The organism is Klebsiella sp. 141240, assembly GCF_050600805.1.
GTDB classification, from domain to species: domain Bacteria; phylum Pseudomonadota; class Gammaproteobacteria; order Enterobacterales; family Enterobacteriaceae; genus Klebsiella; species Klebsiella aerogenes.
Genome location: NZ_JAQIRK010000025.1, coordinates 1 through 41,605, shown reverse-complemented (window position 1 = coordinate 41,605; position 41,605 = coordinate 1). Strand labels below are relative to the sequence as shown.

Annotated in this window: 38 protein-coding genes, 1 tRNA gene, 2 rRNA genes and 1 pseudogene; 18 read left to right on the top strand and 24 right to left on the bottom strand. The window is 54.5% G+C overall.

All coding sequences use genetic code 11. From position 1 onward, the window contains the following. The 8 genes and pseudogenes from PGQ95_RS24445 to mdh all read right to left on the bottom strand — a co-directional run. Positions 1-489: pseudogene (locus PGQ95_RS24445) on the bottom strand (sodium-extruding oxaloacetate decarboxylase subunit alpha); the annotation flags it as partial. Between the two features lie 15 nt (positions 490-504). Beyond that, positions 505-753: an oxaloacetate decarboxylase subunit gamma gene (locus PGQ95_RS24440; RefSeq protein WP_087859670.1), complete on the bottom strand. Its 249-nt coding sequence runs from the start codon at positions 751-753 to the stop codon at positions 505-507. 142 nt (positions 754-895) lie between these two features. Further along, positions 896-1,513 (bottom strand): L(+)-tartrate dehydratase subunit beta, encoded by a 618-nt coding sequence (gene ttdB, locus PGQ95_RS24435; protein WP_015703618.1) that lies wholly within the window; start codon positions 1,511-1,513, stop codon positions 896-898. Then, entirely contained in the window at positions 1,513-2,412 is a 900-nt protein-coding gene (gene ttdA, locus PGQ95_RS24430; RefSeq protein WP_087859179.1) for a L(+)-tartrate dehydratase subunit alpha, read from the bottom strand. The genes ttdB and ttdA overlap by 1 nt, the downstream gene beginning before the upstream one ends. Before the next feature lie 32 nt (positions 2,413-2,444). Beyond that, positions 2,445-3,713 carry an SLC13 family permease gene (locus PGQ95_RS24425; RefSeq protein ID WP_087859178.1) on the bottom strand — a complete coding sequence of 423 codons (1,269 nt, stop codon included), beginning with the start codon at positions 3,711-3,713 and terminating at the stop codon, positions 2,445-2,447. Between the two features lie 200 nt (positions 3,714-3,913). Then, positions 3,914-4,579: a GntR family transcriptional regulator gene (locus tag PGQ95_RS24420; RefSeq protein ID WP_087859177.1), complete on the bottom strand. Its 666-nt coding sequence runs from the start codon at positions 4,577-4,579 to the stop codon at positions 3,914-3,916. After that, on the bottom strand, positions 4,566-5,195 hold the full coding sequence (locus PGQ95_RS24415; protein ID WP_113375041.1) for a GntR family transcriptional regulator: 630 nt from the start codon (positions 5,193-5,195) through the stop codon (positions 4,566-4,568). The genes PGQ95_RS24420 and PGQ95_RS24415 overlap by 14 nt, the downstream gene beginning before the upstream one ends. A gap of 132 nt (positions 5,196-5,327) precedes the next feature. After that, on the bottom strand, positions 5,328-6,266 hold the full coding sequence (mdh, locus tag PGQ95_RS24410) for a malate dehydrogenase (RefSeq protein ID WP_045397222.1): 939 nt from the start codon (positions 6,264-6,266) through the stop codon (positions 5,328-5,330). A 540-nt stretch (positions 6,267-6,806) separates the two neighbouring features. On the opposite strand from mdh, the gene argR reads away from it, so the two are divergent. From argR to yhcN-B, 3 genes are all read left to right on the top strand, one after another. Continuing rightward, on the top strand, positions 6,807-7,277 hold the full coding sequence (argR, locus tag PGQ95_RS24405) for a transcriptional regulator ArgR (protein WP_015369474.1): 471 nt from the start codon (positions 6,807-6,809) through the stop codon (positions 7,275-7,277). Positions 7,278-7,657: 380 nt separating this feature from the next. Further along, positions 7,658-7,921: a peroxide/acid stress response protein YhcN gene (gene yhcN / locus PGQ95_RS24400; protein ID WP_015369473.1), complete on the top strand. Its 264-nt coding sequence runs from the start codon at positions 7,658-7,660 to the stop codon at positions 7,919-7,921. A 100-nt stretch (positions 7,922-8,021) separates the two neighbouring features. After that, positions 8,022-8,288, top strand: a complete 267-nt coding sequence (yhcN-B, locus tag PGQ95_RS24395) for a DUF1471 family stress response protein YhcN-B (RefSeq protein ID WP_015369472.1) — start codon at positions 8,022-8,024, stop codon at positions 8,286-8,288. 49 nt (positions 8,289-8,337) lie between these two features. On the opposite strand, the gene PGQ95_RS24390 is transcribed toward yhcN-B, so the two are convergent. From PGQ95_RS24390 to aaeX, 4 genes are all read right to left on the bottom strand, one after another. Beyond that, positions 8,338-8,613 (bottom strand): barstar family protein, encoded by a 276-nt coding sequence (locus tag PGQ95_RS24390; RefSeq protein WP_045380213.1) that lies wholly within the window; start codon positions 8,611-8,613, stop codon positions 8,338-8,340. Between the two features lie 84 nt (positions 8,614-8,697). Beyond that, on the bottom strand, positions 8,698-10,665 hold the full coding sequence (gene aaeB / locus PGQ95_RS24385) for a p-hydroxybenzoic acid efflux pump subunit AaeB (RefSeq protein ID WP_325082229.1): 1,968 nt from the start codon (positions 10,663-10,665) through the stop codon (positions 8,698-8,700). A gap of 5 nt (positions 10,666-10,670) precedes the next feature. Then, complete coding sequence (aaeA, locus tag PGQ95_RS24380; protein ID WP_430919641.1) at positions 10,671-11,603, bottom strand: p-hydroxybenzoic acid efflux pump subunit AaeA; 933 nt, start codon at positions 11,601-11,603, stop codon at positions 10,671-10,673. A 7-nt stretch (positions 11,604-11,610) separates the two neighbouring features. After that, positions 11,611-11,814, bottom strand: a complete 204-nt coding sequence (aaeX, locus tag PGQ95_RS24375) for a p-hydroxybenzoic acid efflux pump operon protein AaeX (protein ID WP_002918640.1) — start codon at positions 11,812-11,814, stop codon at positions 11,611-11,613. A gap of 130 nt (positions 11,815-11,944) precedes the next feature. Between aaeX and aaeR the strand changes: the two genes are divergently transcribed. Next, positions 11,945-12,874 carry an HTH-type transcriptional activator AaeR gene (gene aaeR / locus PGQ95_RS24370; RefSeq protein WP_015703623.1) on the top strand — a complete coding sequence of 310 codons (930 nt, stop codon included), beginning with the start codon at positions 11,945-11,947 and terminating at the stop codon, positions 12,872-12,874. Positions 12,875-12,918: 44 nt separating this feature from the next. Here the strand turns inward: aaeR and tldD are convergent, their stop codons facing one another. From tldD to csrD, 8 genes are all read right to left on the bottom strand, one after another. Continuing rightward, positions 12,919-14,364, bottom strand: a complete 1,446-nt coding sequence (tldD, locus tag PGQ95_RS24365) for a metalloprotease TldD (protein WP_015369467.1) — start codon at positions 14,362-14,364, stop codon at positions 12,919-12,921. A 114-nt stretch (positions 14,365-14,478) separates the two neighbouring features. Beyond that, positions 14,479-18,276 (bottom strand): AsmA2 domain-containing protein YhdP, encoded by a 3,798-nt coding sequence (yhdP, locus tag PGQ95_RS24360; protein WP_087859172.1) that lies wholly within the window; start codon positions 18,274-18,276, stop codon positions 14,479-14,481. A 90-nt stretch (positions 18,277-18,366) separates the two neighbouring features. Beyond that, the gene (gene rng / locus PGQ95_RS24355) at positions 18,367-19,836 is read right to left on the bottom strand and encodes a ribonuclease G (protein WP_015369465.1); all 1,470 of its coding nucleotides are present in this window, start codon (positions 19,834-19,836) and stop codon (positions 18,367-18,369) included. A 2-nt stretch (positions 19,837-19,838) separates the two neighbouring features. Next, positions 19,839-20,420, bottom strand: coding sequence for a Maf family protein (locus tag PGQ95_RS24350; protein WP_087859171.1), 582 nt, complete (start codon positions 20,418-20,420; stop codon positions 19,839-19,841). Positions 20,421-20,428: 8 nt separating this feature from the next. Then, positions 20,429-20,917, bottom strand: a complete 489-nt coding sequence (mreD, locus tag PGQ95_RS24345) for a rod shape-determining protein MreD (protein ID WP_015369463.1) — start codon at positions 20,915-20,917, stop codon at positions 20,429-20,431. Next, positions 20,917-21,915 (bottom strand): rod shape-determining protein MreC, encoded by a 999-nt coding sequence (gene mreC / locus PGQ95_RS24340; RefSeq protein WP_015369462.1) that lies wholly within the window; start codon positions 21,913-21,915, stop codon positions 20,917-20,919. The genes mreD and mreC overlap by 1 nt, the downstream gene beginning before the upstream one ends. Positions 21,916-21,985: 70 nt before the next feature. Further along, entirely contained in the window at positions 21,986-23,029 is a 1,044-nt protein-coding gene (gene mreB, locus PGQ95_RS24335; RefSeq protein WP_002918653.1) for a rod shape-determining protein MreB, read from the bottom strand. Positions 23,030-23,329: 300 nt separating this feature from the next. After that, on the bottom strand, positions 23,330-25,270 hold the full coding sequence (gene csrD / locus PGQ95_RS24330) for an RNase E specificity factor CsrD (protein ID WP_015369461.1): 1,941 nt from the start codon (positions 25,268-25,270) through the stop codon (positions 23,330-23,332). Positions 25,271-25,484: 214 nt separating this feature from the next. On the opposite strand from csrD, the gene PGQ95_RS24325 reads away from it, so the two are divergent. The 11 genes from PGQ95_RS24325 (at position 25,485) to fis (ending at position 34,999) form a co-directional block, all read left to right on the top strand. Next, positions 25,485-26,459, top strand: a complete 975-nt coding sequence (locus PGQ95_RS24325; protein ID WP_271032939.1) for an MDR family oxidoreductase — start codon at positions 25,485-25,487, stop codon at positions 26,457-26,459. Between the two features lie 77 nt (positions 26,460-26,536). Next, positions 26,537-27,538 (top strand): protein-methionine-sulfoxide reductase catalytic subunit MsrP, encoded by a 1,002-nt coding sequence (gene msrP, locus PGQ95_RS24320; RefSeq protein ID WP_213795024.1) that lies wholly within the window; start codon positions 26,537-26,539, stop codon positions 27,536-27,538. Further along, the gene (gene msrQ / locus PGQ95_RS24315; protein WP_087859167.1) at positions 27,538-28,137 is read left to right on the top strand and encodes a protein-methionine-sulfoxide reductase heme-binding subunit MsrQ; all 600 of its coding nucleotides are present in this window, start codon (positions 27,538-27,540) and stop codon (positions 28,135-28,137) included. Before msrP ends, msrQ begins: the two co-directional genes overlap by 1 nt. Positions 28,138-28,370: 233 nt before the next feature. Then, a complete protein-coding gene (gene aroQ, locus PGQ95_RS24310) occupies positions 28,371-28,823 on the top strand; it encodes a type II 3-dehydroquinate dehydratase (protein WP_015369457.1) in 453 nt (150 codons plus the stop codon). 22 nt (positions 28,824-28,845) lie between these two features. Further along, positions 28,846-29,307, top strand: a complete 462-nt coding sequence (accB, locus tag PGQ95_RS24305) for an acetyl-CoA carboxylase biotin carboxyl carrier protein (protein ID WP_015369456.1) — start codon at positions 28,846-28,848, stop codon at positions 29,305-29,307. 10 nt (positions 29,308-29,317) lie between these two features. Beyond that, positions 29,318-30,667: an acetyl-CoA carboxylase biotin carboxylase subunit gene (gene accC / locus PGQ95_RS24300; protein WP_015369455.1), complete on the top strand. Its 1,350-nt coding sequence runs from the start codon at positions 29,318-29,320 to the stop codon at positions 30,665-30,667. A 110-nt stretch (positions 30,668-30,777) separates the two neighbouring features. Next, entirely contained in the window at positions 30,778-31,020 is a 243-nt protein-coding gene (locus tag PGQ95_RS24295; RefSeq protein WP_087859166.1) for a DUF997 family protein, read from the top strand. Continuing rightward, positions 31,010-32,461: a sodium/pantothenate symporter gene (gene panF / locus PGQ95_RS24290; RefSeq protein ID WP_087859165.1), complete on the top strand. Its 1,452-nt coding sequence runs from the start codon at positions 31,010-31,012 to the stop codon at positions 32,459-32,461. The genes PGQ95_RS24295 and panF overlap by 11 nt, the downstream gene beginning before the upstream one ends. A gap of 11 nt (positions 32,462-32,472) precedes the next feature. Next, positions 32,473-33,354: a 50S ribosomal protein L11 methyltransferase gene (gene prmA, locus PGQ95_RS24285; RefSeq protein WP_087859164.1), complete on the top strand. Its 882-nt coding sequence runs from the start codon at positions 32,473-32,475 to the stop codon at positions 33,352-33,354. Positions 33,355-33,712: 358 nt separating this feature from the next. Next, complete coding sequence (gene dusB, locus PGQ95_RS24280; RefSeq protein ID WP_015369451.1) at positions 33,713-34,678, top strand: tRNA dihydrouridine synthase DusB; 966 nt, start codon at positions 33,713-33,715, stop codon at positions 34,676-34,678. 24 nt (positions 34,679-34,702) lie between these two features. Then, positions 34,703-34,999 carry a DNA-binding transcriptional regulator Fis gene (fis, locus tag PGQ95_RS24275; RefSeq protein ID WP_000462905.1) on the top strand — a complete coding sequence of 99 codons (297 nt, stop codon included), beginning with the start codon at positions 34,703-34,705 and terminating at the stop codon, positions 34,997-34,999. An 85-nt stretch (positions 35,000-35,084) separates the two neighbouring features. On the opposite strand, the gene envR is transcribed toward fis, so the two are convergent. Further along, positions 35,085-35,741: an acrEF/envCD operon transcriptional regulator gene (envR, locus tag PGQ95_RS24270; protein WP_113375051.1), complete on the bottom strand. Its 657-nt coding sequence runs from the start codon at positions 35,739-35,741 to the stop codon at positions 35,085-35,087. Between the two features lie 356 nt (positions 35,742-36,097). Here envR and PGQ95_RS24265 point away from each other — a divergent pair, with 356 nt between their 5' ends. The 3 genes from PGQ95_RS24265 to PGQ95_RS24255 all read left to right on the top strand — a co-directional run bounded on the left by PGQ95_RS24265 (position 36,098) and on the right by PGQ95_RS24255 (position 40,859). After that, positions 36,098-37,237: an efflux RND transporter periplasmic adaptor subunit gene (locus PGQ95_RS24265; RefSeq protein WP_113375052.1), complete on the top strand. Its 1,140-nt coding sequence runs from the start codon at positions 36,098-36,100 to the stop codon at positions 37,235-37,237. A gap of 13 nt (positions 37,238-37,250) precedes the next feature. Beyond that, a complete protein-coding gene (locus tag PGQ95_RS24260) occupies positions 37,251-40,361 on the top strand; it encodes an efflux RND transporter permease subunit (protein ID WP_087859146.1) in 3,111 nt (1,036 codons plus the stop codon). Positions 40,362-40,637: 276 nt separating this feature from the next. Further along, positions 40,638-40,859, top strand: coding sequence for a hypothetical protein (locus tag PGQ95_RS24255; protein WP_430919638.1), 222 nt, complete (start codon positions 40,638-40,640; stop codon positions 40,857-40,859). Positions 40,860-41,276: 417 nt separating this feature from the next. Here the strand turns inward: PGQ95_RS24255 and rrf (PGQ95_RS24250) are convergent. The 3 genes from rrf (PGQ95_RS24250) to rrf (PGQ95_RS24240) form a co-directional block, all read right to left on the bottom strand. Further along, positions 41,277-41,392: ribosomal RNA gene (rrf, locus tag PGQ95_RS24250) — 5S ribosomal RNA — on the bottom strand. Between the two features lie 37 nt (positions 41,393-41,429). Continuing rightward, positions 41,430-41,505: transfer RNA gene (locus PGQ95_RS24245), tRNA-Thr, on the bottom strand. Between the two features lie 14 nt (positions 41,506-41,519). Then, a 5S ribosomal RNA gene (gene rrf, locus PGQ95_RS24240) occupies positions 41,520-41,605 on the bottom strand; the annotation flags it as partial.

The window sequence follows — 41,605 nt, the reverse complement described above, 5'->3', positions numbered from 1 at the left end:
CAGCAGCTGTTCGGTGAGGTCGAGCCAGGTCTGCAGGGTGTGCGCCGGGCTGGTGGTGTAGCTGAGGGTGCCCTGGGCGTGGGCGCCGTGGCGGCAGACCGCCTGCAGGGCGGCCTGCATGTTGCGCGGGTCGTTCATGGCATCGAAGACGCGGAACACGTCCATGCCGTTTTTGACGGCGCGCTCCACAAAGCGCTCCACCACGTCGTCGGCGTAGTGGCGGTAGCCGAGCAGGTTCTGGCCGCGCAGCAGCATCTGCAGCGGGGTTTTCGGCATCGCTTTTTTCAGCTCGCGCAGGCGGACCCACGGGTCCTCGCCGAGGAAGCGGATGCAGGCGTCAAAGGTGGCGCCGCCCCAGCATTCCAGCGAGCGGTAGCCGACGTCGTCGAGCGCGGCCGCAACGGGCAGCATATCGTCGAGACGCAGACGGGTGGCGAACAGGGACTGGTGGGCGTCGCGCAGGACGACATCGGTAATGGCAACGGTCATGAATTCCTCCGTGAATTAAGGATTAAGGCGGCGATGGTGGTGAATGGCGGCGACAATCGCCGGTTTTAAACGGGCGAAGTCGTCGGCGGGCGCGACGGCCGCGGGCGCCGCTTTGGGCGCGGCAGGCGGCTCAGGGAACAGACGGGTAACGGCGACGGACATCCCCCGGATGGCGAAAATGAGCAGCAGCAGGAACAGCAGCACGAAGCCCATGCCAAGAAACATCAGGGTGAAGCCTTCGCCTAACAGCGCAGCATCAGTCATAAAATAGCCTTTGGAGGGGCGCAATAATGGCGTAATAAACAGCCGCGATAGCCGAGTGGATTTCCCCAGACCACATAGTCAGAAGCCTCTTTATCGCGGAAATTAATTTTCGCCACTACTGCGCAATATATTTAACCGGGAGTTATTTAATAAAACTTACGTGCTGACAGATTTCATCAGCGACAATCTCTTTGCGCTGATTAAATATCACTTTATTCTGCTCAAACAGGTTATTCCCGTGGGTATCGATCGACACAATCAGTGGACCGAACTCTTTCACCCGGCAAACCCATAAGGTTTCCGGCATCCCCAAATCACGCCACTGGGCATCTTCAATTTCTTCTACACAGACCGCGGCGACCACCGCGCAGCCGGCCGGGAAGACGCAGTGGAGCGCTTTATGTTCGGCGCAGCCCTCTTCGGTCCCCTTACCCATGCCGCCTTTGCCGACAATTAATTTCACACCGGTCTTAGCAATAAATTCTTTTTCAAATTTCTCCATGCGCATACTGGTGGTTGGCCCAACAGAAACCATTTCAAATTTATCTTCTGTACCTTTAATCGGCCGCACAATGGGCCCGGCATGTAATATCGCGCCGCCGGCAACGTTGACCGGTAATTCACGTCCGCCTTCAATCAAACGACGATGGGCAACATCACGACAGGTAACAATATGACCATTGAGATAAATAATATCGCCCGCTTTAATATCAGCTAAATCTTCATCTTTAATTGGCGTAGTCAGTATTTTTTTAGTCATCAGAAAGCCACTCCTGTGTGAGACGTAATGGTGTAATTCAAATCTTTATCGAAAACGATATGTCCTTTGCGGTGCGACCAGCAGCCAACGTTGACCGCCACGCCGATGGTGGAAGGATGGCGCGCGGTATTTTCGATATTGACGCCCATCACCGAGGTGTTACCGGACATTCCCTGCGGGCCAAGGCCGATTTTATTAATGCCGTCTTCGAGCATTTTCTCCAGCGATGCGGCGCGTTCATTCTCATTGTGCGACCCCACCGGGCGCATCAGCGCTTTCTTCGACAGTAGCGCCGCGGTTTCAACGGAAGTCGCGACGCCAACGCCAACCAGCAGCGGCGGACAGGCGTTCAGGCCATAACTGGTCATGACATCCAGCACGAAACGAGTTACGCCTTCGTATCCAGCGCCCGGCATTAGCACCATCGCTTTACCCGGCAGCGAGCAGCCGCCGCCGGCCATATAGGTGTAAATACTGCACTGGTCAGAATCAGGGACAATCTCCCAGAATACCGTCGGCGTACCTTTACCCACGTTTTTACCGGTGTTGTATTCGTCAAAGGTCTCTACGCTGTTGTGGCGCAGCGGAGAATCCACGGTGGCTTTAATCACCGATTCGCGCAGCAGCGCTTCCAGCTCGCCAATCAGCGGGAAGTTGGCGCCGCACTCAACCAAAAACTGAATCACGCCGGTGTCCTGGCAAGACGGACGATCCAGCTCTTTCGCCAGACGCTGGTTTTCAATCATGGTGGTAAAGATGACGTCCGCCAGATGGCTGGTCTCTTTTTTATGCAACTCTTTCAGTTTTGCAGTGACGTCATCAGGCAATACTTTGCCGGTATATCCCACGAATTTGGCCATAATATCGGTCATTCGGGATATCTGTTCGCTTTTGCTCATAAAGGCTCCTTAGTCAGAACAGCGTCCGTAAATTACGGGTGAAAAGGGAAAAGAATTGGCAGCAGTACGAGGCTGACAATGGTAGAAACGAGAATCAGAGGAAGGCCGGATTTGGCGTAATCGACAAACTTATAGCCGCCGGCCGATAGCACCATCATGTTGGCGGGCATGCCGATCGGCGTCGCGTAGGCGCAGGAGCTGCCGATAACGGTCGCCATCAAAACCGCTTTCGGATCGGCGCCCATACCGGCCGCGATCGACAAACTCACCGGTACCAGTAGCGCGACGGTGGCGGTATTGGACATAAAGTTGGTCATGATGACGGACAGCGCAAAGACCACCGCCATCAACATGAACGGGGAAGAGTTCTGGCCCAGCATGCCGATGACATGATCGGCAACCAGCTTCCCAGCACCGGTCATTTCCAGCGCTTTTGCCAGCGCCAGCGTGCCGCCAAAAATGAAAATAGTCTGTGAATCAATCGCTTTATAGGCCTGCTTTTCCGTCAGCACGCCGGTAAACACCAGAACTAACGCACCGATACAGCCTGCCACCGTCAGGCTAATGCCGGTCTGTTTCTCAAAAATCATGCCGAGGATCGTGGCGATCAGCACCACCAGAGACAGGATCTGTTTCCAGCGCGGAACGTGGCTGTAATCTCGCTGTTCGCCGACGCTACCGACTTCACCGCCATTCGCGGTAGCAGGCAGGAATTTATAGCCGATAGTCAGGAAATAGAGGATGCCGCAGAGCAGCATCGGTAAACCCACCTTCGCATACTCAAAGAAGCCAAACCCGCTACCGATATTCTGCAACGCCGATTGCGCGATCAGGTTGCCGGGCGCGCCAATCAGCGACAGGTTACCGCCGAGCGCGGCGGCAAATACCAGCGGCATCAGTAAACGAGAGCGGGCAAAACCCGATTTCGCCGCCACGCCAATCACTACCGGGATCAGTACCGCCGCCGTACCGGTGTTGGAAAGAAAACCCGACATCACGCCGACAACCACCATGATGGTGAAAATCAGCTGTTTTTCGGTTTTGGCGAAGTGAGTGATCACCCCACCAACTTTATTGGCCATCCCGGTTTCAAATAACGCCCCGCCGACGATGAACATGGCGACAAAAAGAATGACGTTGGAGTCGATAAAACCGGCAAAAGCTTGTTTTAGATCCAACACGCCGGTGAGCACTAACGCCACGCAGACCACCATGGAAGTCACTGCCAAAGGCACCTTCTCCCAGACGAACATGACGATAGCGAACACCAGCAAACATAAGGTGATGGTAATCGGTTCCATATTTATAATTATCCCTATCAATGATATATGATATTGTATCCAATATTGACGAGGGAGAAATTATGCCCATGCAAAAAGTAAGTCAATGCGTTTTTACACAAAGATCGCGCAGTGCGATCTGCATCAAGATCCTCTGCAGATCGTCACAAGAGATGATTAATAGCGTTGATGAATGCGACTAAAACCAGCAGGCTTTAGCGCTATACAGAGGTTTCGGGAAGGTATCGCGTGAGCATATTTTCCATTGAGCGAATAATATGCTCGCGCATGCGCTGACGCGCCAGCTCTTCATTATGCTGTTCAAGTGCCTGTAAAATCTCTTTATGTTCCTGTATCGAGATAGCCGCATACTCCGCTTCGGTGACCTTGTGCCCCATCGACAGTCCGTTCCACATGTTGCAGAGCAGCATCTTCATTTTTTCGTTGCCCGCGGCGTTCCAGATCTCCATATGGAAAGCCTGATTCAGGTCGGAATATTCAGTGAAGTTATTATCGGCCAGCGCTTTTTCTGCTGAGTAGTGTACCTGGGCAATGCGCGAAATATCCGTGCCGGGACGAGATGCCTTCGCCACCGCCTCACTTTCCAGCAGCGCGCGAATTTCATAATGCTCGCGAATCGTCTGCTCGTTGATCCCTAACACCACCGCCCCTTTATTGGGGCGAACTTTAATCAGGCCATCGGCGGCTAAAATCTGAAACGCTTCGCGCACCGGCATGCTGGAAACCCCAACCATGCGGGCAATGCCTTCGAGAGTTATCTCCTGCCCTTCCACTAAATCCCGCGAAAGAATCGCTTTGCGTAATACCGCCGCGACCTGCTCTTTCGCCGAAAGAAGCTTAATTTTCCCTAATTTAGGCTTCTGCACTTTCCCAATCCTTCATATGTTGACGCATAATTTCCGCAAGCATGAGGAAATAACGCTGTGTTGCCTGAGCAATATTCCCCGCATCGCCGCGGCTAATGGCTCCAGCCAGTTCATGTAGTATCAGTGCCGATTCCTGGCTATCGTCTTTCAGATACAGAATGACATAAGAGATATAACCATCCAAAAATTGCTGATATGCCTTCGCCAGATAACGGTTATCAAGATAGGAAATCAGTAACTGATGAAAATCCAGTTCGCGAGTTTTGTCGCCAGGCTGCGCCAGGGCCTGCGCGCGCCCGAGCAGCAATTCCCCCTGGTTTGCCGGCACGAGAGTGAACAATTCGGCAGCCATCACCGCGATCACGCGAAAAATATGGCTAACATCATCGGGCACCAGCTTTGATACCTGCATATGACGGTTAGGCAAGCGCACCAGAAACCCCTCTTGTTCAAGAGACTGCAACGCTTCTCTAACCGGCATACGTGAAAGCCCTAGCTGCTCGGCAATACTCTCCTGCGCCAGCTCATCTCCCGCTTTCATCGCTCCGGAAAGAATTTGATAGCGAATAATTTGCGTAATGTGGTCCCTGGTCTGCTTTCTGTCGATCTTTTTCACAACGTCCTCATTGCTTGGGGCTTAAGACGCGGGGGATTTTAGCAGATTTAGCCGCCAGGCGGCGCATTCGCCAGGGAGATGAGGTGATAAAAAAGCCGGAACGACGGTTCCGGCTTTTCTGCTAACGAGACGTTACTTGTTGACGAAATCTTCGCCGAGGGCGATATCTTTCTTCAGCGTATCCAGCATGCCTTCCAGCGCCTGTTGTTCAAAAGCGCTGAGTTTACCGATGGACTGGCGCTCTTCCACGCCATTTTTGCCCAACAGCAGCGGCTGCGAGAAGAAACGGGCATACTGGCCGTCGCCTTCGACGTAGGCACATTCAACCACGCCTTTTTCACCCTGCATGGCACGCACCAGTGAGAGCCCGAAACGCGCAGCGGCCTGGCCCATAGAGAGTGTTGCCGACCCGCCGCCCGCTTTCGCTTCCACGACTTCCGTCCCGGCGTTTTGAATACGTTTAGTGAGATCCGCGACTTCCTGCTCGCTAAAGCTGACGCCAGAAATCTGCGACAATAAAGGCAGGATAGTGACGCCAGAGTGGCCGCCAATGACCGGAACTTCAACCTCGGTGGCCGACTTGCCTTTGAGCTCGGCGACAAAAGTATTAGAACGAATGATATCGAGAGTGGTAACGCCAAACAGTTTGTTTTTATCGTACACGCCGGCTTTTTTCAGCACTTCGGCGGCGATAGCGACGGTGGTATTTACCGGGTTGGTGATAATACCGATGCAGGCCTGCGGACAGGTTTTCGCAATCTGCTGCACCAGGTTTTTAACGATACCGGCATTAACATTAAATAAGTCGGAGCGATCCATGCCGGGCTTACGCGCGACGCCGGCGGAAATCAGCACCACATCAGCGCCTTCCAGCGCCGGGGTGGCATCTTCACCGGAGAAACCTTTGATTTTTACATCTGTGGGAATATGACTTAGATCTACCGCCACGCCCGGCGTAACCGGAGCGATGTCGTACAACGAGAGCTCTGAACCTGAAGGCAGTTGGGTCTTAAGTAGTAGGGCAAGCGCCTGGCCGATTCCACCAGCGGCGCCGAGGACTGCAACTTTCATCCTAAACTCCTTATTATGGTTAATTTACACCCTAAATAATTCGAGTTGCAGGAAGGCGGCAAGAGAGTGAATCCCCAGGAGCTTACTGAAGTAAGTGACTGGGGTGAACGATTGCAGCCAACGCCCATGCAGCTCGAAGTATGACGGGTATAGTCTTTCGTTATTCCGTCGCCTGGACCTTAATTCACAAGATGAACAATTACAATAATTATGGCTGAAGAATGCGGGGTACGCGCAATGATGCAGCAAATTCGCATTTTTCTTCCTGAGACTGGCCATCCAGCAAAGCCGTAGTACCGGACCGACTATTGGTTACAATACACCCAGCTCGCTCGGCAAAACAATATCAATTTCATAACATTTATTTCACTTTTACAGCAATTTACCCGCTGTGATGCAGGCATGTTCCTCATCAGGGTTATTTGCTAAAATATGCGCCTTTCATAACATTATTTACGCTATTCCTTTGCGGATTATTTGCATAAAAATGCACTTGTATGCATAATGATGTTGTTTTTACCACCATAATCTGGGTGACTTATGCGTAGTTCGGCAAAACAAGAAGAACTGGTTAAAGCGTTTAAATCGCTGCTTAAAGAAGAAAAATTCAGCTCGCAAGGCGAAATCGTTCAGGCGCTGCAGGAAGAAGGTTTCGAGAACATCAACCAATCGAAAGTTTCCCGCATGCTGACAAAGTTTGGCGCCGTTCGCACGCGTAACGCCAAAATGGAAATGGTCTACTGTTTGCCTGCCGAACTCGGCGTGCCGACGACCTCCAGCCCGCTGAAAAACCTGGTGCTGGACATCGATTATAACGATGCAGTGGTAGTGATCCACACCAGCCCCGGCGCGGCGCAGCTGATCGCACGCCTGCTGGATTCCTTAGGCAAAGCCGAAGGTATTCTGGGTAGTATCGCGGGTGATGACACTATCTTTACCACCCCTGCCCGCGGTTTTTCCGTTAAAGATCTCTACGACGCGATTCTGGTCCTGTTCGAACAGGAACTCTAAGCGCTCCCCCTCTGGTTCCTGCCAGAGGGTTCTTCCCCGCAAAATGCTATCCCCCAAACCTTCAAATAAAGCAGCATTTTTTTAACATTTAGTGTGGTTTTCCACCTCTATACATTCCTTTACCGAATGATAACGGCTAAAGCGCACAAAAGATCAAAGCGCAATATCTATTTGATTTAAATATAAATAATCATGATATTCACCCCGTGAATGACATTTCTAATTCTTATACGTTATAAAAACGACATTTCTTGGAAATTATTTACACTGAAAACAATTAGCATGGTATTAATATTTTTGGTGATTAGTGTATACTTGATTTTGTGATGAGGGTCACGAAACAAAGCCCCCTAATAATAAAATTCGACGAGGTGAACATCATGAAAATCAAAACCACTGTAGCCGCACTCAGCATGCTATCCGTACTGTCCTTTGGCGCTTTCGCCGCTGATTCAATCAACAGCACTCAAGCGGAAAGCCGCCAGTCACTGGGCACCGTATCTATCGGCGCGGTAGGTTCTTCCCCGATGGATATGCATGAAATGCTGAACAAAAAAGCACAAGAAGAAGGTGCTTCTTCTTATCGCATTATCGAAGCTCGCACCGGCGACCATTGGCACGCCACTGCTGAACTTTATAAATAAGCTTTAACGATTGTCGGTCATTAACTGAAACAGTATCTCTTCAGCGGCCTGGGTTCATATGAAATCTCCCGCCGCTGCACAAATGGTTGGAGTAAAGATTATGAAAAGCGCAATTATCATCGCATCCCTGGGTCTGGCATCTGTTCTCTCTTTCGGCGCAAGCGCAGCCGTACAGCAAGTGAACGCCGATCAAGCACAAAACCTGCAACCAATGGGCACTATCTCTGTATCGCAAGTAGGTAGCGCGCCAATGGATATGCGCCAGGAACTGGCGGCTAAAGCCGAGAAAGAAGGCGCCAGCAGCTACCGCATTATTGAAGCTCGTACCGGCGACAGCTGGCACGCGACTGCTGAGTTGTACAAATAAACCCTCGTCGTCTTATCCGACGACTTGCCCCCGCCTGCCGGGGGCTTTTTTATGCCCAACGGGCATTAAAACGTAGTAGCCCTTCCAGCTCCTCTTCCGCTTCATCGAACAGCAAAATTAACGCGCCAAAGCGACGACGCTGTTTTTCATCCAGATGGACAAATTCAATCTCCAGCGGGAACGGTAAGCGCCCTCCCGTCACCGCGCTCCACAGCGCGTCAAGGTTATCCACCTGCTTATCCGGTAGCGCGAAGGCGCGGGAAAACTCACGATAGAAATCCTGTTGCTCAGCTATTTCATCAAAATCAAAGGTATAAATAGTCATTGCCCGCCGCCCCTTCCGCTCTGTCCCTCTACACCAAATAAGTATAGCGATAAAAAAACCGACGCCGGGGCGTCGGTTCGCAGGTTAGCTATTGGTGAGCACGTGTTGATATTTTTTCAGCATATCCACCAGCCGTCGCACCGGCTCAGTAACCTGGGGCGACGCCTGCCAGTGAAGGAGTTTTTCCTGATAAACATCAAGCTCTTCCAGCAGACGGGTAAAGTAACGGCGGCGCTTATCGTCGCTACCGGCGGAGATAACGTGATCGGCGGTTCGCCGCAGCTGGCGGTGGAAGGCCGACAGATCCTCGTTTACCGGCACCGGGGCATCGCGTAGACGCTGGTGCGCGATAATCAGCGTCAGCGCCAGCCGGAAGCGGGCGATATCGCCGGGAAACTTATTCAGCAGTAAAAACAGCTGTTGATACAGCGCCGGCAAATGGTTCTCTTTACGCCGGGCGCTATTCGTGGTGAGCGAAGAGACCGCCGCCGAGACGAACTGGTTCAATAACACCCGTCCGGTGCGGGCCTGCGAGTTATCACGCACTAACAGAATCACCATCAGCGCGAGGAAACAGCCGACAATCTGCCCCAGAGCGCTATCGAGGAACTGGCTAAACTGGAACTGCATCGGGTTATCCAGCACCAAAATGTTGATGGTGCTCGCTAAAGCCCCCAGCGATCCCAACCGCCGCTTTTGTACCTCAATGCCGATAAAGAACGCCATCGCGGCAAGGCTGATACACAATAGCAGCATACTCTGCTGCGTCGCAGGCATGACGACAAGGAAGAACAGCGCGCCGAGCGGTAAAGCGGCAAGGGTGCCATAGAGGAAGTCTAAGGCCACCATTCGCGGGTTAGGCAGGCGCATCGCCAGCGCGGTCACCACGGCAATCATAACCATCGCCCCGCTACCGGATGTCCAGCCTGTCCATAGCCAAAACAGAGTGCCGAGAATACAGGAAATAGAGGTTCGCCAAAAGTTAACCATCGCGTGGTGACGCTCGGCGGACTCAACCTTCACCACCGTTTCGCCGCGTAAAACTTCATCTTCAATACGGCTAATTTTGGTATTGCCGACCACGCCGCGCTTGAGCAGCAGATAGCGCGTCGCCGCGCCGACCCAGCTATAAATAGTGACCGGCGTATTGTGTTCACCTTTCCAGGTCAGGAAGCGGCGCATACGCTTAAGCTGTTGATGCACATCCTGTACCGTTTCTACGGGCTCGGCAAACAGCTCGCGGTAGTCGTCAGTCACCATCTCCGGACGTGAGTTCTGGATCAGATAGGTTTCGCAGGCCTGAGTAATCAGCGTCAGCGATAGCGTGTTGATCGCCTTTAGCCGCTGGTTTACCTTCGACCAGCGCGAAGATTCCATGATCAGATTGCCGCGCATCCCTTCCAGCCCGGCAGTACGGCGCACCAGCGCTCCCCAGGCTTTGTCCACCACCTCGCTATCGCCATGGGCGACACAAAGCTGCATCAGGCGATACTGATCCAGCAGCAGGTTATCCAGTTCAAGGTCGATCTCTTTTTTGATGGAACGCGGGGAAAATAGCAGGTCAGCGACGATGGCGCTGACGATCCCGATGACGATTTCGCTACAGCGCTCGACGGCAAACTGCGGCGCCAGCATCGGGTCGGTATGAATGGTGATGATGATAATCAACGCCGTATAACCCGCCAGCCCCCAGGCGTAGGAGTTTTCCACCTTCACCAGCGAGGAGATCCAGGTGCAGAAACCGGCCCAGAGACAGCAGACCAGCATCATCAATAGCGGCGCGCGGATCATGAGGATAATGATCGCCAGCGCGGCAATACAGCCGATAAACGTCCCGGCAATACGCAACATTCCACGGTAACGAATCGCCCCGGAATAGGGTTCACCGCCGGCGGCAAATGCCGGACCGGCGGTCACGATAGCCGCGGTCAGTACGGCCCAGCGCGGGGTCTCAAGCTGAAAATGAAAGCCGACAAACAGCGCCAGCACCACCGCGCATGCAAGCTTAATGGCAAAGCGGAGATGCCGGGGAGCAATGGTATAGGTCCCCATGGCGATTAACCAAACTCACGCAAGCGCATGGCGACTTTCTGGAAGAAGTTGGCCTGGCTGGCGTCGCGATCTTCTTTACCGGTAATGACAACGGTCGCGGTGGTGCCCGACGGCCAGAGGTTGCCCTGCTGCTGGTCAAGACGGATACGTACCGGCACGCGCTGCGCCAGACGTACCCATTCAAGGTTGGAGTCAACGGAAGCCATGCCTTTCGCATCGCTGCTGCTGCTGGCGTTAGTCACGCCCGCGGCAACGCTGTCAACGGTACCTTTTATCACCTTACTACTGCCGAGCGGAGTGATTTCGGCACGATAGCCCGGACGCACGCCTTCCAGTTTGGTCTCTTCCAGATAGGCCATCACGTAGAAGGTATTTTGTTTCACCAAAGCGACCGCGGTCGAACCGCGGGTAATGAATTCGCCGGAGTAGACGTTCAGGTTGGTCACCCCGCCATCGGCTGGCGCACGAATCACCGTACGTTCAAGATCCAGTTTGGCTAAATCGCGGCTGGCCACCGCTTTCGCCAGCTGATGCTCAACGGTTTGCAGCACGTTGTTGGCCTGGTCAATCTCTTCGCGCGACATGGCCTGCACGCCGAGCCTGTTACGGCGCCCGGCTTCAACGCGTTTTTCCTGAGCCAGCGTCTGGTAATAGGAGACGTCGGCTTCCGCCTCCGCCAGCGCTTTTTGGTAACGAGGTTGGTCAATAACGAACAATACCTGGTCTTTCTTAACCAGTTGGTTATCCTTGACATTCACCTGCGAAATAAGCCCCGACACGTCCGGCGCGATGGCGACGATATCGGCGCTAAAGCGCGCATCGCGCGTCCACGGCGACGCGGTGTAGTACACCCATGCGCGAAAAATAGCGATAAACGCCAGAATAACCAGTATCACAGTGATGGCAGTACGCAGGATATTTCTTGTTAGTGTTTTCACATCGACCTCAAACGAACAAGCGCGATATCAGATAAAACAGACAGCAATACAGCGCAGTATTAAACAGTGCAGGGTGCCAGACAAAATCATAAATACCGGTCGGAACCAGCAAACGGTGCACCAGCCAGAAGATGGCTAGCGACAATAGCAGCTCAAAGAAGATCGGCGGAAACGATAGGCCGAAAATCACTATGACAGGAAACAGACTCATGATGACCTTGATAAGAAGCGTACAGGTGGTAGCGTGATGCGTTTATTATGTAGCTAACTATATATTAACGTAACAATTGCAGCCTTATCTATAATATGTGATCTAAATCACTTTTAAGCCAGAGTGAATAATGGAACGACTAAAACGTATGTCGGTGTTCGCCAAAGTGGTTGAGCTGGGCTCTTTCACCGCCGCCGCACGCCAGCTCCAGATGAGCGTTTCATCCATCAGCCAGACCGTTGCTAAACTGGAAGACGAGCTACAGGTAAAGCTGCTCAACCGCAGCACCCGCAGCCTGGGCTTAACAGAAGCGGGTAAAATTTATTACCAGGGCTGCCGAAGAATGCTCTTTGAAGCGCAGGACGTCCATGAACAGCTGTATGCCTTCAACAATACCCCTATCGGCACGCTGCGCATCGGTAGCTCTTCAACTATGGCACAGAATGTGCTGGCGCGCATAACCGCCGAAATGCTCAAAGAATATCCGGGTTTATCGATTAATCTGGTGACCGGCATCCCCGCCCCGGACCTGATTGCCGACGGCCTCGACGTGGTGATACGCGTCGGCGCGTTGCAGGATTCCAGCCTCTTCTCGCGGCGGCTGGGCTCGATGCCAATGGTGCTCTGCGCGGCGAAAAGCTATCTCCAGCACGCGGGATGCCCGGAAAAACCGGCGGATCTCGCCAGCCATTCGTGGCTGGAATATAGCGTACGGCCAGATAATGAGTTCGAAATTATCGCCCCGGAGGGGATCTCAACACGCCTGATCCCACAAGGACGCTTCGTCACCAACGACCCGATGACGCTGATCCGCTGGCTGACTGCCGGCGTTGGCGTGGCCTACGTTCCGCTGATGTGGGCGATCGACGAGATCAATCGCGGCGAACTGGAGATCCTGCTGCCGAGCTATCAATCGGATCCGCGGCCGGTCTATGCGCTGTATACCGAAAAAGACAAACTGCCGCTGAAGGTGCAGGTGTGTATTAACTATCTGACGGATTATTTCGTCGAAGTGGCGAAGATTTATCAGGGAATGCACGGGCGCGGGATGACCCGTTAATTGACTTCCCGGCAGCGGCTTCGCGCCGCCGGGACCAGCCGTTATCAGGCGGTGCCGCCAACGGTAAGGTTGTCGACTTTCAGCGTCGGCTGGCCGACGCCGACCGGTACGCTCTGCCCTTCTTTACCGCACACGCCAACGCCGCTATCCAGCTTCAGGTCGTTACCGACCATAGAAATCTGCTGCATCGCTTCGATACCGGAACCGATTAGCGTCGCGCCTTTGACTGCTTTAGTCACTTTGCCTTTTTCAATCAGATAGGCTTCCGAGGTCGAGAAGACAAATTTACCGGAGGTAATATCCACCTGGCCGCCGCCGAAGTTCGGCGCATAGATACCGTAATCGACCGATTCGATAATCTCCTGCGGCGTCGACTTACCGGCCAGCATATAGGTGTTGGTCATCCGCGGCATCGGCAGATGCGCATAGGATTCGCGGCGACCATTACCGGTCGGCGCAACGCCCATTAAGCGCGCGTTGAGCTTATCCTGCATATAACCTTTCAGGACGCCGTTTTCGATAAGCACGTTGTATTGACCCGGCGTACCTTCGTCATCAATCGCGACCGAACCACGGCGATCGGCCATGGTGCCGTCATCCACGACGGTGCACAGTTCAGAGGCGACTAATTCGCCCATGTGACCGCTGAAGACCGAGGTGCCGCGACGGTTAAAGTCACCTTCCAGGCCGTGGCCGACGGCTTCATGCAGCAGCACGCCAGGCCAGCCCGCGCCAAGCACCACCGGCAGCATTCCGGCTGGCGCGGCAACCGCGGACAGATTGACTAATGCCATACGTACCGCTTCACGCGCCCAGACATCCGCCCGTACGTCGCCATCCAGCGGCGCGAGGAAATAATCATAGCCAAACCGTCCGCCGCCACCGCTGGCGCCGCGCTCGCGTTTGCCGTCTTCTTCCACCAGCACGCTCACGGAGAGACGAACCAGCGGACGAACATCAGCGGCCAGCGTTCCGTCCGTTGCCGCCACCAGGATAAGCTCGTAGACGCCGCTCAGGCTGGCGGAAACTTCCTGCACGCGCTTATCGGCAGCACGCGCCACCTTATCAACGCGGCGCAGGATATCCAGTTTCTCTTCGCGGCTCATGCTCTGCAGCGGATCGACGCTGGTATAGAGAGAGCTATATTCCACCGCGCCGAGCGTCTGCACTTTGCCGTCGCCATGGTCGCGGACGATAGTACGCGCCGCCTGGGCACTCTGCTCAAGCGCCAGTTTGCTGATTTGGTCCGCATAGGCAAAACCGGTTTTTTCGCCGCTTACCGCCCGGACGCCTACGCCCTGGTCAATATTGTACGACCCATCTTTGATGATGCTGTCTTCCAGAACCCAGGATTCGTGATAGCTCGACTGAAAATAAAGATCGCCGTAATCGAGACGGCGCTCAGCCAGTTGGCCAAGAATGGCAAACAGGTCCTGATGGTTCAGGCCATTTGCCGACAGTAATTGTTCACTTACCAGGTTCAAACTCATCGTTACGCTACTCGTTTGTTGCCGCCTGACACAGGGAAATGCCATGCGGCGAAAAAGATGACGGGGAGAAAATACTCTCTATTGAGAGTGCGATAATTCCCCGTACTCGTCAAATCATTGCTTTTTGTTGCTGCGCGCCTGGCGCAGCACTTCATTGATTTCCGGCTGATCGATTGGACCCGTAATGCGATAGCGCAGAATCGATACTTTGTTCCACAGCGGCCCAAGCACCTTGCTGGCGGCAAACACCGCCGCGCCGACAATCGGGTTGACGGCGAATGCCGCCGCTACGCCCACGGTTGCCGAAATTTCCGGCGCCACCACCGCTTGTAAATCTAAACGACGGCGCACCAGATCGACCGAACCTTTCATCGCGATGTCGGCTTCAAGCCCATCCACCAGCGTATCATCCGTATTCAGCACGCCGTCTTTAATCCACGCCGTACTGCGAATTGAATCGAACCAGAACCCTTCCTGGAAGGTGTCGCTGAAATCGAAGCGTAGCTTACGCAGCAGCGCATCAACGCTCAATAGCCTTAACAGCTGACCGGCATGACCAGTGCTCAGGTCAGTAAACTCGCCTTTGCCGAGGCGGCTTTTGAGGATCCCGTTCAGCGAAGCGACATCAGGCTGCCATGGCGGCGCGCGCCAGTGCAGATCGTAATCGACATCAAACGACGACCCTTTCACCGGCGTCGAAACACCGAAGAAGTTCACGAAGTCGTCCGTTTTATTACCGTGCAGCTTGCCTTTCAACGAGGTACGCACGCCGCCGGGCGCATTCACCCAGACGCCATCGGTAGTGAGGCGGCCAAAGCCGGTATCCACCAGGCCATTGCTGAGGGTTAGCGTATCGCCCTTGATATTGAAGTCACCGTCGATTCGCCCATACTTTTGCCCCCACAGCCAGCACTCTTTACAGCGCAGCTGTAAATCAGGCCAGCCGCGGAAATCCAGACGCGTATCAGCCAGCGGGCCGCTCTCTTTTTTCACCGTGCCGTTGTTATCGCTGGAAGGGTTGTAATAGAGATAGCGAATGGCCGCCAGCCAGGGCGCGTTCTTATGCATCGTCAACGTGGCGTTGATTTCACGCCCCTGCGCCTCCACCTTCGAGCCGCTACCGTCAGGCTGGGAAACCAGACTGACGTTATTCCAGTTCTGTCCGGCGAAGGCCAGCGACGGTGTACGAAGCGTCACGCGCTCCGGGAAGGCCATATTACTGCTCACTTCGTTGACGGCCCCCCGCTGGAACAACGCCAGCCATTGCGCGCCATCCATCGCCGGCATGTTCAGCTCGACGCCTGATGCTTCAGGCAGCGAAGGAATCGCTTTGCTGTCGGAGGTCAAAATCGCCCGGTCGAGCGTCAGCTTATTATTCAGCAGCCAGCGACTATTGACGTGGTTCTTGCTGCCGATATTGCCGGTCAGATCGAAGCTGTTTAAGCCGCCGGTCACGTTGATTTTCACCGGCAACGGTTCGCCCGCCGATTTATTCACCGGCGCAGGTAAGTGACTACTCACATTTCTCAGATCGCCGTTGATATCGACTTTGTAGCTCGCGCTACCGCGATACGGTAACTCAATGGCCACTTTGCCATCCCAGGGGACGCTGCCGCTGAGTTCATCGTTGACCGCTTTCGGCAGCAGGCCGGTACGCGTCGGCTGCCAATTAGCGTTCATGCCGACGTCAACGAGGAAGGCTTTCGCCCCTTCCGTGGTGGTGAAATTGAGGTTCAGCGGTTGATTAAACCAGGTCGCGCTTAGCGGCCCGCTTTTTAAATCTCCATTCTCAAAGCTGAACTGACCATTGAGATTCTTCAGCGTCGCGTCAATCGGCTTGATAAACAGATCGTTATTTTTCAGCCGCACATCGCCTTTGGCGGTGGTCATCTCGCCATCGAGCGGGATAGCAAGATGTAAGCGAGCGCTCACATTACCATCAAGCTGTAGTTCATCCAGCGCCGAGCCGAGCGTGTCCTTCAGCGGGGTCTGTTTGAAATAAGGGCCAACCTCTTTGCCTGGACCGTTAACATCGGCATCGATAAACAGTTTTTCATGGGAATAGTCAGGGATCACCGCGTCAAGGTTGCTGGCGGTGACGTTGCCCAGCATCGCTTTATCCGCCTTCATCCACAGGCCGTTATTGACGAAGTTAAGGTTGATATCTAATCCGGTCAGCGCCGGCCAGTCCGGCTGGAAGGCGAAGGTCGCGTTCTTCAGCGGTACCGAGACCTGGAATTGGCCTTCGTTATGCTCATAAGGGAACAGATGCGGGTTGCCGCCGTAAACCAGGGTAGCGTTGCTGGCCTGCCCGCCCTTAATTGCGCCGCTCAGGTAATCCACCAGCGCTTTGCCCATCAGGTTTTCCGGGAAATAACGCCACGCCTGGCCGCCGTCGTTAGTGCTGATGCCCGCCAGGATGCCTAACCACGGCTCATCGCCTTCCGGCTGCAGATAGCGGAAGCCGCCGCGCGCGCGAACGCCGGTTGCCTGCACGTCGATATCGCGGCCATCCAGCATAAAGCCCTTGCTGTTCTTCTCCCAGCTTAGAGTCGCATCGCCCTGGGCTATCTCCAGCGGCGCGCGAAAGACCGTTTCATAAGGCATTTTCGCCTGGGTCATATGCGCGCGCAGTTCGCCGTTTTCCACGCTGCCGCTCAGGCTGCCGGAAAAGTGCTCGGCCCCCGGCAACAGCTTCCACTGCTTCCAAGCCAGATCGCTCCAGTCCGCCTGGAAACGGGTCTTCTCCGTTGCCTGCAGCGGGATATCTAACGCCAACAGGTTAATTTTTCCGCTCGGCTGGGTGGTTCGCCAGACTTCGCCGAAGCTCGGCGCCAGCTTATCGGCCATCGGTTGCAGACCGGTCAGGCCGCCAAGATCGAGATTGCTGGCGCGGATGCGCAGTTCATCGCTGCGCTGATTGTTATTACCACCCACTTCCTGCGCCGGGATCCACGCCATCGCCAGCGCGCCGCGCGGCCAGGCCTTGCCGTCTATCGAGATCCGCGTGTCGGGGATATGAAATGCCCAGCTTTGATTTTCGCGCGTGATATGCGCCGTCAGGTTATCCACCGACAGCTTATGCAGATGTTTATCACCCTGCCAGCTGGCGCCGCCTTTTTTCAGCCATACATCACCGCTGGCGACATCGCCTTTATCGATAGTCATCCAGCCTTCGAGACTAAAGCGCGCGCTCTGCAGGGCGATGTTGTCCTGCATCCAGCGTCCGAGCCAGGGTTTAACGTCGATGTCGTCGGCCTGTAACCAGAGGCGCCCCTTGTTGAGCAGGCCGTTCTCGTCACGTAAATCCATCCGCACCTGCATGACGCCGTGCTGGCCGGTGAGACTCGAAAGGCTCAGTTGCCCCTCGGCGCGGTGGCGGTTTTTACCGTTAAGCCAGGTCAGCTGTGGGATCGCCAGTTCAGCACGCTGACCGGAAATCGTCAGGAAGCTCAAATGGCTATCACGGAGAATAAAGTGGTCAAACTGACGCAGGAACAGATCGCTGATGCGATCGGTCTTCAGACTTGCGCCGTCGTCGTTAGTCTGGATGGGCGTATTGGTGTGAATTTGCAGCTGCCAAAAGGTCAGGTCGCGGAACTGCCAGCGCATATGTAGCAGGCTTTGCCAGACGTCGAGCGCAAGGGTAACCCGTTTGATCGTCATTTCGCCACCGTCTTTCAAGGTGGCTTTAATATCGCGAACGTCCAGCGTCGGGCCGAAGTTTTCCCAGTTGGCGTTGATCTGCGAGGCATCAACCGCGACCCCGGATACCGCGGTAATTTTCTCCAGCAGTTGGGGACGCCAGTTATTTAGCTGCGGCAATGCCAGACGCAGGCCGCTCACCAGCAGCGCAACAATCACCACCACGGTTGCCACGGTGAGCAGTAATATCCCGGGCCATCGCCTCAACGCATCTCTCCTTGTCAGCCTGTTACGCTTTATCCTTCAGCCCGCCTGTTTACCCGCCCCCGACGCCATCGGGAGCGACAGGCTGAATGATTACATCATTACCACATCGAACTGCTCTTGATTATAGAGCGGCTCAATTTGTACTTTGACCTGCTTGCCGACAAAGATTTCAACTTCCGCCAGCGCGTGGGACTCTTCCCCTTTCAGAGCTTCCGCGACGGCAGGTGAAGCATAGACCAGGAAGCGGTCTGAGTCATACGCATGATGCACGCGGACTATTTCGCGCATGATCTCATAACAGACCGTTTCGACCGACTTTACCGTACCGCGCCCATGACAGGTAGGACACTCGTTACACAGCACATGTTCCACGCTTTCGCGGGTGCGTTTACGGGTCATCTCGACCAGCCCCAGCTGCGAGAAGCCGTTAATGCTGGTTTTCACCCGGTCTTTACTCAGCGCCTGCTCCAGGGAATGCAGTACCCGACGACGATGATCTTCATTATTCATATCGATAAAATCAATGATGATAATGCCGCCCAGGTTACGCAAGCGCAGCTGGCGCGCGATAGCCTGCGTGGCTTCAATATTGGTATTGAAGATAGTGTCGTCGAGATTGCGGTGGCCAACAAACGCCCCGGTATTGATATCGATGGTGGTCATCGCTTCGGTCTGATCGATGATCAGATAGCCGCCTGACTTCAGCTCGACTTTACGCTCCAGCGCGCGCTGGATTTCGTTCTCAACGTCAAAGAGATCGAAAATCGGCTGGCGGCCGCTGTAATGTTCCAGCTTGCTGGTCATTTCCGGGATGTATTCCGCGGTGAACTCCAGCAGCGCCTCGTAGGTCAGGCGCGAATCCACGCGAATGCGGTCAAGCTGAGCATCGGCGAAATCGCGCAGCACGCGCTGGGCCAGCGCCAGCTCGCCGTACATCTGATAGCGGGTCTGGTTACGCTTTTTGCGTTCCATCACTTTGGTCCAGACGCGCTTGAGGTAGGCCGCATCCGCCGCCATCTCTTGCTCATGCACGCCTTCCGCCGCGGTGCGAATAATAAACCCGCCCTGCTCGTCGCAATATTCGGTGACCACGCTTTTCAGACGTTCGCGCTCGGCCTCGCTTTCAATTCTCTGCGATACGCCGACGTGCGAAGCGCCCGGCATAAACACTAAATAGCGGGAAGGTATGGTGATGTCGGTGGTCAGACGCGCGCCTTTGGTACCCAGCGGGTCTTTCACCACCTGCACCATCAGGTCCTGGCCCTGACGCACTAGTTCGGAAATATCGCGAACGGTAAACTGCTTTTGCTCTTCACCCGCCACGCACTCGGTGTGCGGCATGATATCGGAAGCATGCAGGAAGGCGGCCTTATCCAGGCCAATATCTACAAAAGCCGCCTGCATTCCAGGCAACACACGACTGACACGACCTTTGTAGATATTGCCTACGATTCCGCGCCGCGCTTCTCTCTCAATATGAATTTCCTGCAGGATCCCGCCATCGATATACGCGACGCGCGTCTCGGATGGCGTTACGTTAACTAATAATTCAGCCGTCATCTTTATCCCTTTTCTTCACGCAGTGAGTTAAAGTTACTCAGCAACTCATACGTTTCCACCAGCGGTAAGCCGACTACGGCGTGATAGCTGCCATTTATCTTCCTGACAAAACAACCACCCAACCCTTGAATACCGTATGCGCCTGCTTTATCTAAAGGTTCGCCGCTGGCTACGTAGGTAGCGATATCCTGCTCGGAGAGCAGACGGAAGGTCACTTCCGTCACCACCAGGCAATCCAGCGTTTGCTGCTTATCCGCCAACGCCACCGCGGTCATCACCTGGTGGGTTTTTCCGGAAAGCATGCGAAGCATTTCTGCGGCGTGCCCGGCGTCGCGCGGCTTTTCCAGCACTTCGCCGTTAAGAATGACAATCGTATCCGCCCCCAACACCGGCAGATCGCGCGGCGCCATAGCAACGCCAGCCAGCGCTTTTTCACGCGCCAGACGCGCAACGTAATGCGCAGCGCTCTCCTGCGGGTCGCGCCGTTCCTCAATACCCGGAACCAGGCGTTCGAAAGAGAGACCAAGCTGAGTTAACAGTTCCTGCCGACGCGGGGAACCAGAAGCCAGATACAGAGTTGTCATATCAACCTTTATTGAACCGCAAATTGCTGACGCACTTTACGCATTAGCAGGAATAGCCACGGCCAGAGCACACCGTTTACTACACTACTCCAGAACACTTCCGGACGGAAAGAGACGTTGATCACTAAAAACTCTGCCCAGAAAACAATGATATCAACGGCAAGAGACAACAGCATGACCACCAGCGCCTGTTGCCAGAGCGCCAGATTACGGAACAGCTGATATTTTAAAGCGACCAGATAGGCAACAATACTTAACGACAGCGCGCGTACGCCGAGGGTCGAACCGCTGATGAGGTCGAGAATCGCCCCCATCACAAATCCGGTACCGACGTTAACCCGGTGCGGCAGCGCGAGGATCCAGTACAACAGAATCAACAACACCCAGTTTGGCCGGAAGACGGTGATGTCCTGCGGCCAGGGCATAATCTGCAGCAATAGCGCAATAAGAAACGAGAGCCAGATAACCCAGCGTCCCTGGCTACGATAACTTGCCACTATTGCCCCCCTGCTGGCAGAGGTTGCGCGGACGGCGGCGGCGTCAGGCCTGTCGCCGGCGCCGGCATCTGCGGCCCCATCGCATCAGGCGCAGGCAGCACCTGCGGCATCATTTGCATCAGGCGCTCATTGGCAACGCGGTGCACCTCTTCCGGAGTCATCGGGTTAGCGCCGTTGCGATCGGCGCCCCACAGCAGCAGCAGATAGCGCAAACGCTGCAGTCCGGCGGTCGGACGGGCCTGGATCACCGTGTATGCACGCTGAGTATCCAGACGTACCGAGGAGACTACCCCAACCGGATACCCTTCCGGGAAGCGTCCGCCGAGCCCGGAGGTCACCAGCACATCGCCGACGCGAATATCAGTATTCGCCGGCAGATGTTCAAGCTGTAAATCATCAGTGCAGCCGTTACCGGCAGCAATGACGCGGATATCGTTACGCAGCACCTGGATCGGCAAGGCATGGGTCGCATCGCAAATGAGCAGCACGCGGCTGGTCATTTTCGCTACCGCCACCACCTGGCCGACAACGCCCTTGTCGCTAATGACCGGTTGGCCTTCATAAACGCCATTGACGCTGCCCTTGTCGATAACGACCTGATCGCTGTAGGGATCGTTAACCGTCGAGATAACCTGGGTCACCATCTTCTGCTCATCCTGACGCAGCGGCGAGCCTAACAGCTCACGTAGACGGGCGTTTTCTTGTTTGTATTGACCCAGCATCAGCAGATCGCTGTTTTTCAACAGCAGTTCCTGACGCAGCGCGCGGTTTTCGAGTTCGAGCTGATCGCGGGTCGCCAGCGATTGCGATACGCTGTCGAGCAGTTCCCGGGGACCATTTGAGATAAAGTAGAAAGGACTGACGGCTGTATCCATGTACGTTCGAATCTGGCTGAACGTACCCAGGCGGCTGTCGGCGATAATGACGCCAAGCGCCACCAAAACCGCCAGAATAAGGCGAATCTGTAGCGACGGGCCACGGCTAAAAATTGGCTTCATAGGCTATGCGTATTCTCGTGTCAGTAAAGACCAGAGGCAGCCCTTAAGCTGCCCCAGACCTTCAGGCTGACTACTCTTCGCTGAACAAGTCGCCGCCGTGCATATCGATCATTTCCAGCGCCTTACCGCCGCCACGAGCGACGCAGGTCAGTGGATCTTCTGCAACTACGACAGGGATCCCTGTCTCTTCCATTAACAGACGGTCAAGGTTACGCAGCAGCGCGCCGCCGCCGGTCAGGACCATACCGCGCTCGGAGATATCGGATGCCAGCTCCGGCGGGCACTGTTCCAGCGCGACCATAACGGCGCTGACGATGCCGGTCAGCGGCTCCTGCAGCGCTTCGAGGATTTCGTTGGAATTGAGGGTGAAGCCGCGTGGAACGCCTTCAGCCAGGTTACGGCCGCGCACTTCGATTTCGCGTACTTCATCACCCGGGTAAGCGGAACCGATTTCGTGTTTGATACGCTCAGCGGTTGCTTCGCCGATCAGGGAACCGTAGTTACGGCGCACGTAATTGATCACGGCTTCGTCGAAACGGTCGCCGCCGATACGTACGGAAGAAGAGTAGACCACGCCGTTCAGGGAGATAACTGCGACTTCGGTAGTACCGCCGCCGATATCAACAACCATAGAACCGGTCGCTTCAGAAACCGGCAAGCCTGCGCCGATCGCGGCCGCCATCGGCTCTTCGATCAGGAAGACTTCACGAGCGCCAGCGCCCTGCGCGGATTCGCGGATAGCACGACGCTCAACCTGGGTCGCGCCAACCGGCACGCACACCAGCACGCGTGGGCTCGGACGCATAAAGCTGTTGCTATGCACCTGTTTAATAAAGTGTTGCAGCATCTTTTCAGTCACGAAGAAGTCGGCGATAACGCCGTCTTTCATCGGGCGAATCGCCGCGATATTGCCCGGCGTACGGCCCAGCATCTGCTTCGCTTCATGACCTACAGCGGCAACGCTTTTCGGCGAACCGGCACGATCCTGACGAATGGCCACAACGGAAGGCTCATTCAATACGATGCCTTGTCCTTTTACATAAATAAGGGTATTCGCGGTACCCAGGTCAATGGACAGGTCATTGGAAAACATGCCACGAAATTTTTTTAACATACTAAGGGATAATCCTGAAAGCTGGGGCGGAAAACAAAATCCGCTTACTTTACCAACCACACGCAGCAGCGACAAGGCGCAAAAATCATCTGCTACGGTGAAAATTAGTGCAGTTCATTTCCTTTGTTACAAACATTTACGAAGTCCCTTCGGCGCTGAATAAATCAGCTGCGCTCCGTGCTCTGTTTGTACCTGTCAAAGGTCAGTCTTGCGTAAGTTGCGACATTCCGGCGGGTAGACAAGCACACCCCCTTTACTATGGCGCGCGTTATTCTACGTGAAATCACGCCAAACGGCAGATCAAACAGAGTATCTTTGCGAATATTTTTTCACATTTGTGTCAAGTGGCTGTGAGGCGGCAAAAAATTCCCCCTGACCGCCGGTCACGCCGCATTGCGACAGCACCTGCCACTCGCTGCGACTGCGGACTCCCGTCGCAAAAACCTGTACCGGCATCCCTTTACAGGCCTCCACCAGACTTTGAACCAGTAACTGGTTCTCGCTGCGTTTTTCAATATTGCGCGATAGCCCTTGATGCAGCTTGATCACTTCTACGTCCAGCTGCTTGATCCAACTGGTGCCAACCAGCGTCAACCCGGCCTGAACCACGGCGACGCGAATGCCCAGCGCGTTTATCAACCGCATTACCGGGTGTAAACGGCCGATATATTGACAAACATCCGCCTCTGCAAGTTCAAAAATAATCCGCCGACGTTGCGATTTTTCGCACTGCATCATGGTATCGCGCAGCCAGCGCTGGAAACGCGGGCGAATCAGCGACTCCACGGTCACCTGTAGCGCCAGCGTTTGATCCGGCCAATAACTTAATAACGGCAGCAAACGCGTAATCTGTAGGCGATCGTACTCTTCCGCTAAGCCGAACTGCTGCACCATCGGCATATACTCGGCGGCAATCACCTCTTCTTTACCGTCATAGATGCGGCACATGAGCTCGCGGTGATGTACCCGCCCATCGCGCATGACCGCCGGTTTCTGATACAAGCGCGGGCCGCCGCGGCTGAGCATCTGCTCGATAAGCGTTCGCCAGCGCACGTTGCCACGCCCCTTCTCCGGCAGCGAATCATCGTAAACCGCCCAGCTATTACTTCCCTGCAGCACGGCGTTGCGGGTGGCGGCTTCAGCATGTTCCATCACCTGAGAGGTGGACTGGCCGCTGCGGAACGCGCAGATGCCGATATGCATCGTGTCGTCTTTATCCAGCACCCGCGTTGACGGCAGCGCATCCATCGCCTTCAGCAACTGCCCGGCAATACTATCAGCCTCTTTTAAAGTGCGATGCGGCAATAAGACGGCGAAGTCGCTACGGTGATAGCGCGCCAGTAGCGAGCCGGGATAGCGCATAATAAAAGTAGACAGCAAATTAATTAGCGTGAAGTAATGTTCTTCCGCCGCCGCCCGTCCCCAGTTATCGCGCAGCAGATCAAACTCCGGCAGGCGAATCATCATCACGATACCGTGCGCCCCCACCTTTTCCTGATCGTCCAGCAGCGTCGCCAGTTGATTATCAAAGAACAGGCGGTTATTAAGGCCGGTTTTAGAATCCTGGGCGGCGTAGGAGCGAATCAGGGTATCCATGCGGCTGCGCTGATCGCTGGCAAACTGCAGTTCCGAGAGCAGCATATCCAGCGCGCTGCTGGTACTGGCCGGCCATTCATGAACCGAACCGCGCACCTGCGGCCCGCGCTCGCCGCTGAGAATGCGCCGCGCGCGCAGCTCCAGTAGTTCTTGCCCCGCCAGCTGACGGCGGATCCAGCGAATCGAAAAGAAGATAATCAACACCATGAAGCCGATGGCGAAGGAGAGCGGCGCGGTGACGTGAAGCGAACGGAAGTAATTGACCATCGGGTCCATGTAGACCAGACGAATCGAAATTCCGGGATGTTTGAGCGAGGGTACCGTCATTTCACGATACTGGTTGTTACTGCCCAGCGGACGGTAACTGTCGCCGCGGGTATGGCTGTAAAGCGATTTGCCGTTGAGCAGAAAATCAATATGTTCGACTTCTACCGGCGTGAGCAGCTCGTCCATTTGCGGTTCGAGCTTCTCAAAAGAGGTGGTCACCAGGCGGCTATCCAACATCGTCGCCACCGCCTGCACGCGATTCTCAACTTTAATCTGAATGCCGTTGTAAAAGCTCAGCGACGCGCCGATAAGCGTGACAAAAATCGTCAGGCTGGTGAGCAGCGTAACAAATGCTGAGAATTTCGTCGTTAATCGCATCCCTGTGTTAACTCCGCGTGTGAATAACTACCCGATGGGCATTCGGGCCCCTTTTAAGACTTTTACTTAAGTAAGTACTAACTTTCTGAAGCGACGCATACTACCAAAGCTGGCGTATCTGGCAATTTATTGCGTTACATCCACGTAATAATGCCGTTAGCGAGTATAGTCTGCAGAATAATTTTTCCAATCTTCAAACCGCGAGGAACCACATATGCAGGCTTTAATCTTAGAACAGCAGGATGGCAAAACCCTTTCCTCGGTGCAAAACATCGATGCCAACCTGCTGCCGCCAGGCGATGTGACTGTCGATATTCACTGGTCGAGCCTCAATTATAAAGATGCCCTGGCCATTACCGGCAAAGGAAAAATTATCCGCAACTTTCCGATGATTCCTGGTATCGATTTTGCCGGTACCGTCCATGCCAGCGAAGATCCGCGTTTTCACGTTGGCCAACAGGTGTTACTCACCGGTTGGGGCGTGGGAGAAAACCATTGGGGCGGCCTGGCCGAGCGCGCCCGTGTCAAAGGCGAATGGCTGGTGGCCATGCCTGAAGGTCTCGACGGACGCAAAGCGATGGCCATCGGTACCGCAGGCTTTACCGCCATGCTATGCGTGATGGCGCTGGAAGACGCCGGGGTGCGACCGCAGGATGGCGAGATCGTCGTAACAGGCGCCAGCGGCGGCGTCGGCAGCACAGCAGTCGCTCTGCTGCATCACCTGGGTTATCAGGTGGCGGCGGTGTCCGGTCGCGAAAGTACCCATGACTATCTGAGAAGCCTCGGCGCGCAGCGTATTCTGGGCCGCGACGAGTTCGCTGAGAGCCGTCCGCTGGAAAAACAAATCTGGGCGGGCGCTATCGATACCGTCGGCGATAACGTGCTGGCTAAGGTGCTGGCGCAGATGAATTACGGCGGCTGCGTCGCGGCCTGCGGCCTGGCGGGCGGTTTCGCGCTGCCGACCACCGTGATGCCGTTTATCCTGCGCAATGTACGCCTGCAGGGCGTCGATTCGGTAATGACTCCGCCTGCGCGCCGCGCAGAAGCCTGGCGCCGGCTGGTGCGCGATCTGCCGGAGTCTTTTTACGCGCAAAGCGCGACCGAAATCAGTCTGGCGGATGCCCCGGCCTTTGCCGACAAAATCATGAACAACCAGATCCAGGGACGTACGCTGGTCAAAATCGGCTAATCTGCAATTTTTCGTGACATATTCGCGATCGCGCTCCGCCTCCGTCATGCTTAGAAAAAAGTATGACGGAGGACGCCATGAAAACCAGAAAACTGACGGAAGCCGACGTAACGGCGGAATCGGTATTTAACCTGCAGCGCCGCCAGGTGCTGAAAATGCTCGGTATCGGCGCGACGGCGATGTCGCTCTCAACGAAGGCCCACGCCGACCTGCTCGATTGGTTTAAAGGCCATGACCGCCCGCCGGCGCCCGCCGGAAAGGCGCTGACCTTCGATAAACCCGCAGCATGGCAAAATAAGCTCGCCCTCACCCCGGAAGATAAAGTCGCCGGCTACAATAACTTTTATGAATTCGGCCTCGATAAAGCCGATCCGGCCGCTAACGCAGGCAGCCTGCGCACTGACCCCTGGACGCTTACCATCGGCGGCGAAGTCGCCAAACCCCTGACGCTCGATCACGACGACCTGACCCATCGTTTTCCGCTGGAAGAGCGTATTTATCGTATGCGCTGCGTAGAGGCCTGGTCGATGGTCGTGCCGTGGGTCGGCTTCCCGCTGCATAAACTGCTCGCGCTGGTGGAGCCCACCAGCAACGCCCGCTACGTCGCTTTCAAAACGCTGTATGCGCCGGAACAAATGCCGGGACAAAAAGATCGCTTCATCGGCGGCGGCCTGGCCTATCCCTATGTCGAAGGGTTGCGCCTTGATGAAGCGATGCACCCGCTCACGCTGATGAGCGTTGGCGTCTATGGGAAAGCGCTGCCGCCGCAAAACGGCGCGCCCATCCGCCTGACCGTGCCGTGGAAGTATGGATTTAAAGGGATTAAATCTATCGTAAGCATTGAATTAACCCGCGAGCGGCCGCCGACCACCTGGAATCTGGCGGCGCCGGATGAATACGGTTTCTATGCCAATGTGAACCCGCACGTCGATCATCCGCGCTGGTCGCAGGCCAGCGAGCGGTTTATCGGCGCCGGTGGCGTACTCGATGTAAAACGCCAGCCGACGTTGCTGTTTAATGGCTATGCCGAGGAAGTCGCGTCGCTGTATCGAGGGCTTAACTTACGGGAGAATTTCTAGTGCGCCTGAGCGTTAAACAGATAGGCTGGCTGAAAGTTGTGCTGCATTTAGCCGGTTTTTTACCGCTGGTCTGGCTGTTCTGGGCCGGACATCAGGGCTATTTCAGCGCCGATCCGGCAAAGGATATCCAGCATTTTACCGGACGGATGGCGCTGAAGTTTTTGCTTGCCACCTTGCTTATTACGCCGCTGGCGCGTTACGCTAAACAGCCATTATTGATACGCACCCGCCGGTTATTAGGGTTATGGTGCTTTGCCTGGGCCACGTTGCACCTCACCAGTTATACGTTGCTGGAGCTAGGCATTAACAATCTGGCGCTGCTCGGTTCCGAGATAATCAACCGTCCGTATCTCACGCTTGGTTTAATCAGTTGGCTGGTTTTACTGGCGCTGGCGGCGACGTCAACCCAGTACATGCAACGAAAATTAGGCCGACGTTGGCAAACATTGCACAACTTCGTCTATCTGGTGGCGATCCTCGCCCCTATTCATTATCTGTGGTCGGTGAAGATTTTATCGCCGCAGCCGCTGATTTATGCCGGACTGGCAATAGTACTTTTAGCCAGCCGCTACAAGAAGTTTCGCCAGTGGTGGCGCTAATCTCCGGATATGTGCAGTTCCCCGCAGAACGTTTATCAACCGCGACTCTTTTTACGATAGCGGTTGATAATCTTCCCTGATAAGACCAGTATTTAGCTGCCAATTGCTACGAAATCGTTATAATGTGCGACTTTGGTTTTCCTGAAGGGGTTTTCGAACCCTGAAAAGGTGACAAGCGCGTATCGAAGGTATATTTTGTTTTTTACCCGAGGTTAGCAGGAGATAGCTGCACAATGGCTGACAAGTTTCGCATTTTGCTTTTGAACGGACCAAACCTTAATATGCTCGGCAGCCGTGAACCCGAGAAGTACGGTTCGCTAACGCTGGCAGAAATTGTTAACCGTTTAACCGCAGAAGCGGAAGCGCTAAACGTGACGCTCGACCACCTGCAATCCAATGCGGAGTTCGCGCTCATCGACCGAATTCATCAGGCTAAAGACTCTGTGGACTATATCCTGATCAATCCGGCCGCGTTTACGCATACCAGCGTGGCCATCCGCGACGCGCTGCTTGCCGTGAGTATCCCGTTTATCGAGATCCACCTGAGCAACGTGCATGCGCGCGAGCCGTTCCGTCACCACTCGTATCTGTCTGATGTCGCCTCGGGCGTAATCTGCGGATTAGGTGCGGACGGCTATTCATACGCTTTACAGACGGCGGTCAAACGCCTGTCACAAACACACTAAACAAAGAGTACGGAACCCACTCATGGATATTCGTAAGATTAAAAAACTGATCGAGCTGGTTGAAGAATCAGGCATCTCCGAACTGGAAATTTCTGAAGGCGAAGAGTCTGTACGCATCAGCCGTGCAGCGCCTGCTGCTAGCTATCCGGTAATGCAGCAAGCCTATGCTGCGCCAATCGCCCAGCCTCAGGCGCCAGCCGCCGCAGCGCCGGCAGCAGCACCTGCCGCTGAAGCGAAAGCGGAAATCAGTGGTCACATCGTACGTTCCCCGATGGTCGGTACTTTCTACCGCACCCCGAGCCCGGACGCGAAAGCCTTTGTGGAAGTCGGTCAGAAAGTTAACGTGGGCGACACCCTGTGCATCGTAGAAGCGATGAAAATGATGAACCAGATCGAAGCCGACAAAGCCGGCGTGGTTAAAGCCATTCTGATCGAAAGCGGCCAACCTGTAGAATTCGACGAGCCGCTGGTTGTCATCGAGTAACGAGGCGAACATGCTGGATAAAATTGTCATCGCTAACCGTGGCGAGATCGCACTGCGCATCCTGCGTGCCTGTAAAGAACTGGGCATCAAGACCGTTGCTGTGCACTCCACCGCGGATCGCGATTTAAAACACGTATTATTAGCGGATGAGACGGTCTGCATCGGCCCGGCTCCGTCCGTAAAAAGCTATCTGAACATCCCGGCTATCATCAGTGCGGCGGAAATCACCGGCGCGGTAGCGATTCACCCGGGTTACGGTTTCCTCTCCGAGAACGCTAACTTTGCCGAGCAGGTTGAACGTTCCGGTTTCATCTTCATCGGCCCGAAAGCCGACACCATCCGCCTGATGGGCGACAAAGTGTCCGCTATCACCGCGATGAAGAAAGCTGGCGTCCCGACTGTTCCAGGTTCTGATGGCCCGCTGGGCGACGACATGGACGCTAACCGCGCGCATGCCAAACGTATCGGCTATCCGGTTATCATCAAAGCCTCCGGCGGCGGCGGCGGTCGCGGCATGCGCGTCGTGCGCAGCGACGCTGAACTGGCGCAATCCATCTCCATGACCAAAGCGGAAGCGAAAGCGGCTTTCAACAACGACATGGTCTATATGGAGAAGTACCTGGAAAATCCTCGTCACATCGAGATTCAGGTGCTGGCGGACGGCCAGGGCAACGCTATCTATCTGGCGGAACGCGACTGCTCCATGCAGCGTCGTCACCAGAAAGTCGTCGAAGAAGCGCCGGCGCCGGGCATTACCCCGGAACTGCGTCGCTACATCGGCGAACGTTGCGCGAAAGCCTGTGTGGATATCGGCTACCGCGGAGCGGGTACTTTTGAGTTCCTGTTCGAAAACGGCGAGTTCTACTTCATTGAGATGAACACCCGTATCCAGGTAGAACACCCGGTTACCGAAATGATCACCGGCGTTGACCTGATCAAAGAACAGCTGCGCATCGCGGCGGGTCAGCCGCTGTCTATCAAGCAAGAAGAAGTGCAGGTTCGCGGCCATGCGGTAGAATGCCGTATCAACGCCGAAGACCCGAACACCTTCCTGCCGAGCCCGGGTAAAATTACCCGCTTCCACGCGCCGGGCGGTTTTGGCGTGCGCTGGGAGTCTCATATCTACGCCGGTTACACCGTACCGCCGTACTATGACTCAATGATCGGCAAACTGATCTGCTACGGCGAAAGCCGTGATGTGGCGATTGCCCGCATGAAGAATGCGCTGCAGGAACTGATCATCGATGGCATCAAAACCAACGTAGAGCTGCAGATGCGCATTATGAGCGACGAGAACTTCCAGCATGGTGGCACCAATATCCACTATCTGGAGAAAAAACTCGGACTGCAGGAAAAATAATCCTGTACTCGCTGCAAAAGGCCGGATAATCCGGCCTTTTTTCTTTTTCTCTCCCCTCGACTTTTCCATGCGGTACAATCCCCGCTTTCTTCATCCTCAAGGGACAAAAAATGGACAAAAGATTTGTTCAGGCCCATAAAGAAGCGCGCTGGGCGCTGTGGCTGACCCTTCTCTATCTTGCCGCCTGGCTGGCTGCGGCCTATTTACCGGGCGTCGGTATCGGCTTTACCGGCCTGCCGCACTGGTTCGAACTGGCCTGCCTGCTGGTGCCGCTGCTGTTCATCCTGCTGTGCTGGGCGATGGTGCGCTTTATCTTCCGTGATATCTCTCTGGAGGATAACGATGCAGCTTGAGATTATCGTGGTGCTGATCGCTTATCTGTTTGTGGTCTTCGGGCTGTCTCTTTACGCGATGCGTAAACGCAGTACCGGGAACTTCCTTAGCGAGTACTTCCTCGGCAGCCGATCGATGGGCGGTTTTGTATTAGCCATGACCCTCACCGCTACCTATATTAGCGCCAGCTCGTTTATCGGCGGCCCCGGCGCCGCGTACAAATATGGGCTGGGCTGGGTACTGCTGGCGATGATCCAGGTACCGACGATCTGGCTTTCTCTCGGGATCCTCGGCAAGAAGTTCGCGATCCTGGCGCGCCGCTACAACGCCATTACCCTTAACGATATGTTGCAGGCGCGCTACCAAAGCCGCGCGGTGGTATGGATTGCCAGCGTCAGTCTGCTGGTGGCCTTTGTTGGGGCCATCGCGGTGCAGTTTATCGGCGGCGCGCGCCTGCTGGAAACCGCCGCCGGGATCAAGTACGAAACCGGACTACTGATATTTGGCATCACGATCGCGCTCTATACCGCGTTCGGCGGCTTCCGCGCCAGCGTACTCAACGATACGATGCAGGGGATGGTGATGTTGATCGGAACGATCGTCCTGCTGGTTGGCGTCGTCCATGCCGCCGGCGGCCTGCATCAGGCGGTAGACACGCTCCAGCAAATCGATCCGCAGCTGGTATCGCCCCACGGCGCGGATGATATCCTCACGCCAACCTTTATGACCTCGTTCTGGGTGCTGGTCTGTTTCGGCGTCATCGGCTTGCCGCATACCGCCGTACGCTGTATCTCTTATAAAGACAGCAAGGCCGTACACCGCGGGATCGTTATTGGCACTATCGTAGTAGCGATACTGATGTTCGGTATGCATCTCGCCGGCGCTCTTGGCCGCGCCGTCCTGCCGGGCCTCACCGTGCCCGATCAGGTGATCCCGACGTTAATGGTTCAGGTGCTGCCGCCGTGGGCCGCTGGGCTGTTTTTAGCGGCGCCGATGGCCGCGATTATGTCTAACGTTAACGCCCATTTACTGCAGGCATCGGCTACGATCATTAAAGATCTATGGCTCAGCGCTCAGCCGACGAAAAAGCGTAATGAGCAGAAGCTGAAGCGGATCTCAACGATCGCCACTTTAGTGCTGGGCATACTCATGATGCTGGCCGCCTGGCGGCCGCCGGAAATGATTATCTGGCTTAATCTGCTGGCCTTTGGCGGCCTGGAAGCGGTGTTCTTATGGCCGCTGGTATTGGGCCTTTACTGGGAGCGGGCAAATGCTGCCGGCGCGCTCAGCGCGATGTTAGTCGGGGGTGTGCTGTATGCCGTGCTCGCGACGTTTAATATTCAGTACCTGGGCTTCCATCCTATCGTGCCCTCGCTGCTGCTAAGTTTGTTGGCTTTTGTCGTCGGGAACCGTTTCGGCCAGCCCGTACCGCCAGCCCCTATTATGACTACTGATAAATAAAGAGTTTTGCCATGCCTTGGATCCAACTAAAACTGAATACGACCGGCGCTCACGCGGAAGAACTGAGCGACGCGCTGATGGAGGCCGGCGCGGTCTCGATTACCTTCCAGGACACCCACGACACGCCGGTGTTCGAGCCGCTGCCGGGTGAAACCCGTTTATGGGGAGATACCGACGTTATCGGCCTGTTCGATGCGGAAAGCGACATGAACGAAGCGGTTGCTATCCTTGAGCAGCATCCGCTGCTCGGCGCCGGCTTCGCGCATAAAATTGAGCAACTGGAAGATAAAGACTGGGAACGTGAGTGGATGGATAACTTCCACCCGATGCGTTTTGGCGAACGACTGTGGATTTGCCCGAGCTGGCGCGATGTTCCTGATGAGAATGCGGTCAACGTGATGCTTGATCCTGGACTGGCCTTTGGTACCGGCACTCACCCGACGACCGCGATGTGTCTGCAGTGGCTTGACGGCCTCGATCTGCAGGGCAAAACGGTTATCGATTTTGGCTGCGGTTCCGGCATCCTGGCCATCGCCGCGCTGAAGCTCGGCGCCGCCAAAGCTATCGGTATTGATATCGATCCGCAGGCCATTCAGGCCAGTCGTGATAATGCCCAGCGCAACGGCGTCTCCGAACGTCTTGAACTTTATCTGCCGCAGGATCAGCCAGAAGCCATGAAAGCCGATGTGGTGGTCGCAAACATCCTGGCGGGCCCATTGCGTGAGCTGGCCCCGTTAATCAGCGTGCTGCCGGTTACAGGCGGCCTGCTGGGCCTTTCCGGAATCCTGGCAAGCCAGGCGGAAAGCGTCTGCGAAGCCTACGCTCCGCTCTTCACCCTTGACCCGGTGGTGGAGAAAGAGGAGTGGTGCCGGATTACCGGCCGGAAAAATTAAGTGAGACTGCGGCCTACGGGCCGCATTTTTGTTTCCAGTAACCGTCGAATATTGCCAGGAAATGAGAGCCGGATCGCATTACGATGCCCTTTTTTGGCTACAAAAACAGCGTTTTATCCCGTCTCGTATCGCCTTCATCTCAGAAAAATCGAGAAGTTTTGTGATTTTATAATTGGACACAAATTATCCCGTTGTTAATAACGTAATGATTAATATGGTAATTTATTCACGGCTATTACGTTACTCCTGGATTCATTGATCTGTAACAGAGGATTGGTCAAAGTTTGGCCTTTCATCTCGCGCAAAAAATGCGTAATATACGCCGCCTTGCAGTCACAGTATGGTCATTTCTTAACTCATGCGCATCGGACACCACCAGCTCAGAAATCGCCTGATCGCAGCACCTATGGCTGGCATCACTGACAGACCATTCAGGACGCTGTGTTACGAGATGGGAGCAGGTTTAACCGTCTCCGAGATGATGTCCTCCAACCCGCAGGTATGGGAGAGCGACAAGTCCCGGTTACGGATGGTGCACATTGATGAGCCCGGTATTCGTACCGTGCAAATCGCCGGTAGCGTACCGGAAGAGATGGCCGCGGCCGCCCGTATTAACGTGGAAAGCGGCGCCCAGATTATTGATATCAATATGGGGTGCCCGGCTAAAAAGGTGAATCGTAAGCTCGCTGGTTCAGCCCTCTTGCAGTATCCCGATCAGGTGAAGTCAATCCTGACCGCGGTCGTCAAGGCAGTGGACGTTCCGGTGACTCTCAAGATTCGCACCGGTTGGGAACCGGAACACCGTAACTGTGTAGAGATTGCCCAACTGGCTGAAGAATGTGGCATTCAGGCTCTGACTATTCACGGACGCACTCGCGCCTGCTTGTTTAACGGAGAAGCTGAATACGACAGTATTCGGGCAGTTAAGCAGAAAGTTTCCATTCCGATTATCGCGAATGGCGACATTACTGACCCGCTTAAAGCCAGAGCCGTGCTCGACTACACGGGGGCTGACGCTCTCATGATAGGCCGTGCGGCTCAGGGAAGACCCTGGATCTTTCGGGAAATCCAGCATTATCTGGACACTGGGGAGTTGCTGCCCCCCCTGCCGTTGGCAGAGGTTAAGCGCTTGCTTTGCGCGCACGTTCGGGAACTGCATGACTTTTACGGTCAGGCAAAAGGGTACCGAATCGCGCGTAAACACGTCTCCTGGTATCTCCAGGAGCATGCTCCAAATGACCAGTTTCGGCGCACATTCAACGCCATTGAGGATGCCAGCGAACAGCTGGAGGCGTTGGAGGCATACTTCGAAAATTTTGCGTAATAGAAATAAAGAGCTGACAGAACTATGTTCGAACAACGCGTAAATTCTGACGTACTGACCGTTTCTACCGTTAACTCTCAGGATCAGGTAACTCAAAAGCCCCTGCGTGACTCGGTTAAACAGGCACTGAAGAACTATTTTGCTCAACTGAATGGTCAGGATGTTAATGATCTGTATGAGCTGGTATTGGCTGAAGTTGAACAGCCACTGTTGGACATGGTGATGCAATACACCCGTGGTAATCAGACCCGCGCTGCCCTGATGATGGGTATCAACCGCGGTACTCTGCGTAAGAAACTGAAAAAATACGGCATGAACTGATATTAATCAGTGAATTGCTGGATTAAAAAGGCGCTCTTCGGCATGGGGAAGCGCCTTTTTTTATGGCCTGAGTTTTTATACTGAATTACTGCCCCACGGCAGCCATCGGCCACCCGCTGTGGTCAGGTTGCTGCAACGATAACGCCGACATAATATTGTCTACCAACACGGGCGCCTGCTGATAGAGATTGAATTGTTCAGGATCCATTAACCAGTTTTTAATAATTCCTGTAAAAGCCCCGTGTAATATAATCAACGTAATTTCGATATTTGTTTCCGCTGGTAATAGTCTGTTTCTGACACAGCATTGTAGTACGTCACGGACTATCGCGTAATTAAAGCCAATTCGCTTGCGAATTTCCGTTTCCGGTAACATATCGCTGGCGAACTCACATTTATGATAAAGAATCTGTAATAGTGCCTGCTGCCGGGGATTCTCAGCGATATATTGCAATCCGGTAATAAATTTTTTACGTAACCCGGTTAACGGATTTTGGTTATCCAGTTCCCACTGCTGATGAGGCAGTAACTCTCTGAGCGGCGGTTGCTGCTGCCACATCTCATTAAACAATTCAGCCTTGCTGGAAAAATGCCAGTACACCGCCCCACGCGTGACGCCAGCGGCGTCGGCGATATCAGTGAGAGTGGTATTGGTGACGCCGCGCTGTGCGAACTGCTGAATAGCGGACTCAATCAGGAGTTGACGCGTTCTTAATGCGTCCTCTTTGGTTTTTCTGGCCATAACCTTTTCCCACTCGCAACCTAACGGTGAATACAGAATTGACTGATACATCTGTCAATTTAGCATTCCAAAGAAAATATTATTTAGCAAAAATGCAGATGCGAATATTTAATTGCGAGGAAATATAATACACACGACAAATATAAATACAAAACACATTCACGGGAGAAATATTAAAGAGAAGCGAACTAAACCAACTGCCTGTTTTTTGTTTTTGCGTGCCTTGTTCATTGCTCAAAAATAACTATTTCTTACATCCACCGGTGTTTATTTGTAGGATAACGAACCGCTTTAATATTCATTATTTCTTCGCAGATTCGCCGCCCTATCCGGCCCGTAATCTATAAGGAACAGCAATGACGAGTCATGCCAGAGTTTCTCTTTTATCCAGCTTAATTATCTCCGCCTTGTTGCTTACCGGTTGTGATAATTCAGGCGATCAACAGGCACAGCCACAAGCGCCTCAGGTTAGCGTGCATGTGGTGCACAGCGAACCGCTTTCTGTGACTACCGAACTACCGGGGCGAACTTCTGCTTTTCGCGTCGCTGAAGTTCGCCCCCAGGTCAGCGGCATTATCCTGAAACGCAACTTTGTCGAGGGCAGCGATATCAAGGCCGGTGAATCGCTCTATCAAATCGACCCTGCCACCTATCAGGCGGCCTGGAATAGCGCCAAAGGCGACGAGGCGAAAGCCGAAGCCGCGGCGGCTATCGCCCATCTGACGGTGAAACGCTATGTCCCTCTGCTTGGAACTCAGTATATCAGTCAGCAGGAATACGATCAGGCCGTCGCGACCGCGCGTCAGGCCGATGCCGACGTCGTGGCGGCTAAAGCCGCGGTCGAAAGCGCCCGTATCAACCTGGCGTACACCAAAGTGACTTCGCCCATCGACGGGCGGATTGGTAAATCCACCGTGACCGAAGGCGCGCTGGTGACCAACGGCCAGGCGGACGCCATGGCGACGGTGCAGCAGCTCGATCCGATCTATGTCGACGTAACCGAGTCCAGCAACGATTTTATGCGCCTGAAACAGGAAAGCCTGCAGCGCGGTGATGACAGTAAAAGTGTGCAGCTGATTATGGAAAATGGCCAACCCTATTCCCTGAAGGGATCGCTGCAATTTTCTGACGTGACCGTCGATGAAAGCACCGGGTCCATCACCCTACGCGCGGTATTCCCTAATCCGCAACACACTCTACTGCCGGGCATGTTTGTCCGCGCCCGTATCGATGAAGGCGTCAATCCGCAGGCGATTCTGGTACCGCAGCAGGGTGTTACCCGCACGCCACGCGGCGATGCCACGGTGATGATCGTCAATGCGCAGAACCAGGTAGAAAACCGTGAAGTCACCGCCGCACAGGCGATCGGCGATAAATGGTTAATCACCGGCGGTCTGCAAAACGGCGACAAAGTCATCGTCAGTGGATTACAGAAGGTTCGCCCGGGCATCACCGTGAAGACGACGGAAGATACCGCTGCCCCTGCCGCACAATAAGGTATGAATCGCTATGTCTAAGTTCTTTATTCATCGACCGGTGTTTGCGTGGGTGCTGGCAATCATCATGATGATTGCCGGTGGCCTTGCCATCATGCAGCTTCCTATCGCGCAATATCCCACGATCGCGCCGCCCGCGGTAGCCATCTCGGCAACCTATCCTGGCGCGGATGCGCAAACCGTGCAGGATACCGTTACCCAGGTTATCGAACAGAATATGAATGGTATCGATAATCTGATGTACATGTCCTCTACCAGTGATTCATCCGGTAGCGTGACCATCACGCTCACTTTCGAATCCGGCACCGATCCGGATATCGCGCAGGTACAGGTACAGAACAAACTGCAGCTGGCGACGCCGCTACTGCCGCAGGAAGTACAACAGCAAGGTATTAGCGTTGAGAAATCCAGCAGCAGCTTCCTGCTGGTTGCCGGTTTTATCTCTGATAACCCAAACACTACCCAGGATGATATTTCCGACTACGTTGCCTCTAACATCAAGGACCCTATTAGCCGCCTTAACGGCGTGGGCGATGTGCAATTGTTCGGCGCGCAATATGCCATGCGTATCTGGCTTGACGGCAACTTGCTGAATAAATATAACCTCACGCCGGTCGATGTTATCAACCAACTGAAGGTGCAAAACGATCAGATTGCCGCCGGGCAGCTTGGCGGTACGCCATCGGTTAAAGGTCAACAGCTCAACGCCTCGATCATTGCCCAGACTCGCCTGAAAGATCCGGAGGAGTTCGGTAAAGTCACCCTGCGGGTTAACGCCGATGGTTCCGTGGTTCGCCTGAAGGATGTCGCGCGTATTGAACTGGGCGGCGAGAACTATAACGTTGTCGCCCGTATTAACGGCAAACCCGCCTCTGGCTTGGGGATTAAACTGGCGACCGGCGCCAATGCGTTAGATACCGCTACGGCGATTAAAGCGAAACTTGCCGAGCTGCAGCCCTTCTTCCCGCAAGGGATGAAAGTTGTTTACCCCTACGACACCACGCCGTTCGTTAAAATCTCCATTCACGAAGTGGTTAAAACGCTGTTTGAAGCCATTATCCTCGTCTTCCTCGTGATGTATCTATTCCTGCAGAACATCCGTGCAACGCTTATCCCGACGATTGCCGTGCCGGTGGTTTTGTTGGGCACCTTTGCGGTACTGGCGATGTTCGGCTACTCCATCAACACGCTAACCATGTTCGGCATGGTGCTGGCGATAGGGCTACTGGTCGACGATGCCATCGTGGTGGTGGAGAACGTCGAGCGCGTGATGGTTGAGGAGAAGCTTTCCCCCGTTGAAGCCACCGAGAAATCAATGGAGCAGATCCAGGGGGCGCTGGTTGGTATCGCCATGGTGCTCTCGGCGGTATTCGTCCCGATGGCCTTCTTTGGCGGCTCAACCGGGGCGATTTATCGTCAGTTCTCCATCACTATCGTTTCCGCGATGGCGCTGTCTGTACTGGTCGCGCTGGTACTGACCCCGGCGCTGTGCGCAACCATGTTAAAGCCAGCATCCGCAGACCATCATGGCAAAAAGGGGTTCTTCGGCTGGTTTAACGCCAGGTTTGACCAAAGCGTTAACCACTACACCAACAGCGTAAGCGGGATCCTGCGCGGCACCGGGCGCTATCTGGTTATCTATCTGCTGATTGTTATCGGCATGGCCGTACTGTTTGTCCGCCTGCCGACATCATTCTTACCTGATGAAGACCAGGGCGTGTTCCTGACCATGATCCAACTGCCCGCAGGCGCCACCCAGGAGCGTACGCAGAAGGTGCTTGATTCCGTCACTGACTACTATCTGCAGAAAGAGAAAGCTAACGTTGAAAGCGTGTTCACCGTTAACGGCTTTAGCTTCAGCGGACAGGGCCAAAACTCCGGTATGGCCTTCGTTAGCCTGAAACCGTGGGAAGCACGCAGCGGTACGGAAAACGGTGTCGAAGCCATTATCAAACGCGCCACTGCCGCCTTTGGCCAGATTAAAGATGCGATGGTCTTCCCGTTCAACATGCCGGCCATCATCGAATTAGGTACCGCGACTGGTTTCGACTTCGAACTGATTGACCAGGGCGGTTTAGGACACACACAGTTGACCCAGGCCCGAAACCAGCTTCTGGGGATGGTAAAACAACATCCGGCTCAACTGGTACGTGTTCGCCCTAATGGCCTTGAGGATACGCCGCAGTTTAAACTCGACGTCGATCAAGAGAAAGCGCAGGCGCTGGGCGTTTCACTATCCGACATTAACGAAACGATCTCGGCAGCGCTTGGCGGCTACTATGTGAATGACTTTATCGACCGCGGCCGCGTGAAAAAGGTCTACGTTCAAGCCGATGCCAGCTTCCGTATGCTGCCGGGTGATATCAATAATATGTATGTCCGCAGTTCTAACGGTGAAATGGTACCGTTCTCTGCATTCGTCACCTCACGTTGGGTATATGGTTCTCCGCGCCTTGAGCGTTACAACGGCCTGCCTTCGATGGAGATCCTCGGTGAGGCGGCTCCGGGCAAGAGTACCGGGGAAGCGATGGCGCTGATGGAGCAACTGGCCAGTAAACTACCTACGGGTATTGGCTATGACTGGACCGGCATGTCCTATCAGGAGCGTCTCTCAGGCAACCAGGCGCCAGCGCTATATGCTATTTCGCTGATAGTCGTCTTCCTCTGCCTGGCTGCACTCTATGAAAGCTGGTCTATTCCATTCTCAGTTATGCTGGTTGTGCCATTAGGGGTTATCGGCGCATTATTAGCAGCTTCGCTTAGAGGATTGAATAATGACGTTTATTTCCAGGTCGGCCTGTTAACCACTATTGGTTTATCTGCGAAGAACGCTATTCTTATTGTCGAGTTCGCTAAAGATCTTATGGATAAAGAAGGCAAAGGCATTATTGAGGCGACCCTGGAAGCATCCCGTATGCGTCTGCGCCCTATATTAATGACTTCATTAGCCTTTATTCTCGGGGTCATGCCATTAGTGATTAGCCATGGAGCTGGTAGCGGCGCGCAAAACGCTGTAGGTACCGGTGTGATGGGCGGTATGCTTACCGCAACGCTGCTGGCCATCTTCTTCGTGCCGGTGTTCTTTGTGGTCGTAAGGCGTCGCTTTACCCGCCACGCAGAATAATCGAATATAATTATCAAGGCGCCACGCGGCGCCTTTTTTATTTCTATCAGAACAACAAGTTAGTAGAAATATTAATTTTTTATCTTCGACTAACGCCTTGAAATATCCCCCTCTGCATATTTTCTTCATTATTTCTCATTTCTCTTCACGATATTTACACTGCTCATAATTTGAGATTATTTCCCCTTCCAGGCCTGGGTCATTGCGATGGTAAAATAAGCTATTCCGTTATGTGTTGACATCGTTGACAGCAAACGGTTATTTAGAGGTAATACCATGAAAAAATTAATATTAGTGACATTGTTAGCAACGTTGCTTGCTGGCTGTGCCCATGATTCCCCGTGCGTGCCTGTCTATGACTCGCAGGGCCGACTGGTGCATACCAACACCTGTGTAAAAGGCACAACACAGGATAACTGGGAAACAGCTGGCGCGATCGCCGGTGGTGCCGCAGTGGTTGCCGGTCTCACGTTAGGTATCGTGGCGCTTACTCGTTAACGATTCCTCGCCATAATGCTCAGCCGGAAGGTATCCCTGTCGGCTTATTCCCCAGAAAGGCAAAAGGCCCAGTCACACGACTGGGCCTTTCATTTATATTGATATGGTCGCTTTCCCCGGGGGCGGCGCGAGGCGCCTTTCTCGGGCTACGATTTTTGTAGCCCCGGTAAGCGCAGCGCCACCGGGGAGATAGACGCCACACAGCAAAAAAACCTGCACCTTCCGGTACGGGGTTCTTCTTGTTTGATGCCTGGCAGTTTATGGCGGGCGTCCTGCCCGCCACCCTCCGGGCCGTTGCTGCGCAACGTTCAAATCCGCTCCCGGCGGATTTGTCCCTACTCCGGAGAGCGCTCATCGACAAACAACAGATAAAACAAAAGGCCCAGTCTTTCGACTGAGCCTTTTGTTTTATTTGATGCCTGGCAATTCCCTACTCTCACATGGGGAGACCCCACACTACCATCGGCGCTACGGCGTTTCACTTCTGAGTTCGGCATGGGGTCAGGTGGGACCACCGCGCTCTCGTCGCCAGGCAAATTCTTTACAAGTGCCGAACTTTAACCTAAAAAGTGGTGCTGATACCCAGAGTCGAACTGGGGACCTCACCCTTACCAAGGGTGCGCTCTACCAACTGAGCCATATCAGCACGCTAAATTTGATGCCTGGCAGTTCCCTACTCTCACATGGGGAGACCCCACACTACCATCGGCGCTACGGCGTTTCACTTCTGAGTTCGGCATGGGGTC

What these genes read in the sequence shown, in the direction of transcription:
- PGQ95_RS24440 (WP_087859670.1), bottom strand. Translation starts at nt 753, where the DNA reads ATGACTGATGCTGCGCTGTTAGGCGAAGGCTTCACCCTGATGTTTCTT.
- ttdB (WP_015703618.1), bottom strand. Translation starts at nt 1,513, where the DNA reads ATGACTAAAAAAATACTGACTACGCCAATTAAAGATGAAGATTTAGCT.
- ttdA (WP_087859179.1), bottom strand. Translation starts at nt 2,412, where the DNA reads ATGAGCAAAAGCGAACAGATATCCCGAATGACCGATATTATGGCCAAA.
- PGQ95_RS24425 (WP_087859178.1), bottom strand. Translation starts at nt 3,713, where the DNA reads ATGGAACCGATTACCATCACCTTATGTTTGCTGGTGTTCGCTATCGTC.
- mdh (WP_045397222.1), bottom strand. Translation starts at nt 6,266, where the DNA reads ATGAAAGTTGCAGTCCTCGGCGCCGCTGGTGGAATCGGCCAGGCGCTT.
- argR (WP_015369474.1), top strand. Translation starts at nt 6,807, where the DNA reads ATGCGTAGTTCGGCAAAACAAGAAGAACTGGTTAAAGCGTTTAAATCG.
- yhcN (WP_015369473.1), top strand. Translation starts at nt 7,658, where the DNA reads ATGAAAATCAAAACCACTGTAGCCGCACTCAGCATGCTATCCGTACTG.
- yhcN-B (WP_015369472.1), top strand. Translation starts at nt 8,022, where the DNA reads ATGAAAAGCGCAATTATCATCGCATCCCTGGGTCTGGCATCTGTTCTC.
- PGQ95_RS24390 (WP_045380213.1), bottom strand. Translation starts at nt 8,613, where the DNA reads ATGACTATTTATACCTTTGATTTTGATGAAATAGCTGAGCAACAGGAT.
- aaeB (WP_325082229.1), bottom strand. Translation starts at nt 10,665, where the DNA reads ATGGGGACCTATACCATTGCTCCCCGGCATCTCCGCTTTGCCATTAAG.
- aaeX (WP_002918640.1), bottom strand. Translation starts at nt 11,814, where the DNA reads ATGAGTCTGTTTCCTGTCATAGTGATTTTCGGCCTATCGTTTCCGCCG.
- aaeR (WP_015703623.1), top strand. Translation starts at nt 11,945, where the DNA reads ATGGAACGACTAAAACGTATGTCGGTGTTCGCCAAAGTGGTTGAGCTG.
- tldD (WP_015369467.1), bottom strand. Translation starts at nt 14,364, where the DNA reads ATGAGTTTGAACCTGGTAAGTGAACAATTACTGTCGGCAAATGGCCTG.
- rng (WP_015369465.1), bottom strand. Translation starts at nt 19,836, where the DNA reads ATGACGGCTGAATTATTAGTTAACGTAACGCCATCCGAGACGCGCGTC.
- PGQ95_RS24350 (WP_087859171.1), bottom strand. Translation starts at nt 20,420, where the DNA reads ATGACAACTCTGTATCTGGCTTCTGGTTCCCCGCGTCGGCAGGAACTG.
- mreC (WP_015369462.1), bottom strand. Translation starts at nt 21,915, where the DNA reads ATGAAGCCAATTTTTAGCCGTGGCCCGTCGCTACAGATTCGCCTTATT.
- mreB (WP_002918653.1), bottom strand. Translation starts at nt 23,029, where the DNA reads ATGTTAAAAAAATTTCGTGGCATGTTTTCCAATGACCTGTCCATTGAC.
- csrD (WP_015369461.1), bottom strand. Translation starts at nt 25,270, where the DNA reads ATGCGATTAACGACGAAATTCTCAGCATTTGTTACGCTGCTCACCAGC.
- PGQ95_RS24325 (WP_271032939.1), top strand. Translation starts at nt 25,485, where the DNA reads ATGCAGGCTTTAATCTTAGAACAGCAGGATGGCAAAACCCTTTCCTCG.
- msrP (WP_213795024.1), top strand. Translation starts at nt 26,537, where the DNA reads ATGAAAACCAGAAAACTGACGGAAGCCGACGTAACGGCGGAATCGGTA.
- aroQ (WP_015369457.1), top strand. Translation starts at nt 28,371, where the DNA reads ATGGCTGACAAGTTTCGCATTTTGCTTTTGAACGGACCAAACCTTAAT.
- accB (WP_015369456.1), top strand. Translation starts at nt 28,846, where the DNA reads ATGGATATTCGTAAGATTAAAAAACTGATCGAGCTGGTTGAAGAATCA.
- accC (WP_015369455.1), top strand. Translation starts at nt 29,318, where the DNA reads ATGCTGGATAAAATTGTCATCGCTAACCGTGGCGAGATCGCACTGCGC.
- PGQ95_RS24295 (WP_087859166.1), top strand. Translation starts at nt 30,778, where the DNA reads ATGGACAAAAGATTTGTTCAGGCCCATAAAGAAGCGCGCTGGGCGCTG.
- panF (WP_087859165.1), top strand. Translation starts at nt 31,010, where the DNA reads ATGCAGCTTGAGATTATCGTGGTGCTGATCGCTTATCTGTTTGTGGTC.
- prmA (WP_087859164.1), top strand. Translation starts at nt 32,473, where the DNA reads ATGCCTTGGATCCAACTAAAACTGAATACGACCGGCGCTCACGCGGAA.
- dusB (WP_015369451.1), top strand. Translation starts at nt 33,713, where the DNA reads ATGCGCATCGGACACCACCAGCTCAGAAATCGCCTGATCGCAGCACCT.
- fis (WP_000462905.1), top strand. Translation starts at nt 34,703, where the DNA reads ATGTTCGAACAACGCGTAAATTCTGACGTACTGACCGTTTCTACCGTT.
- envR (WP_113375051.1), bottom strand. Translation starts at nt 35,741, where the DNA reads ATGGCCAGAAAAACCAAAGAGGACGCATTAAGAACGCGTCAACTCCTG.
- PGQ95_RS24265 (WP_113375052.1), top strand. Translation starts at nt 36,098, where the DNA reads ATGACGAGTCATGCCAGAGTTTCTCTTTTATCCAGCTTAATTATCTCC.
- PGQ95_RS24260 (WP_087859146.1), top strand. Translation starts at nt 37,251, where the DNA reads ATGTCTAAGTTCTTTATTCATCGACCGGTGTTTGCGTGGGTGCTGGCA.
- PGQ95_RS24255 (WP_430919638.1), top strand. Translation starts at nt 40,638, where the DNA reads ATGAAAAAATTAATATTAGTGACATTGTTAGCAACGTTGCTTGCTGGC.